The sequence below is a fragment of the Kribbella sp. NBC_00359 genome (assembly GCF_036097425.1).
Classification (GTDB): Bacteria; Actinomycetota; Actinomycetes; order Propionibacteriales; family Kribbellaceae; genus Kribbella.
Map to the genome: position 1 here is coordinate 3745950 of NZ_CP107975.1, position 55460 is coordinate 3801409.

Annotated in this window: 66 protein-coding genes (1 of these 66 only partly in view); 61 read left to right on the forward strand and 5 right to left on the reverse strand. The window is 67.5% G+C overall.

Annotated features, from left to right (window positions below; genetic code table 11):
- The first annotated feature begins 76 nt into the window (after window positions 1-76).
- The 58 genes from OG876_RS18365 (at window position 77) to OG876_RS18650 (ending at window position 49570) form a co-directional block, all read left to right on the forward strand.
- Window positions 77-850, forward strand: coding sequence for an MlaE family ABC transporter permease (locus OG876_RS18365; protein WP_328526098.1), 774 nt, complete (start codon window positions 77-79; stop codon window positions 848-850).
- A gap of 13 nt (window positions 851-863) precedes the next feature.
- Complete coding sequence (locus tag OG876_RS18370) at window positions 864-1682, forward strand: MlaE family ABC transporter permease (RefSeq protein WP_328526926.1); 819 nt, start codon at window positions 864-866, stop codon at window positions 1680-1682.
- Between the two features lie 4 nt (window positions 1683-1686).
- On the forward strand, window positions 1687-3015 hold the full coding sequence (locus OG876_RS18375) for an MCE family protein (RefSeq protein WP_328526099.1): 1329 nt from the start codon (window positions 1687-1689) through the stop codon (window positions 3013-3015).
- On the forward strand, window positions 3012-4043 hold the full coding sequence (locus OG876_RS18380) for an MlaD family protein (protein ID WP_328526100.1): 1032 nt from the start codon (window positions 3012-3014) through the stop codon (window positions 4041-4043). The genes OG876_RS18375 and OG876_RS18380 overlap by 4 nt, the downstream gene beginning before the upstream one ends.
- Window positions 4040-5053 carry an MCE family protein gene (locus tag OG876_RS18385; protein WP_328526101.1) on the forward strand — a complete coding sequence of 338 codons (1014 nt, stop codon included), beginning with the start codon at window positions 4040-4042 and terminating at the stop codon, window positions 5051-5053. Before OG876_RS18380 ends, OG876_RS18385 begins: the two co-directional genes overlap by 4 nt.
- On the forward strand, window positions 5053-6240 hold the full coding sequence (locus OG876_RS18390; protein ID WP_328526102.1) for an MCE family protein: 1188 nt from the start codon (window positions 5053-5055) through the stop codon (window positions 6238-6240). The genes OG876_RS18385 and OG876_RS18390 overlap by 1 nt, the downstream gene beginning before the upstream one ends.
- Complete coding sequence (locus OG876_RS18395) at window positions 6237-7454, forward strand: MCE family protein (protein WP_328526103.1); 1218 nt, start codon at window positions 6237-6239, stop codon at window positions 7452-7454. The genes OG876_RS18390 and OG876_RS18395 overlap by 4 nt, the downstream gene beginning before the upstream one ends.
- Complete coding sequence (locus OG876_RS18400) at window positions 7451-8740, forward strand: MlaD family protein (RefSeq protein WP_328526104.1); 1290 nt, start codon at window positions 7451-7453, stop codon at window positions 8738-8740. Before OG876_RS18395 ends, OG876_RS18400 begins: the two co-directional genes overlap by 4 nt.
- A gap of 17 nt (window positions 8741-8757) precedes the next feature.
- Window positions 8758-9228: a hypothetical protein gene (locus OG876_RS18405; RefSeq protein WP_328526105.1), complete on the forward strand. Its 471-nt coding sequence runs from the start codon at window positions 8758-8760 to the stop codon at window positions 9226-9228.
- A complete protein-coding gene (locus OG876_RS18410) occupies window positions 9228-9923 on the forward strand; it encodes a hypothetical protein (protein WP_328526106.1) in 696 nt (231 codons plus the stop codon). The genes OG876_RS18405 and OG876_RS18410 overlap by 1 nt, the downstream gene beginning before the upstream one ends.
- Before the next feature lie 263 nt (window positions 9924-10186).
- Window positions 10187-13672: a DNA-directed RNA polymerase subunit beta gene (gene rpoB / locus OG876_RS18415; RefSeq protein WP_328526107.1), complete on the forward strand. Its 3486-nt coding sequence runs from the start codon at window positions 10187-10189 to the stop codon at window positions 13670-13672.
- 68 nt (window positions 13673-13740) lie between these two features.
- Entirely contained in the window at window positions 13741-17601 is a 3861-nt protein-coding gene (locus OG876_RS18420) for a DNA-directed RNA polymerase subunit beta' (RefSeq protein ID WP_328526108.1), read from the forward strand.
- A 72-nt stretch (window positions 17602-17673) separates the two neighbouring features.
- Window positions 17674-18084, forward strand: a complete 411-nt coding sequence (locus OG876_RS18425; protein ID WP_328526109.1) for a DUF1801 domain-containing protein — start codon at window positions 17674-17676, stop codon at window positions 18082-18084.
- Between the two features lie 31 nt (window positions 18085-18115).
- The gene (locus OG876_RS18430; RefSeq protein ID WP_328526110.1) at window positions 18116-19387 is read left to right on the forward strand and encodes a nuclear transport factor 2 family protein; all 1272 of its coding nucleotides are present in this window, start codon (window positions 18116-18118) and stop codon (window positions 19385-19387) included.
- Window positions 19380-20126: a maleylpyruvate isomerase N-terminal domain-containing protein gene (locus OG876_RS18435; RefSeq protein WP_328526111.1), complete on the forward strand. Its 747-nt coding sequence runs from the start codon at window positions 19380-19382 to the stop codon at window positions 20124-20126. The genes OG876_RS18430 and OG876_RS18435 overlap by 8 nt, the downstream gene beginning before the upstream one ends.
- A 280-nt stretch (window positions 20127-20406) precedes the next feature.
- Window positions 20407-20781, forward strand: coding sequence for a 30S ribosomal protein S12 (gene rpsL, locus OG876_RS18440; protein WP_328526112.1), 375 nt, complete (start codon window positions 20407-20409; stop codon window positions 20779-20781).
- A complete protein-coding gene (gene rpsG / locus OG876_RS18445; RefSeq protein WP_130384648.1) occupies window positions 20781-21251 on the forward strand; it encodes a 30S ribosomal protein S7 in 471 nt (156 codons plus the stop codon). Before rpsL ends, rpsG begins: the two co-directional genes overlap by 1 nt.
- A gap of 122 nt (window positions 21252-21373) precedes the next feature.
- A complete protein-coding gene (gene fusA, locus OG876_RS18450) occupies window positions 21374-23434 on the forward strand; it encodes an elongation factor G (protein WP_328526927.1) in 2061 nt (686 codons plus the stop codon).
- Between the two features lie 73 nt (window positions 23435-23507).
- Complete coding sequence (tuf, locus tag OG876_RS18455) at window positions 23508-24701, forward strand: elongation factor Tu (protein WP_328526113.1); 1194 nt, start codon at window positions 23508-23510, stop codon at window positions 24699-24701.
- Between the two features lie 356 nt (window positions 24702-25057).
- The gene (gene rpsJ, locus OG876_RS18460) at window positions 25058-25366 is read left to right on the forward strand and encodes a 30S ribosomal protein S10 (protein WP_012923688.1); all 309 of its coding nucleotides are present in this window, start codon (window positions 25058-25060) and stop codon (window positions 25364-25366) included.
- Window positions 25367-25382: 16 nt separating this feature from the next.
- Complete coding sequence (gene rplC, locus OG876_RS18465) at window positions 25383-26039, forward strand: 50S ribosomal protein L3 (RefSeq protein WP_442914139.1); 657 nt, start codon at window positions 25383-25385, stop codon at window positions 26037-26039.
- A complete protein-coding gene (rplD, locus tag OG876_RS18470; RefSeq protein ID WP_328526114.1) occupies window positions 26036-26728 on the forward strand; it encodes a 50S ribosomal protein L4 in 693 nt (230 codons plus the stop codon). The genes rplC and rplD overlap by 4 nt, the downstream gene beginning before the upstream one ends.
- On the forward strand, window positions 26725-27030 hold the full coding sequence (gene rplW / locus OG876_RS18475; RefSeq protein ID WP_328526115.1) for a 50S ribosomal protein L23: 306 nt from the start codon (window positions 26725-26727) through the stop codon (window positions 27028-27030). Before rplD ends, rplW begins: the two co-directional genes overlap by 4 nt.
- Complete coding sequence (gene rplB / locus OG876_RS18480) at window positions 27030-27863, forward strand: 50S ribosomal protein L2 (protein WP_328526116.1); 834 nt, start codon at window positions 27030-27032, stop codon at window positions 27861-27863. Before rplW ends, rplB begins: the two co-directional genes overlap by 1 nt.
- A 15-nt stretch (window positions 27864-27878) precedes the next feature.
- Window positions 27879-28160: a 30S ribosomal protein S19 gene (gene rpsS, locus OG876_RS18485; protein WP_130441496.1), complete on the forward strand. Its 282-nt coding sequence runs from the start codon at window positions 27879-27881 to the stop codon at window positions 28158-28160.
- A gap of 50 nt (window positions 28161-28210) precedes the next feature.
- Window positions 28211-28792, forward strand: a complete 582-nt coding sequence (rplV, locus tag OG876_RS18490; RefSeq protein WP_405069308.1) for a 50S ribosomal protein L22 — start codon at window positions 28211-28213, stop codon at window positions 28790-28792.
- Window positions 28793-28794: 2 nt separating this feature from the next.
- A complete protein-coding gene (rpsC, locus tag OG876_RS18495; protein ID WP_328526117.1) occupies window positions 28795-29646 on the forward strand; it encodes a 30S ribosomal protein S3 in 852 nt (283 codons plus the stop codon).
- 3 nt (window positions 29647-29649) lie between these two features.
- Window positions 29650-30069, forward strand: a complete 420-nt coding sequence (gene rplP, locus OG876_RS18500) for a 50S ribosomal protein L16 (protein ID WP_328526118.1) — start codon at window positions 29650-29652, stop codon at window positions 30067-30069.
- The gene (rpmC, locus tag OG876_RS18505) at window positions 30069-30374 is read left to right on the forward strand and encodes a 50S ribosomal protein L29 (RefSeq protein WP_328526119.1); all 306 of its coding nucleotides are present in this window, start codon (window positions 30069-30071) and stop codon (window positions 30372-30374) included. The genes rplP and rpmC overlap by 1 nt, the downstream gene beginning before the upstream one ends.
- Window positions 30375-30397: 23 nt before the next feature.
- On the forward strand, window positions 30398-30670 hold the full coding sequence (gene rpsQ / locus OG876_RS18510) for a 30S ribosomal protein S17 (protein WP_442914181.1): 273 nt from the start codon (window positions 30398-30400) through the stop codon (window positions 30668-30670).
- Between the two features lie 94 nt (window positions 30671-30764).
- Window positions 30765-31133, forward strand: a complete 369-nt coding sequence (rplN, locus tag OG876_RS18515) for a 50S ribosomal protein L14 (protein WP_012923677.1) — start codon at window positions 30765-30767, stop codon at window positions 31131-31133.
- A gap of 1 nt (window position 31134) precedes the next feature.
- Window positions 31135-31521, forward strand: a complete 387-nt coding sequence (gene rplX, locus OG876_RS18520; RefSeq protein WP_328526121.1) for a 50S ribosomal protein L24 — start codon at window positions 31135-31137, stop codon at window positions 31519-31521.
- Window positions 31521-32093: a 50S ribosomal protein L5 gene (gene rplE, locus OG876_RS18525; protein WP_328526122.1), complete on the forward strand. Its 573-nt coding sequence runs from the start codon at window positions 31521-31523 to the stop codon at window positions 32091-32093. Before rplX ends, rplE begins: the two co-directional genes overlap by 1 nt.
- Window position 32094: 1 nt before the next feature.
- Window positions 32095-32280 (forward strand): type Z 30S ribosomal protein S14, encoded by a 186-nt coding sequence (locus tag OG876_RS18530; RefSeq protein ID WP_012923674.1) that lies wholly within the window; start codon window positions 32095-32097, stop codon window positions 32278-32280.
- A gap of 91 nt (window positions 32281-32371) precedes the next feature.
- The gene (gene rpsH, locus OG876_RS18535) at window positions 32372-32779 is read left to right on the forward strand and encodes a 30S ribosomal protein S8 (RefSeq protein ID WP_328526123.1); all 408 of its coding nucleotides are present in this window, start codon (window positions 32372-32374) and stop codon (window positions 32777-32779) included.
- Between the two features lie 27 nt (window positions 32780-32806).
- A complete protein-coding gene (gene rplF / locus OG876_RS18540) occupies window positions 32807-33349 on the forward strand; it encodes a 50S ribosomal protein L6 (protein ID WP_328526124.1) in 543 nt (180 codons plus the stop codon).
- A gap of 2 nt (window positions 33350-33351) precedes the next feature.
- Window positions 33352-33735 (forward strand): 50S ribosomal protein L18, encoded by a 384-nt coding sequence (rplR, locus tag OG876_RS18545; RefSeq protein ID WP_131360993.1) that lies wholly within the window; start codon window positions 33352-33354, stop codon window positions 33733-33735.
- A 28-nt stretch (window positions 33736-33763) separates the two neighbouring features.
- A complete protein-coding gene (rpsE, locus tag OG876_RS18550) occupies window positions 33764-34363 on the forward strand; it encodes a 30S ribosomal protein S5 (protein ID WP_328526125.1) in 600 nt (199 codons plus the stop codon).
- Window positions 34363-34545 carry a 50S ribosomal protein L30 gene (gene rpmD / locus OG876_RS18555; protein ID WP_020388092.1) on the forward strand — a complete coding sequence of 61 codons (183 nt, stop codon included), beginning with the start codon at window positions 34363-34365 and terminating at the stop codon, window positions 34543-34545. The genes rpsE and rpmD overlap by 1 nt, the downstream gene beginning before the upstream one ends.
- A gap of 1 nt (window position 34546) precedes the next feature.
- Window positions 34547-34987 (forward strand): 50S ribosomal protein L15, encoded by a 441-nt coding sequence (gene rplO / locus OG876_RS18560; RefSeq protein ID WP_328526126.1) that lies wholly within the window; start codon window positions 34547-34549, stop codon window positions 34985-34987.
- 133 nt (window positions 34988-35120) lie between these two features.
- Window positions 35121-36422 carry a preprotein translocase subunit SecY gene (gene secY / locus OG876_RS18565; protein ID WP_328526929.1) on the forward strand — a complete coding sequence of 434 codons (1302 nt, stop codon included), beginning with the start codon at window positions 35121-35123 and terminating at the stop codon, window positions 36420-36422.
- Window positions 36422-36994: an adenylate kinase gene (locus OG876_RS18570; RefSeq protein ID WP_328526127.1), complete on the forward strand. Its 573-nt coding sequence runs from the start codon at window positions 36422-36424 to the stop codon at window positions 36992-36994. Before secY ends, OG876_RS18570 begins: the two co-directional genes overlap by 1 nt.
- 12 nt (window positions 36995-37006) lie before the next feature.
- Window positions 37007-37828, forward strand: coding sequence for a type I methionyl aminopeptidase (gene map / locus OG876_RS18575; RefSeq protein ID WP_442914182.1), 822 nt, complete (start codon window positions 37007-37009; stop codon window positions 37826-37828).
- Between the two features lie 82 nt (window positions 37829-37910).
- Complete coding sequence (locus OG876_RS18580) at window positions 37911-38363, forward strand: DUF1707 SHOCT-like domain-containing protein (protein WP_328526129.1); 453 nt, start codon at window positions 37911-37913, stop codon at window positions 38361-38363.
- A gap of 23 nt (window positions 38364-38386) precedes the next feature.
- A complete protein-coding gene (locus OG876_RS18585; protein ID WP_328526130.1) occupies window positions 38387-39169 on the forward strand; it encodes a hypothetical protein in 783 nt (260 codons plus the stop codon).
- A gap of 204 nt (window positions 39170-39373) precedes the next feature.
- A complete protein-coding gene (gene infA / locus OG876_RS18590; RefSeq protein WP_012923661.1) occupies window positions 39374-39595 on the forward strand; it encodes a translation initiation factor IF-1 in 222 nt (73 codons plus the stop codon).
- Between the two features lie 35 nt (window positions 39596-39630).
- The gene (gene rpmJ, locus OG876_RS18595; protein WP_008361054.1) at window positions 39631-39744 is read left to right on the forward strand and encodes a 50S ribosomal protein L36; all 114 of its coding nucleotides are present in this window, start codon (window positions 39631-39633) and stop codon (window positions 39742-39744) included.
- A 190-nt stretch (window positions 39745-39934) separates the two neighbouring features.
- Window positions 39935-40306, forward strand: coding sequence for a 30S ribosomal protein S13 (gene rpsM / locus OG876_RS18600; protein WP_020388083.1), 372 nt, complete (start codon window positions 39935-39937; stop codon window positions 40304-40306).
- Between the two features lie 41 nt (window positions 40307-40347).
- A complete protein-coding gene (gene rpsK / locus OG876_RS18605) occupies window positions 40348-40755 on the forward strand; it encodes a 30S ribosomal protein S11 (protein ID WP_012923659.1) in 408 nt (135 codons plus the stop codon).
- Window positions 40756-40781: 26 nt separating this feature from the next.
- Window positions 40782-41390, forward strand: coding sequence for a 30S ribosomal protein S4 (gene rpsD, locus OG876_RS18610; protein ID WP_328526131.1), 609 nt, complete (start codon window positions 40782-40784; stop codon window positions 41388-41390).
- A gap of 105 nt (window positions 41391-41495) precedes the next feature.
- A complete protein-coding gene (locus tag OG876_RS18615; RefSeq protein WP_131360975.1) occupies window positions 41496-42521 on the forward strand; it encodes a DNA-directed RNA polymerase subunit alpha in 1026 nt (341 codons plus the stop codon).
- Between the two features lie 46 nt (window positions 42522-42567).
- Window positions 42568-43251, forward strand: coding sequence for a 50S ribosomal protein L17, sunset domain variant (gene rplQ / locus OG876_RS18620; protein ID WP_328526132.1), 684 nt, complete (start codon window positions 42568-42570; stop codon window positions 43249-43251).
- A 66-nt stretch (window positions 43252-43317) separates the two neighbouring features.
- Window positions 43318-44130 (forward strand): tRNA pseudouridine(38-40) synthase TruA, encoded by an 813-nt coding sequence (gene truA, locus OG876_RS18625; protein ID WP_328526133.1) that lies wholly within the window; start codon window positions 43318-43320, stop codon window positions 44128-44130.
- Entirely contained in the window at window positions 44123-44737 is a 615-nt protein-coding gene (locus OG876_RS18630; protein WP_328526134.1) for a class I SAM-dependent methyltransferase, read from the forward strand. Before truA ends, OG876_RS18630 begins: the two co-directional genes overlap by 8 nt.
- Before the next feature lie 16 nt (window positions 44738-44753).
- Entirely contained in the window at window positions 44754-45275 is a 522-nt protein-coding gene (locus OG876_RS18635) for an RNA polymerase sigma factor (RefSeq protein ID WP_328526135.1), read from the forward strand.
- Window positions 45268-46035 carry a hypothetical protein gene (locus OG876_RS18640; RefSeq protein ID WP_328526136.1) on the forward strand — a complete coding sequence of 256 codons (768 nt, stop codon included), beginning with the start codon at window positions 45268-45270 and terminating at the stop codon, window positions 46033-46035. The genes OG876_RS18635 and OG876_RS18640 overlap by 8 nt, the downstream gene beginning before the upstream one ends.
- Before the next feature lie 49 nt (window positions 46036-46084).
- Window positions 46085-47767 carry an ABC-F family ATP-binding cassette domain-containing protein gene (locus tag OG876_RS18645; RefSeq protein ID WP_328526137.1) on the forward strand — a complete coding sequence of 561 codons (1683 nt, stop codon included), beginning with the start codon at window positions 46085-46087 and terminating at the stop codon, window positions 47765-47767.
- A 39-nt stretch (window positions 47768-47806) separates the two neighbouring features.
- Entirely contained in the window at window positions 47807-49570 is a 1764-nt protein-coding gene (locus OG876_RS18650) for a hypothetical protein (protein ID WP_328526138.1), read from the forward strand.
- Here the strand turns inward: OG876_RS18650 and OG876_RS18655 are convergent.
- Window positions 49567-50517 (reverse strand): hypothetical protein, encoded by a 951-nt coding sequence (locus tag OG876_RS18655; protein WP_328526139.1) that lies wholly within the window; start codon window positions 50515-50517, stop codon window positions 49567-49569. The two genes, OG876_RS18650 and OG876_RS18655, sit on opposite strands and share 4 nt — an antisense overlap.
- A gap of 47 nt (window positions 50518-50564) precedes the next feature.
- Window positions 50565-51113, reverse strand: coding sequence for a TetR/AcrR family transcriptional regulator (locus tag OG876_RS18660; RefSeq protein ID WP_328526140.1), 549 nt, complete (start codon window positions 51111-51113; stop codon window positions 50565-50567).
- Window positions 51114-51233: 120 nt separating this feature from the next.
- Here OG876_RS18660 and OG876_RS18665 point away from each other — a divergent pair, with 120 nt between their 5' ends.
- On the forward strand, window positions 51234-51689 hold the full coding sequence (locus OG876_RS18665; RefSeq protein WP_328526141.1) for a nuclear transport factor 2 family protein: 456 nt from the start codon (window positions 51234-51236) through the stop codon (window positions 51687-51689).
- A gap of 35 nt (window positions 51690-51724) precedes the next feature.
- Here OG876_RS18665 and OG876_RS18670 read toward each other — a convergent pair whose 3' ends face one another.
- From OG876_RS18670 to OG876_RS18680, 3 genes are all read right to left on the reverse strand, one after another.
- A complete protein-coding gene (locus tag OG876_RS18670; protein ID WP_328526142.1) occupies window positions 51725-52198 on the reverse strand; it encodes a DoxX family membrane protein in 474 nt (157 codons plus the stop codon).
- Between the two features lie 139 nt (window positions 52199-52337).
- Window positions 52338-53144 carry an SDR family NAD(P)-dependent oxidoreductase gene (locus OG876_RS18675; RefSeq protein WP_328526143.1) on the reverse strand — a complete coding sequence of 269 codons (807 nt, stop codon included), beginning with the start codon at window positions 53142-53144 and terminating at the stop codon, window positions 52338-52340.
- A gap of 75 nt (window positions 53145-53219) precedes the next feature.
- Window positions 53220-54506: a citrate synthase gene (locus OG876_RS18680; RefSeq protein WP_328526144.1), complete on the reverse strand. Its 1287-nt coding sequence runs from the start codon at window positions 54504-54506 to the stop codon at window positions 53220-53222.
- 286 nt (window positions 54507-54792) lie between these two features.
- On the opposite strand from OG876_RS18680, the gene rplM reads away from it, so the two are divergent.
- Window positions 54793-55236, forward strand: a complete 444-nt coding sequence (gene rplM, locus OG876_RS18685; protein WP_131286311.1) for a 50S ribosomal protein L13 — start codon at window positions 54793-54795, stop codon at window positions 55234-55236.
- Window positions 55237-55271: 35 nt separating this feature from the next.
- A protein-coding gene (gene rpsI / locus OG876_RS18690; protein WP_328526145.1) for a 30S ribosomal protein S9 crosses the window boundary here: on the forward strand, window positions 55272-55460 show its start. Its footprint extends 333 nt past the window's final position; the window shows 189 of its 522 coding nt (coding positions 1-189); its start codon is at window positions 55272-55274; its stop codon lies off the right edge, out of view.

The window sequence follows — 55460 nt, forward strand, 5'->3', positions numbered from 1 at the left end:
GCTTTGCCTCCCGGTCTTCCCTCGTCTCTCCGGTCGCTTCGCTCCCTGCGCTCCTCAGTCCAGACCGGGAGGCCCCGTGACCGTTTCTGCGACCGCCCCGCTGAAGCACGCAGGCAACCTGTTCTCCTTTGCTCTCGACACTGCCCGGGCCTCGGTCCGGCGTCCGTTCCAGTTGCGGGAGTTTCTGCAGCAGGCCTGGTTCGTTGCCAGCGTGACGATCATCCCGACCGCGCTGGTCGCCATCCCGTTCGGCGCGGTGATCGCGCTGCAGGTCGGCGGCCTGATCAAGCAGTTCGGCGCGCAGGCGTTCACCGGCTCGGCCGCCGTGCTGGCCGTGGTCCGGGAGGCGTCGCCGATCGCGACCGCGCTGCTGATCGCGGGCGCCGGCGGCTCCGCGATCTGCGCCGACCTGGGTTCGCGGAAGATCCGCGAGGAGCTCGACGCGATGATGGTGCTCGGTATCGACCCGATCCAGCGGCTGGTCGTGCCGCGGGTGCTGGCCACGATGCTGGTCGCCTTCTTCCTGAACGGTTTCGTCAGCGTGGTCGGCGTGATGGGCGGCTACGTCTTCAACGTCGTCCTGCAGGACGGCACACCGGGTAGCTACATCGCCTCGTTCACCGCGCTCGCCCACCTGCCCGACCTGTGGCAGGGCCAGGCGAAGGCGCTGGTGTTCGGCTTCATCGCCGCGGTGGTCGCGTCGTACAAGGGTGTCAACGCGGGCGGCGGTCCGAAGGGGGTCGGCGACGCGGTGAACCAGTCCGTCGTGATCACCTTCATGCTGCTGTTCGTCGCGAACTTCTCGATGACGGCGATCTACTTCCAGCTCGTCCCGCCGAAGGGGGCCTGACGTGTCGGCCCTGATGGACACCCTGGTCAAGAAGCCGCTGAACTCCCTCGACCGGCTCGGTGAGCAGCTCGCCTTCTACATCAAGGCGCTGGCCTGGTCCGGCAGGTCGATCACCCGGTACCGCAAGGAGATCCTCCGGCTGCTGGCCGAGGTGACGCTGGGCACCGGCGCGCTCGCGGTGATCGGCGGCACCGTCGGCGTGATCACGTTCCTGGCCTTCTTCACCGGCACCGAGGTCGGCCTGCAGGGCTACTCGGCGCTGAACCAGATCGGCACCTCGGCGTTCGCCGGGTTCGTGAGCGCGTACATCAACACCCGCGAGATCGGCCCGCTGATCGCCGGCATCGCGCTGGCCGCGACCGTCGGCTGTGGCTTCACCGCCCAGCTCGGCGCGATGCGGATCAGCGAGGAGATCGATGCCCTCGAGGTGATGGCGATCCCGTCGCTGCCGTTCCTGGTCACCACCCGGATCATCGCCGGGCTGGTCGCGGTCATCCCGCTGTACGTCGTCGGCCTGCTGGCGTCGTACTTCGCGACCAGACTCACCGTGACCACGTTCTACGGGCAGAGCACGGGCACGTACGACCATTACTTCCATCTGTTCCTGCCACCTGGCGACGTGCTCTGGTCGTTCGGGAAGGTGCTCGTCTTCTCCGTCCTGGTGATCCTGGTGCACTGCTACCACGGCTACCACGCGACCGGCGGCCCGGCCGGAGTCGGCGTCGCGGTCGGTCGCGCCGTACGGACGTCCATCGTCGTGATCAACGTCGTCGACCTGCTGCTCTCGATGGCGATCTGGGGTACGACGACCACCGTCAGGCTGGCCGGGTGACGCGATGACGAAACTGATCTCGCACAAGATCCTGGGTGTCGCCTTCATCGGCGTGCTGTGCTTCCTGCTCTGGCTGACGTACGCCTTCTACGCCAAGGTCTTCACCGAGACCGTGAACGTCGAGCTCAAGACCAGCCACATCGGCCTGCAGCTGAACGACCACGCCGACGTGAAGCTGCGCGGCATCATCGTCGGCGAGGTCACCGGGGTCTCCACCGACGGCGACGAGGCGACCGTCGACCTGGCGCTCAAACCCGACCAGGTGGCCGAGATCTCCAGCGCGGTCAGCGCCCGGATCCTGCCCAAGACCCTGTTCGGCGAGAAGTACGTCGCCCTGGTGCCGCCGACCGGCGCGGAGGGACGGCACATCAAGGCCGGCGACGTCATCGCGCGGGACAGGACCGCGGTCGGCATCGAGATCGAGAAGGTGCTGAACGACGCGCTCCCGCTGCTGCAGGCGGTCGACCCGGCCGACCTGAACGCCACGCTGAACACGCTGGCCACCGCACTGGAGGGCCGCGGCGCCGAGATCGCCGGCACGCTGACCCAGCTCGACGGCTATCTGAAGAAGCTGAACCCGAGCGTCCCGAAGCTGATGGACGCGCTGACCAAGCTCACCCAGGTCGCCCAGCTGTACGGCGACGCGACGCCGGATCTCGTCCGTGCGCTGCGCAACCTGACCATCACCGGCAACACGGTGGTGGAGAAGCAGGTGCAGCTGCAGACGTTCTTCCTCGACGTGCAGAAGCTGTCCACGAGCGGGAACACCTTCCTGAAGGAGAACGAGGACCGGGTGATCCGGCTCGGCGAGGTGAGCCGGCCGGTGCTGGATCTGCTGGAGCGGTACTCGCCCGAGGTGCCGTGCTTCCTCAAGGTGATGACGGACACCGCGCCGATCCTCAACGACACGTTCCGGGACGGCCGGCTGAACATCAACCTCGAGCTGATCACCAACCAGCCGACGCCGTACGAACCGAACGAGTTGCCGGCCTACAAGGACCACCGCGGGCCGACCTGTGTCGGGAAGAACTACAGTCACCCGGGGTCGAAGCCCGGTCCGTACACGCAGGAGAACCCGGCGCCGTACATCACCGGTGACGACGGCGTGATCGGCGATCACAACAAGAACCAGCGCTTCCCGCTGAACCTGCAACTGAACCGCGCGATGCCCGGCTTCGCCCTGGACACCCAGGGCGTCGGTACGCCGGCCGAGCAGAAGGTCGTCGACTCGGTCGTCGCGCCGGAGATGGGTATCCCCGCGACCGACGTCCCCGATCTGACCACCCTGCTGGTCGGCCCCCTGCTCCGGGGAGGCCAGGTGAATCTCAAATGAAGCTCCTGGACAAGAAGACCTCGCTCGACACCGTCCGGCTGGCGATCTTCGTGGTCGTCACCACGGTCGCGACCGCGCTGCTGGCGGTGACGATCGGCAACATCACCTTCAACGCGACCACGAAGTACCGGGCCGTGTTCACCGACGCGGTCGGGCTGAACAAGGGTGACGACATCCGGATCGCCGGTGTGAAGGTCGGCCAGGTCGACAAGATCGCGCTCTACCAGGACACCTTGGCGATGGTGACCTTCAGCGTCGACTCCGACCAGATCCTCGACGCGTCGACGCACGCGACGCTGCGGTACCGGAACCTGGTCGGCAACCGCTACATCGCGCTCACCGACGGCGTGGGCGGCGGCGAGCGGCTGAAGAAGAACGGCATCATCCCGAAGGAGCGGACCGCGCCGGCGCTGGACCTGTCGGTGCTGTTCAACGGGTTCAAGCCGTTGTTCACCGCGCTCACCCCGGCGGACGTGAACCAGTTCGCCTTCGAGGTGATCAAGGTGCTGCAGGGCGAGGGCGGCACAATCGAGTCGCTGCTGGCCAAGACGGCGTCGCTGACCACGACGCTGGCCGACGCGGACCAGGTGATCGGCGACCTGATCACCAACCTGACCGCGACCCTGCAGATCGTCTCCCAGCGGCAGCAGAACTTCTCCCAGCTGCTGGTAAACCTGCAGCAGTTCATCACCGGGCTGAGTCAGGACATCAACCCGATCCTGAACTCGCTCGGCTCGATCAACTCGCTGAACACCAAGACGGCCGGCCTGCTGCAGCAGACCCGGGTGCCGATCAAGGCGGACCTGGACCGGCTCCGCACGGTCGCGACCACGCTCGACGACACACAGGCGATCTGGGTGAAGACGTTGCAGTACATGCCGGAGAAGCTGAACACCATGAGCCGGACCGCGTCGTACGGCTCCTGGTTCAACTTCTACCTGTGCAACTTCGACGGCAACGTCACCCTGCCCACCGGCACCCGGATCCCCGTCGCCTACGACGTCAACTCGGCGAGGTGCAAGAAGTGAAGCCGTTCCGTGAACAGAACCAGGTGACCGTGGGCGTGATCGGCCTGACGGTGATCGGGCTGATCATGCTGGCCGCGTTCAAGGCGCAGGACCTGCCGCTGATCGGCGGCGGCACGAAGTACTCCGCGCAGTTCTCCGAGGCCGGCGGGCTCAAGCCGAACGACGAGATCCGGGTGGCCGGCGTACGCGTCGGGCAGGTGCGGAACGTCGAGCTCGAGGGCACCCACGTCCGGGTCGACTTCGTGGTGGACAAGGGCGTGAAGCTCGGCGACCAGACCGGCGCCGAGATGAAGATCAAGACCCTGCTCGGCCAGAAGTACCTGAAGCTGAACCCGGCCGGCTCCGGTCAGCTGAAGGCCGGCTCCGAGATCCCGCTGGCTCGGACGGTTTCGGCGTACGACGTCGTGGACGCCTTCACCGATCTCGCCAACACGACCGAGCGGATCGACACGGCGCAACTGGCCAAGGCGCTGGACACGCTGTCGGCGACGTTCAAGAACACCCCCGAAGAGGTGCAGGCGTCGCTGACCGGCCTGTCCCGCCTGTCCCGGAACGTGGCCAAACGCGACGAGCAGCTCAAGCTCCTGCTGCAGCACTCGAACGTGGTCACCAAAGTCCTTGCCGACCGCAACCAACAGCTGATCAAGCTGATGAAGGACGGCAACTCCGTCTTCCAGGCCGTGCAGGCCCGGCGGGCGCTGATCCATCAGTTGCTGGTCTCGACGCAGAAGCTGTCCGCCCAGATCACCGCGCTGGTCCGGGAGAACCGCAAGGACCTCAGCCCGACGCTGACGAAGGTGAACGCCGTCCTCGCGGTCCTGCTGAAGAACCAGAACGATCTGGACGCCAGCATCAAGGGGCTGGCGCCGTTCGTCCGGCTGTTCACCAACACGCTCGGCACCGGCCCGTGGTTCGACGTCTACCTGCAGAACCTGGCGCCCGTCCCGGAGATCCCGCTGCCGAAGGCCGGCATACCCGGCCTGCCCACGATCCTGGGAGGTGGCGGCTGATGCGGCTCGCCTCCGTTTCCCGGTTGATCGCGATCGCGGTGGTCCTGGTGATCCTCGCGGTCAGCGTGGTGACGCTGTGGCCGAAGCCCGCGCGGGTGACGGCGACGGCGTACTTCCCGCGTGCGGTGTCGGTCTACCCGGGCTCCGACGTCCGGATCCTCGGTATCAAGGTCGGCGAGGTGGAGAGCGTCACCCCGGCCGGCCGGAGCGTGCGGGTGAAGTTCTGGTGGGAGGCCAAGCACAAGGTGCCGGCCAACGCCAAGGCCGTGATCGCGTCCCCGTCGATCGTCGCCGACCGGTACATCCAGCTCACCCCGGCGTACTCCGAGGGTGACGTGATGGCCGACGGCGCCGAGATCCCGCTGACGCGGACCGCCGTACCGCTCGAGCTGGACCAGATCTACCAGAGCCTGAACGACCTGTCGGTCGCACTCGGCCCGAAGGGCGCCAACGACCAGGGCGCGCTGTCGCGGCTGCTGGACGTCTCGGCGAGGAACCTGAACGGCCAGGGCCAGAAGCTGAACCAGACGATCACGGACGTGTCGAAGCTGACCGGCACGCTGGCGGGCAACTCGCAGAGCCTGTTCAGCACGATCCGGCAGCTGCAGACGTTCGTGTCCGCACTGGCGGCGAACGATGCGCTGGTCCGCCAGTTCAACAACAACTTCGCCGCCACCTCGACCACGCTGGCCGGTGAGCGCAAGGACCTTTCGTCGGCGCTGTCGCTGCTGGCGACCGCGCTCGGTGAGGTCGCGACGTTCGTCAAGGACAACCGGACGCTGGTGAAGACCACGGTCTCCAGCGCCACCGCGCTGTCGCACATCCTGGTCAACGAGAAGGCCGCGCTGACCGAGGTGCTCGACACGGCTCCGCTCGGCCTGGGCAACCTGGCGCGCATCTACAACCCGCAGTACGGGACGCTGGACCAGCGGATCAACGCGGCCCAGCTGGACGACCCGGCGGCGTTCATCTGCTCGCTCCTGCTGCAGGTGAACCAGCCGATCTCGACCTGCTCGGCGCTGAAGCCGGTGCTCGACGCCCTGCCGAAGCTGCCGCTGCTGAGCCAGCTGACCGGCAGTGCCCCGGCCAGCGGCGGCCCGGCCGGTACGCCGTGGGCGCCACTCCCGAAGGCGCCGCTGAACAGCCCCGACCCGGTCGACCCGACCCTCGGGGGGTTGGTCCGATGAGGCGCCGTACGACGATTGTGGCCGCGGCCGTGGCGTTCGCGACGCTGCTGACCGGGTGTGATTTCAGCGTGTACTCGTTGCCGTTGCCCGGTGGCGCGAAGATCAAGGGGCCGTCGTACACGGTGACGGTCGAGTTCGCCGACGTGCTGGACCTGGTGCCGAAGTCGTCGGTGAAGGTGGACGACGTCACCGTCGGCACGGTCGAGAAGGTCTGGCTGGACGGGTACGTCGCGAAGGTCCGGATCAAGCTGCCGAAGAGCCTCGACCTGCCGGACAACGCGCACGCGACGATCCGCCAGACCAGCCTGCTCGGCGAGAAGTTCGTCTCGCTGTCCCGGCCGACCGGATCGGAGGAGCCGCGCGGCAAGCTGGACAACGGCGAGGTCATCCCGCTGTCCCGGACCACCAGCAACGTCGAGGTCGAGGAAGTCCTGTCTGCGCTCTCCCTGCTGCTGAACGGCGGCGGCGTGGCCCAGCTGCAGATCATCACCCAGGAGCTGAACAAGGCCCTGACCGGCAACGAACCGGCCATCCGCAGCGTGCTGACCCAGCTGAACACCTTCGTCGGCACCCTGGACCAGAACAAGCAGCAGATCATCACCGCGATCACCGCGGTCGACGCGCTGGCCAAGAAGCTGAACGCGCAGAAGGCCACCCTGGCGACCGCGATCGACTCGCTGCCGAAGTCGATCGCCACCCTGGACAAGCAGCGCGCGGCCCTGGTCAAGACGCTGCAGGCGCTGGCGACCCTGGGCAACACCGCGACGAGGGTGATCACGTCCGCGCAGAAGGACCTGGTCGCGAACCTGCGGTCGCTGTACCCGATCCTGACCAAACTGGCTGAGGCGGGGGAGGACCTGCCGAAGTCGCTCGAGTTGCTGTTCACGTATCCGTTCCCGGACGGGGCCGCCAAGGCCGTCGGCGGTGACTTCACCAACCTGGGCATCACCCTGGACGTGAACACCCAGAAGGCACTGAAGGGCATCCTCGGGCTGAACCTGCCGACCGTCGGTCCGACGGCGCTGCCGACCGGCCGGATCAGCCTCCCGCTGCACAACCCGACCGGCGGCGGCCTGCCGACGTTGCCGGTGCCGACCGGTACGGCGACGACCTGTATCACGCTGCTCGGGTTGCCGGTCTGTACGCCGAAGCTCAACCGGTCCGGGTTCGATCCCGATCTGGCCAGGGCGCTGATGCCGGGGGTGGCCAAGTGATCACCAGAACGGTCCGGATCCAGTTGATGGTGTTCCTGCTGATCACCGTCGTCGGGGTCGCCTTCGTGGGCGCGAAGTACGCCCAGGTGGACAAGCTGTTCTTCGACGAGGACTACACGGTCAGCGCCAGCTTCGCCGAGTCCGGCGGCATCTTCACCGGCGCCGAGGTGACGTACCGCGGCCAGCCGGTCGGCCGGGTCGGCCAGCTCAAGCTGCTGTCCGACGGCGTCGAGGTCAACCTCGACATCGACAAGAAGCAGAAGATCCCGAACGACCTGCTCGCGGTGGTCGCGAACCGGTCCGCGATCGGCGAGCAGTACGTCGACCTGCAGCCGCGGCGCGACAGCGGTCCGTACCTGCAGAACAACTCGACGATCGCCCGCCAGGACACCGCGATCCCGATCGACACGACCGAGCTGCTGCTGAACCTCGACCAACTGGTCAACTCGGTCGACAAGGAGAGCCTGCGCACCACGGTCCGCGAGCTCGGGACCGCGCTGAAGGGCAAGGGCACCGACCTGCAGAAGATCATCGACAGCTCCGGCAAGCTGATCGACGACGCGGACGCGAACGTGCTGCAGACGATCAAGCTGATCAACGACGGCGACACCGTGCTCGCCACCCAGGTGGCCAGCGGCGACGCGATCAAGACCTGGGCGAAGAACCTCGCGCTGCTGTCCGACACCCTGGTCAGCTCGGACGCGAACCTGCGCCAGGTGATCGACCAGGGCTCGGCCGCCTCGTCGCAGGTCACCGGGCTGATCGAGGACAACCGTGCGGACATCGCCGTGCTGCTCGGTAACCTGCTGACGGTGAACGAGATCACCGCGGTCCGGCTGGACGCCGTCGAACAGTTGCTGGTGGTGTACCCGGCGGTGGTGATGGGCGGGTACGTCGTACCCGCGAAGGACCCCGGGACCGGGCACTACGACGCGCACTTCGGCCTGGTGCTCGGGCTCACCCCGCCCGCCTGCCGGCCCGGGTACGGCGGGACGGACAAGCGGGTCCCGCAGGACACGTCGAACACCAAGGCCAACACCAAGGCGAGCTGCACCGCGAACCCGTCGACCGGCGTCAACGTCCGCGGCGCGCAGAACAAACCGAACCCGTCGTCCCGCGAGCTGAACCGGACCGGGTACGGGATCGGGTACGACCCGGCCACCGGCGACGCCGGCGGGTCCGGCGGGATGCCGGAGATCATCCTGGGCTCCACCGGCGGCCAGGCCGACCTGCTCGGCAGCGACTCCTGGAAAGCCCTGATTCTCGGACCGGTGACCAGCAAGTGACTTCCAAGCGTGGCCCAATGATTCTGGCGTGGGCGCTCAGCGTCCTGCTCGTCGTCGCACTGGCCGGAGCGACGATCGCGGTGATCGCGCTGCGGAAGCAGAGCGCGGACGACTCCGAGCGGGAGGGTGCGATGAAGGCGGGCCGGCAACTGGCCCTCGACTTCACCACCTACGACTACACCACCTGGGACGCCGACTCGAAGCGGGTGCTGGACGACTCGACCGGGCAGTTCAAGCAGGAGTTCCAGTCCGGCATCGACGCGGTGAAGACCGACGTGGTGACCAACAAGGCGACGTCCAAGGGCGACGTGAAGGAGGCCGCGGTGGTCTCGAACGACAAGGACTCCGCCCAGGTGCTGGTGATCGTGAACGCGGTGGTGACGAACACGGCCTCGGCCGACGGTGTCGAGCGCCGCTACCGGATCAAGCTGGACATGGTCCGCGAGAAGGACCGCTGGCTGACCGCCGACCTCCAGGTGGTGGGCTGATGCCGGACCGCTCCCGCAACCGCCCCCGCATCGCCGGCCAGCGTCGTACGTCGGGTACGGCGCTCGACGAAGTGACAACGAACGACACCGAAGCGACCGAAGAGACGTTCGCACCGGCTTCGGAGGATGTGACCCCAGCCACATCGACGCCTCCGGACGCCCCCGCGGAGGAGATTTCCGAGACACCGACGGTTACGGACGGTGACAAGAAGCGTGGTCTGGGCCGGATGCTGACCGTGGCCCTCGGGGTGGCCGTCGTCCTCGTGCTGACGGTCGCGGTGGTGCTCGGGATCAAGGCGTGGCAGGGCAAGCAGGCCGAGGACGCGCGCGACCAGGCCGCCGCGGCCGGTCGGAAGGCGGCCGAGACCGCGCTCAGCTACGACTACCGGGACCTGGACAAGAGCTTCGCCGCGGCCCGGGCGACGATGACCCCGGAGTTCGCCGGCAAGTTCGACGAGACCGCGAAGGTGGCCGGCGAGCTGGCCACCAAGACCAAGGCGACGGTCAAGGCCGACGTCCGCGAGGTCGGGGTCCGCGACGGCGACGCCGACCGGGTCACGCTGATCATCTTCGTGAACCAGACCACCACCAGCACGATCACGCAGGGTAAGCCCCGGGTGGATCTGAACCGGACCCGGTTCACGATGGTCCGAAAGGACGGCCAATGGCTGGTCCAGGAGATCGCCGGACTGTAGTCTCTTTGTGACTCCGCACCAGCAGGACGCCGGGCGGCTCGCGGGTGATCTACCCGCTGGAGACCCCGGGTCGGTCCTTGACGGAGAGGGTGGTCCGACGGCATAGTGTTGGACCCCGTTGGACAGGCTTGCCTGGATCATGTAACCTAGTGCTTTGCGCTGCCTTTACTTACACCCTGGCTCGGGTCTCGACTTGACTAGGGTGGTTCGGCGTGCGCTCCCAGCACCGAAGTGATTTCTGCGAGCCCGTGGAAGGACGCCCCTTGGTCGCCTCGCGCAACCCCCAGTCCGACAGCATTTCCGACGTTTCCGGCTCACCACGCCGCATCTCCTTCGCAAAGATCTCCGAACCTCTCGAGGTTCCGGATCTGCTTGCGCTGCAGGTGGACAGTTTCGACTGGCTGGTCGGCAACGAAACGTGGCAGGCCCGTGTGGCCGCCGCCGAGGCCGAGGGACGGACCGAACTGTCCGGCCCTTCCGGCCTGGAAGAGATTTTCGAGGAGATCTCCCCGATCGAGGACTTCAGCGGCACCATGTCGCTGTCGTTCCGCGACCACCGCTTCGAGCCTCCGAAGAACACGGTCGACGAGTGCAAGGAGCGGGATGTCACCTACTCCGCGCCGCTGTTCGTCACCGCCGAGTTCATGAACAACGAGACCGGCGAGATCAAGAGCCAGACCGTCTTCATGGGTGACTTCCCGCTGATGACGCGCAAGGGCACCTTCGTCATCAACGGCACCGAGCGTGTCGTGGTGTCCCAGCTCGTCCGCTCGCCCGGTGTGTACTTCGAGCGCACGCCGGACAAGACGTCGGACAAGGACATCTTCACCGCCAAGATCATCCCGTCGCGCGGTGCGTGGCTGGAGTTCGAGGTCGACAAGCGCGACATGGTGGGCGTGCGGCTGGACCGCAAGCGCAAGCAGAACGTCACCGTGCTGCTCAAGGCGCTCGGCTGGACCGACGCGCAGATCCTGGAGGAGTTCGGCGACTACGAGTCGATCCGGCTCACCCTGGAGAAGGACCACACCTCCGGGCAGGACGACGCGCTGCTGGACATCTACCGCAAGCTGCGGCCGGGCGAGCCGCCGACGCGGGAGGCCGCGCAGGCGCTGCTGGACAACTACTACTTCAACGGCAAGCGCTACGACCTGGCCAAGGTCGGCCGCTACAAGATCAACAAGAAGCTCGGCCGCGACGAGGCCCACGACACCGCGGTGCTGACGATCGACGACATCGTCGCCACGATCAAGTACCTGGTGGCACTGCACGAGGGCAAGACCGAGCTGCCCGCGCCGACCGGTGAGATCGTCGTCGAGGAAGACGACATCGACCACTTCGGCAACCGCCGGCTGCGCACCGTCGGCGAGCTGATCCAGAACCAGCTGCGCACCGGCCTGGCCCGGATGGAGCGCGTGGTCCGGGAGCGGATGACGACCCAGGACGTCGAGGCGATCACGCCGCAGACCCTGATCAACATCCGTCCGGTGGTGGCGGCGCTGAAGGAGTTCTTCGGCACCTCCCAGCTGTCCCAGTTCATGGACCAGACCAACCCGATCGCGGGTCTGACCCACAAGCGCCGCCTGTCGGCCCTTGGCCCGGGTGGTCTGAGCCGCGAGCGGGCCGGCTTCGAGGTTCGCGACGTGCACCCGTCCCACTACGGCCGGATGTGCCCGATCGAGACCCCGGAAGGCCCGAACATCGGCCTGATCGGCTCGCTCGCGACGTACGGCCGGGTGAACCCGTTCGGCTTCGTCGAGACGCCGTACCGCAAGGTCGTCGACGGCCAGGTCACCGACCAGGTGGACTACCTGACCGCGGACGAGGAGGACCGGTTCGTCATCGCGCAGGCGAACGCCGCGCTGACCGACGACGACCGGTTCGCCGAGGACCGGGTGCTGGTCCGCCGGCGCCACGGTGAGGTCGAGCTCGTGCTGGTCGAGGACGTGGACTACATGGACGTCTCGCCGCGCCAGATGGTGTCGGTGGCGACCGCGATGATCCCGTTCCTCGAGCACGACGACGCCAACCGCGCCCTGATGGGCTCCAACATGCAGCGCCAGGCCGTTCCGCTGATCACCGCGGACGCCCCCCTGGTCGGTACCGGCATGGAGTTCCGCGGTGCGGTCGACGCCGGTGACGTGGTGGTCGCCGACAAGGCCGGTGTGATCAAGGAGGTGTCGGCCGACCTGATCGAGGTCGCCGCCGACGACGGCACGTACCAGACCTACCGGCTGGCGAAGTTCCGCCGCTCGAACCAGGGCACCTGCATCAACCAGCGCCCGCTGGTCGACGCCGGGCAGCGGGTCGAGGTCGGCACGCCGCTGGCCGACGGTCCGTGCACCGACGAGGGCGAGATGGCGCTCGGCCGCAACATGCTGGTCGCCTTCATGCCGTGGGAGGGTCACAACTACGAGGACGCGATCATCCTCTCCCAGCGCGTCGTCCAGCAGGACCTGCTGACCTCGATCCACATCGAGGAGCACGAGGTCGACGCTCGCGACACCAAGCTGGGTCCGGAGGAGATCACCCGGGACATCCCGAACGTCTCCGACGAGATGCTGGCCGACCTGGACGAGCGCGGCATCATCCGGATCGGCGCCGAGGTCACCACCGGCGACATCCTGGTCGGCAAGGTCACGCCCAAGGGTGAGACCGAGCTGACCCCGGAGGAGCGGCTGCTCCGGGCGATCTTCGGTGAGAAGGCGCGGGAGGTCCGCGACACCTCGCTGAAGGTGCCGCACGGCGAGGAGGGCACCGTCATCGGTGTCCGGGTCTTCGACCGCGACAACGGCGACGAACTGCCGCCGGGCGTCAACCAGCTGGTCCGGGTGTACGTCGCCCAGAAGCGCAAGATCTCGGTCGGCGACAAGCTGGCAGGCCGGCACGGCAACAAGGGCGTCATCTCCAAGATCCTGCCGGTCGAGGACATGCCGTTCCTCGAGGACGGCACCCAGGTCGACATCATCCTGAACCCGCTGGGCGTGCCCGGCCGGATGAACGTCGGTCAGGTGCTGGAGACCCACCTCGGCTGGATCGCCAGCCGCGGCTGGGAGGTCGACCCGGAGAACCAGGAGGAGTGGGCCCAGCGGCTGATCAAGATCGGCGCCGGTTCCGCGGCTCCGATGACGAATGTCGCCACCCCGGTCTTCGACGGCGCCAAGGAGGAGGAGGTCACCGGCCTGCTCGGCTCCACGCTGCCGAACCGCGACGGTGTCCGGATGGTCGACGGCTCGGGCAAGGCCCGGCTGTTCGACGGCCGTTCGGGTGAGCCGTTCCCGGAGCCGGTCGGCGTCGGCTACATGTACATGCTGAAGCTGCACCACCTGGTCGACGACAAGATCCACGCACGGTCGACCGGTCCGTACTCGATGATCACGCAGCAGCCGCTGGGCGGTAAGGCCCAGTTCGGCGGCCAGCGGTTCGGCGAGATGGAGGTGTGGGCCCTGGAGGCCTACGGTGCCGCCTTCGCGCTGCAGGAGCTGCTCACGATCAAGTCGGACGACGTGGTCGGTCGCGTCAAGGTATACGAAGCGATCGTCAAGGGCGAGAACATCCCGGAGCCGGGTATCCCGGAGTCCTTCAAGGTTCTGGTCAAGGAAATGCAGTCCCTGTGTCTGAACGTGGAAGTGCTCTCGTCCGACGGAAGCCGGGTCGAGATGCGCGACAGCGAGGAGGACGTCTTCCGTGCAGCGGAGGAACTGGGCATCGATCTGTCCCGGCGTGAGCCGAACAGCGTCGAGGAGGTCTGAGCGGGTTGCCGCTTGAGATCAACAACCAACTCACTCAGACCATTTTTAGCAACGGGAGATAACACATCGTGCTCGACGTGAACTTCTTCGACGAGCTTCGGATCGGCCTGGCGACCGCGGATGAGATCCGCCAGTGGTCGCACGGCGAGGTCAAGAAGCCCGAGACGATCAACTACCGGACGCTCAAGCCCGAGCGTGACGGCCTTTTCTGCGAGAAGATCTTCGGTCCCACCCGGGACTGGGAGTGCTACTGCGGCAAGTACAAGCGCGTTCGCTTCAAGGGCATCATCTGCGAGCGGTGTGGCGTCGAGGTCACCCGCTCCAAGGTGCGCCGTGAGCGGATGGGCCACATCGAGCTGGCCGCCCCGGTCACCCACATCTGGTACTTCAAGGGTGTCCCGTCGCGGCTCGGCTACCTGCTCGACCTCGCCCCGAAGGACCTCGAGAAGGTCATCTACTTCGCGGCGTACATGATCACCGACGTCGACGAGGAGGCGCGGCACCGCGACCTCTCGTCGCTGGAGGGTCGCACCGACGTCGAGCGCAAGCAGCTCGAGAACCGGCGCGACAACGACATCGAGCAGCGGATGAAGAAGCTCGAGGAGGACCTGGCGCAGCTCGAGGCCGAGGGCGCCAAGGCCGACGTACGGCGCAAGGTCAAGGAAGGCGCCGAGCGTGAGGTCAAGCAGTTGCGCGACCGTGCGCAGCGCGAGATCGACCGCCTCGACGAGGTCTGGACCCGGTTCAAGAACCTGAAGGTCCAGGACCTGGAGGGCGACGAGATCCTCTACCGCGCCATGAAGGAGCGGTTCGGCAAGTACTTCGAGGGCGCCATGGGTGCCGCCGCGATCCAGCGCCGGCTGGAGACCTTCGACCTGAAGGCCGAGGCGGACAACCTGCGCGAGACGATCAAGACCGGCAAGGGCCAGCGCAAGACCCGCGCCCTGAAGCGGCTCAAGGTCGTCACCGCGTTCCTGGCCACCAACAACAGCCCGATGGGCATGGTGCTCGACTGCGTTCCGGTGATTCCGCCGGACCTGCGGCCGATGGTCCAGCTCGACGGTGGCCGGTTCGCCACCTCGGACCTGAACGACCTGTACCGCCGGGTGATCAACCGGAACAACCGGCTCAAGCGACTGCTCGACCTGGGCGCGCCGGAGATCATCGTCAACAACGAGAAGCGGATGCTGCAGGAGGCCGTCGACGCGCTGTTCGACAACGGCCGTCGTGGCCGTCCGGTCACCGGCCCGGGCAACCGGCCGCTGAAGTCGCTGTCCGACATGCTCAAGGGCAAGCAGGGCCGCTTCCGGCAGAACCTGCTGGGCAAGCGCGTCGACTACTCCGGCCGTTCGGTCATCGTGGTCGGCCCGCAGCTGAAGCTGCACCAGTGCGGTCTGCCGAAGGCGATGGCGCTGGAGCTGTTCAAGCCGTTCGTGATGAAGCGGCTGGTCGACCTCAACCACGCGCAGAACATCAAGTCCGCCAAGCGGATGGTCGAGCGCCAGCGCGCCCAGGTCTGGGACGTGCTGGAAGAGGTCATCACCGAGCACCCGGTCCTGCTCAACCGTGCACCAACCCTGCACCGGCTGGGCATCCAGGCGTTCGAGCCGCAGCTGATCGAGGGCAAGGCGATCCAGATCCACCCGCTCGTCTGCTCCGCGTTCAACGCGGACTTCGACGGTGACCAGATGGCGGTGCACCTGCCGCTGTCGGCCGAGGCGCAGGCCGAGGCCCGGATCCTGATGCTGTCGACGAACAACATCCTGAAGCCGGCCGACGGCCGTCCGGTCACGATGCCGACGCAGGACATGATCATCGGCATCTACTTCCTGACCATGCTGAAGGAGGGCGCGCTCGGCGAGGGCCGGGCGTTCAGCTCGGTGGCCGAGGCGCTGATGGCGTTCGACCGCAACGAGCTGTCGCTGCAGGCGAAGATCACGCTGCGTCTCGACGAGTCCGGCGTACCCGCCGGTGCCACTGAGCGTGCCGAGGGCGGGTTCGCGCTGGAGACGACGCTGGGCCGGGCCCTGTTCAACGAGGCCCTGCCGCAGGACTATCCGTTCGTGGACGTCGAGGTCGGCAAGAAGCAGCTGGGCGGGATCGTCAACGACCTGGCCGAGCGGTACTCCAAGGTCGAGGTCGCCAACGCCCTCGACGCGCTGAAGGACCTCGGTTTCCGCTGGGCCACCCGCTCGGGTGTCACGGTGTCGATCGACGACTTCAGCACGCCGCCGAGCAAGCCGGAGATCATGGCTCGCTACGAGTCGCAGGCCGAGAAGGTCCAGAAGCAGTTCGAGCGAGGTCTGATCACCTCGTCCGAGCGGCGCCAGGAGCTGATCGAGATCTGGACCGGCGCCAACGCCGAGGTCGGCAAGGCCATGGAGGAGAACTTCGAGAAGGCCAACCCGATCTGGATGATGGTCCACTCGGGTGCCCGAGGCAACATGATGCAGATCCGGCAGATCGCCGGTATGCGTGGCCTGGTGGCCAACCCGAAGGGCGAGATCATCGCCCGGCCGATCAAGTCCAACTTCCGCGAGGGTCTGTCGGTGGTCGAGTACTTCATCGCCACCCACGGTGCCCGGAAGGGTCTGGCCGACACCGCGCTGCGGACCGCCGACTCGGGGTACCTGACCCGTCGTCTGGTGGACGTGTCGCAGGACGTGATCATCCGCGAGGAGGACTGCGGGACCGAGCGGGGCCTGCCGAAGAAGATCGGCGAGAAGGGCCCGGACGGCAAGGTCGTGCACGCCGAGAACGTGGAGACCAGCGCCTACGCACGGACGCTGGCCGGCGACGTGAGCGACGCGGACGGCAACGTCGTCCTCGAGGCCGGCAGCGACCTCGGCGACGTGTCGATCGCGAAGCTGGTCGAGGCCGGGATCGAGGAGGTCAAGGTCCGCTCCGTGCTGACCTGTGACGCCAAGACCGGTACCTGCGCGAAGTGCTACGGCCGTTCGCTGGCGACCGGCAAGCCGGTCGACATCGGTGAGGCCGTCGGCATCATCGCGGCGCAGTCCATCGGTGAGCCGGGTACGCAGCTGACGATGCGTACCTTCCACACCGGTGGTGTCGCGGGTGATGACATCACCCACGGTCTGCCGCGTGTGGTCGAGCTCTTCGAGGCCCGTCAGCCCAAGGGCAAGGCGCCGATCTCCGAGGCCGCCGGCCGGATCTCCATCGAGGACACCGACAAGACCCGGAAGCTGGTGCTCACCCCGGACGACGGTTCCGAGGAGGTCGCCTACCCGGTGTCGAAGCGTGGTCGCCTGCTGATCGAAGAGGGTCAGCACGTCGAGGTCGGCCAGCAGCTGACGCAGGGTACTCCGGACCCGCAGGAGGTGCTGCGGATCCTCGGCGTACGCAAGGCGCAGGAGCACCTGGTGGACGAGGTCCAGGAGGTGTACCGGTCGCAGGGTGTGGCCATCCACGACAAGCACATCGAGATCATCGTCCGGCAGATGCTGCGCCGGGTCACGGTGATCGAGTCGGGCGACGCCCAGCTGCTGCCGGGTGAGCTCGCGGACCGAATCACCTTCGAGGCGGAGAACCGTCGCGTGGTGGCCGAGGGCGGTACGCCGGCCTCGGGTCGTCCGGTGCTGATGGGTATCACCAAGGCCTCGCTGGCGACCGAGTCGTGGCTGTCGGCCGCCTCCTTCCAGGAGACGACCCGCGTCCTCACCGAGGCCGCGATCCACGGCAAGTCCGACTCGCTGGTCGGTCTGAAGGAGAACGTCATCATCGGCAAGCTGATCCCGGCCGGTACGGGCATGGACCGGTACCGCAACATCCGGGTGGAGCCCACCGAGGAGGCGAAGGCCGCGATGTACTCGATGGTCGGCTACGAGTCGTACGACTACGACTTCGGCCCGTCCACCGGTCAGTCGGTCCCGCTCGACGACTTCGACCTCGGTTCCTACCAGAACTGAGCCAAGTCACCCGCCGAGGGCGGCACTCCCACAGGGGGTGCCGCCCTCGCGGCGTTCGGGGCACGATGGACCATGGCCGCGAACAAGACGGTGAAGACGGACGCGTCCGTCGACGACTACCTGGCCGGCATCGCCGGCGTACGTGGTGCGGACGCCCGCGCCCTGAACGCCTTGATGATCGAGGTGACCGGCGTGGAACCGGCGATGTGGGGACCGTCGATCATCGGCTTCGGAGACCGGCACCTGGTCTCCGCGCGAGGCCGTGAGGTCGACTGGTTCGACATCGGATTCGCCGCCCGCAAGCAGGCCCTGACGCTCTATCTGAGCAACGGTTTCGAGGGGTACGGCGACCTGCTCGCGAAACTCGGCCCGCACACGACCGGCGTCGGGTGCCTTTACGTCAAACGCTTGTCTGACGTGGATTCCGGCGTTCTGACCGAGCTCGTACGGCGGTCTGTCGAAGACACTCGGGGTGGCGGCTGAAAGTGTCCGGCGGATGCGCCAAGATTGGGGCATGACGGATCTCCCGGCCTATCTGCGGCCCTTTGTCCTGGGAGTTTTGGACGGGCCCGACGTGCGGGTGGACAGACTGGGAGAGATCGACTTCTATCGCCCGGCCGGGACTGCCCGGACCGGGGCGGTTCTGTTCGTGCACGGGGGTCCTGGGCCTGCCGGCCTCGAGGTGATGCCGCGGGACTGGCCGGTCTACCGGGGGTACGCGACCGCAGCCGCCAGGCGGGGCCTGGTGGCCGCTGTCGTCGACCACAGCCTGATCCACGGCCTCGACCGCCTGGTCACCGCCGCGGACGAGGTGGAGGCCGCGGTCGGTGTCCTGCGTTCCGATCCACGCGTCGACCCCGATCGGGTCGGCCTGTGGTTCTTCTCCGGCGCCGGCCTGCTGGCGGGGGAGTGGCTGGACAGCCGCCCCGACTGGCTCCGGTTCGTCGCCCTGTCCTATCCCCTGCTCGCCACCCCGCCCGGTGTCGACGATCTGGTAAACGCCGCCGAAGTGATCGGCAAACACAAGGATCTGCCGGTGCTGCTGACCAGGGCCGGGCTCGAGCGCGAGGAGCTCGCCGGCCCGGTCGCGGAGTTCGTTTCCGCGGGTGGCAGCTCGCTGGGCATCATCGACGTACCGAAAGGGCACCACGGGTTCGACATGCTCGACCACACCGAAGAATCACGCGCCGCCGTCACCAAGGCTCTGGACTGGGCGATCGCCCACCTGGGCGAGGAGCCCGGCGGCGAGGAGAAGTTGCTCGTCCCACCCCCGCCGCCGGCCAAGAAGACCACGACCACCCGCCGCAGGACGCCTGCCGCCAAGCCCGCCGCGGCGGTCAAGGAAGCACCGGCAGTTGCTGAACCCGCCAGTCAGCAGGTGCCCACTCCTACTCCGGCCCCTGCCGCGACCATGGCGCCGCTGGCCGACCTGGGCGCCGCCACCATCGCCGCTGTCACGGCGGACACGCCCGCCGCGCGCGTCGTCGCGCGCGAGCACGCCGCGTACGCCGCGCACGACCTGGAGGCGTTCCTGGCGATGTACTCTCCGACCGCGCGGATCCAGCTGGTCGACGGCACCGAGCTGAAGGGCCGCCGGTTCCTGCGCGAGCACTACCGGCCGCGGTTCGACGCCGGACGCTGCAAGACCGAGGTGGTGCAGAAGCTGATGCTCGGCGACTGGGTGGTCGAGCACGTGCTGGCCTACGACACCGGCGAGCCGGCCGCCCAGCTCGCGCTCTACCGCGCCGCCGACGGATTGATCACCGAAGTCGAGTTCCGTGCCTGAACCGATCGACCATCTGTCCGAGTTCGAGCGAACGGCCGCGGAGGTTGCGGCCGTGCTCGACCGGATGGACCCGGCCGCCGTGGTGCCGAACTGCCCGGGCTGGACGCTGGCCGACCTGGCCATGCACCTCGGTTCGGGGCAGCGCTGGGCCGCGTCGATCGTGCTCAGCGGCATCTCCCAGAAGCGCCCGGAGGTCCTGCGTACGACGATCTCCTGGTCCGACTGGTATGCCGGTACGACCGCCGCACTGGCCGCCGCGCTCCGGGCGGTCGATCCGGACGAACCGTGCTGGAACTTCGCGCCGGTCGATCAGCGGGCGGGATTCTGGTCCCGCCGGCGTATGCATGAGACAGTCATCCATCTCGTGGACGCCGTACAGGCTGAAGCCCCGGCAGCCACTGGTCTGGATGTGATACCTGCCGAGATCGCGGCCGACGGAGTGGACGAGGTGTTCGGGGTGTTCCTGCCCCGGATGCTGGCCCGCGGGGCGAAGCCGGCGGTCACCCGGCAGGTCGGCGTACGGGCGATCGACACGGGCGACGAATGGACGCTGACGCCTGTGGCTGAAGGGGATCGGCCGCAGGTGGAGCGGGGCAAGGCAGCCGGCGAGGCGGTCCTCTCGGGGACAGCGGCAGAGCTGGACCTCTGCCTCTGGAAGCGCTTGCCCGCGGACGTTCTGGAGGTCGAGGGGGACCGCTCGGTGGCAGTCGCTTTCCTGGCTGGTAAGACCACTCCGTAGAGCCTGTAGACTGGAGAAGCGGAATGGCCTCTGCGCCGGTCGGGTAGTCATTTTGACCGTGCTTGAGGCAGCCGCTAGTCTTAACGATCGTGCCCGGGTCATCCTGGGCCGTCATGCGTGCCCCTCGTCGAACCGGGTCTGCGCGCGTGGCACGGGACTCCTGCCGACAGTCTGGAAGATTACGGCTTCGGTACGCCCGTGCGCACGCGACACACCCGACCGCGGGGGTCAGGCAAGCAACAGCAGAGAGATAGCCGGACGACAGAAAGAGACCTACGCGGTGCCCACCATTCAGCAGCTGGTCCGCAAGGGCCGCCAGGACAAGGTGTCCAAGAACAAGACGCCCGCCCTGAAGGGTTCCCCTCAGCGTCGCGGTGTGTGCACGCGCGTCTACACGACTACGCCGAAGAAGCCGAACTCGGCACTTCGGAAGGTCGCGCGTGTCCGCCTGACCAGCGGCATCGAGGTCACCGCGTACATCCCCGGCGTCGGCCACAACCTGCAGGAGCACTCGATCGTGCTCGTCCGCGGCGGTCGTGTGAAGGACCTGCCCGGTGTCCGGTACAAGATCATCCGCGGTTCGCTCGACACCCAGGGTGTGAAGAACCGCAAGCAGGCCCGCAGCCACTACGGCGCGAAGAAGGAGAAGAGCTAATGCCGCGCAAGGGCCCCGCCCCGAAGCGCCCGGTCATCATCGACCCGGTCTACAGTTCGCCGCTCGTCACCCAGTTGATCTCCAAGATCCTGGTCGACGGCAAGAAGCAGATCGCGCAGAGCATCGTCTACAACGCGCTCGAGGGCACCCGCACCAAGACCGGCACGGACCCGGTGATCACGCTGAAGCGTGCGCTGGACAACGTGAAGCCGAGCATCGAGGTGAAGAGCCGTCGCGTCGGTGGCGCCACCTACCAGGTGCCGATCGAGGTCAAGCCCGGTCGCTCGACCACGCTCGCCCTGCGCTGGCTGACGTCGTACTCCCGTGCGCGTCGCGAGAAGACCATGTCCGAGCGCCTGATGAACGAGATCCTGGATGCCTCCAACGGCCTGGGAGCCTCGGTGAAGCGCCGCGAGGACACGCACAAGATGGCCGAAGCCAACAAGGCTTTCGCCCACTACCGCTGGTGATCCGGGGTCCGATCCGGACTCCAGCGCTCACCCCTTTGACGCAGTACAGAATCGAGAGGTAGACCACCGAGGTGGCCGTACAAATCACCACCGACCTGGCCAAGGTCCGCAACATCGGGATCATGGCTCACATCGACGCCGGCAAGACGACGACGACCGAGCGGATCCTCTTCTACACCGGTATCACCTACAAGATCGGTGAGGTCCACGACGGCGCCGCCACGATGGACTGGATGGAGCAGGAGCAGGAGCGCGGCATCACGATCACGTCCGCCGCGACGACCTGCACCTGGAAAGACCACACCATCAACATCATCGACACCCCGGGCCACGTCGACTTCACCGTCGAGGTGGAGCGCTCGCTGCGCGTCCTCGACGGTGCCGTCGCGGTGTTCGACGGTGTCGCCGGCGTGGAGCCGCAGTCGGAGACCGTATGGCGCCAGGCGGACCGGTACGGCGTACCGCGGATCTGCTTCGTGAACAAGCTGGACCGGACCGGCGCGGAGTTCATGCGCTGCGTCGACATGATCGTCGACCGGCTGGCCGCGGTGCCGCTGGTGCTGCAGCTGCCGATCGGTGCGGAGTCGGACTTCATCGGCGTCGTCGACCTGATCGGGATGCGCGCGCTGACCTGGCGCGGCGAGACCACGATGGGTGAGGACTACACCGTCGAGGAGATCCCGGCCAGCCACACCGAGATCGCCGCCGAGTGGCGCGACAAGCTGATCGAGACGCTGGCCGAGGCCGACGACGAGATCATGGAGATGTACCTGGAGGGCGACGAGCCGAGCCAGGAGCAGATCGTTGCGGCCATCCGGCGGGCGACCATCGCCAGCAAGCTCACCCCGGTCCTGACCGGTACGGCGTTCAAGAACAAGGGCGTCCAGCCGCTGCTCGACGCGATCAACGCGTTCCTGCCGAGCCCGCTCGACGTTCCGGCCATCGAGGGCCACGACGTCAAGGACAGCGACAAGGTCGTCCTGCGCAAGCCGGACGACAGCGAGCCGTTCTCGGCGCTGGCGTTCAAGATCGCGGCCGATCCGCACCTGGGCAAGCTGACCTTCATCCGGGTCTACTCCGGCAAGCTGGAGACCGGCACCCAGGTCCTGAACCCCACCAAGGGGCGCAAGGAGCGGATCGGCAAGATCTACCGCATGCACGCGAACAAGCGTGAGGAGATCGCGTCGATCGGCGCCGGCCACATCGTCGCCGTGATGGGTCTGAAGGACACCACCACCGGTGAGACGCTGGCCGACCCGGCCAAGCCCGTCGTACTGGAGTCGATGCAGTTCCCGGCCCCGGTCATCTCGGTCGCCATCGAGCCCAAGTCGAAGGGCGACCAGGAGAAGCTGGGCGTCGCGATCCAGCGGCTCGCCGAGGAGGACCCGACCTTCCAGGTCCGGACCGACGAGGACACCGGCCAGACCATCATCGCCGGTATGGGCGAGCTGCACCTCGAGGTGCTGGTCGACCGGATGAAGCGCGAGTTCCGGGTCGAGGCCAACGTCGGCAAGCCGCAGGTTGCCTACCGCGAGACCATCAAGAAGAAGGTCGAGAAGGTCGACTACACGCACAAGAAGCAGACCGGCGGTTCGGGTCAGTTCGCGCGCGTGATCATCGACATCGAGCCGACCAGCGTCGAGGCCGGTGGTGAGGGCGGGTACGAGTTCGTCAACGCCGTCACCGGTGGCCGCATCCCCCGGGAGTACATCCCGTCGGTGGACGAGGGCGCCCAGGAGGCGATGGAGTTCGGCGTACTGGCCGGCTACCCGATGGTGGATGTCAAGGTGACGCTGCGAGACGGCGCCTACCACGACGTCGACTCCTCCGAGCTCGCGTTCAAGATCGCCGGTTCGATGGCCTTCAAGGATGCCGCCCGCAGGGCGACCCCGGTCATCCTGGAGCCGATGTTCGCGGTCGAGGTCACCACCCCCGAGGACTACATGGGTGAAGTGATCGGCGACCTCAACTCACGCCGCGGCCAGATCCAGTCGATGGACGAGGGCCCCGGTGGCAGCCGGGCCATCAAGGCCCTGGTGCCGTTGTCCGAGATGTTCGGGTATGTCGGTGACCTGCGGTCCAAGACCCAGGGCCGCGCGTCGTACTCGATGCAGTTCGATTCCTACGCCGAGGTTCCGAAGAACGTGGCGGAAGAGATCATCAAGAAGGCCCGGGGCGAGTAGTCTCTCGCATCCGGACCAACCACCCACAGCGCGTCGGCGTACGGCGTAGTCAACATTTACTAGGAGGGCCCCAGTGGCGAAGGCGAAGTTCGAGCGGACTAAGCCGCACGTCAACATCGGCACCATCGGTCACATCGACCACGGTAAGACCACTCTTACCGCGGCGATCACCAAGGTGCTGCACGACAAGTACCCGACCCTCAACGAGGCGTCGGCCTTCGACCAGATCGACAAGGCGCCCGAAGAGCGTCAGCGCGGTATCACCATCTCGATCGCGCACGTCGAGTACCAGACCGAGGCCCGGCACTACGCCCACGTTGACTGCCCGGGTCACGCGGACTACATCAAGAACATGATCACCGGTGCGGCTCAGATGGACGGCGCGATCCTGGTCGTCGCCGCCACCGACGGCCCGATGCCGCAGACGCGTGAGCACGTGCTGCTCGCCCGCCAGGTCGGCGTGCCGGCCATGGTCGTGGCGCTGAACAAGTGCGACATGGTCGACGACGAGGAGATCCTGGAGCTCGTCGAGCTCGAGGTCCGCGAGCTGCTCTCGGAGCAGGAGTTCGACGGCGACAACGCCCCGGTCATCAAGGTCGCGGCGCACCCGGCACTGCAGGGTGACGCGAAGTGGGGCGAGTCGATCCTCGAGCTGATGGACGCGGTCGACTCCTACATCCCGCAGCCGGTCCGCGAGGTCGACAAGCCGTTCCTGATGCCGGTAGAGGACGTCTTCACCATCACCGGTCGCGGCACGGTCATCACCGGCCGGATCGAGCGCGGTATCGTCAAGATCAACGAGACCGTCGACATCGTCGGCATCCGTCCGGAGAAGCAGACCACCACGGTCACCGGCATCGAGATGTTCCGCAAGCTGCTGGACGAGGGTCAGGCCGGTGAGAACGTCGGTCTGCTGCTGCGTGGCACCAAGCGCGAGGACGTCGAGCGCGGCATGGTCGTCATCAAGCCGGGCACCACGACCCCGCACACCAACTTCGACGCGTCGGTCTACATCCTGTCGAAGGAGGAGGGCGGCCGTCACACGCCGTTCTTCCAGAACTACCGCCCGCAGTTCTACTTCCGCACCACGGACGTCACCGGCGTCGTCACGCTGCCCGAGGGCACCGAGATGGTCATGCCGGGCGACAACACCGACATGTCGGTCGAGCTGATCCAGCCGATCGCCATGGAAGAGGGCCTGAAGTTCGCGATCCGTGAAGGTGGCCGCACCGTCGGCGCCGGCCGGGTCACCAAGATCATCAAGTGATCTCACGAGGTCCGCGAGGGCTCGCACGCTGAGCCCCCGCGGACCTCTGCTTTGCGCCCGATCCGGCGCTCAGGTGGGACCGGATCAGGCGTGAGGCCACCCGATTGGCGTTCCGGCGCCGATCTCTGGCACAATGTTCAGGTTGCTCAGGCGAGGCCGCCGGGGCGCGCCCCAGACCATGTCTGGCGGGTGCGCCGGACCGGAGACCATGCCGAGGTTCCGGTCCGAGACCGGGCCCCGATCACCAATCCAGGTCGATGAAGCGGTGAGTCACGCGCGTGCCGCGCACGCGACACACCCGACCGCGGGGGTCGGAGCAACGCAACGAAGACGATAGAGAAGGACGAAGCGAAGCGATGGCGGGACAAAAGATCCGCATCCGGCTGAAGGCCTACGACCACGAGGTCATCGACAGCTCGGCGCGCAAGATTGTCGACACGGTGACGCGTACTGGTGCGAAGGTTGCTGGCCCGGTGCCGTTGCCGACGGAAAAGAACGTGTTCTGCGTCATCCGCTCGCCGCACAAGTACAAGGACAGCCGCGAGCACTTCGAGATGCGCACCCACAAGCGGCTCATCGACATCATCGACCCCACGCCGAAGACCGTCGACTCGCTGATGCGGCTCGACCTGCCGGCCGGTGTCGACATCGAGATCAAGCTCTGAGGGACGCGAACAACCAATGAGCATTTCCAAGAACACGCGCGGTCTGCTGGGCACCAAGCTCGGCATGACCCAGACCTGGGACGAGAACAACCGTGTCGTCCCCGTCACCGTGATCCAGGCCGGCCCCTGCGTCGTGACCGAGGTTCGCACCTCGGACAGCCACGGGTACGACGGTGTCCAGATCGCCTTCGGCGACATCGACCCCCGCAAGGTGACCAAGCCGATGCGCGGTCACTTCGACAAGGCCGGCGTGACGCCGCGGCGCCACCTGCTGGAGCTGCGCACCGCCGACGCCAGCGAGTACACGCTGGGCCAGGAGATCAAGGCCGAGGCCTTCGAGGCCGGTGAGCGGGTCGACGTTTCCGCGACCAGCAAGGGCAAGGGCTTCGCCGGTGTGATGAAGCGGCACGGCTTCCACGGCCTGCGCGCCACCCACGGTGTGCACAAGAAGCACCGCTCGCCGGGCTCCATCGGTGGCTGCGCCACCCCCGGCCGCGTCTTCAAGGGCCTGCGGATGGCGGGCCGGATGGGCGCCGAGCAGATCACCACGCAGAACATCAGCGTGCACGCGATCGACACCGAGCGCGGCCTGATCCTGCTCAAGGGTGCCGTTCCCGGCCCCAAGGGCGGCCTCGTGCTGATCCGCAACGCCGCGAAGGGAGCTGCCAAGTGAGCACGGTCGACGTCGTCGTCGTGAAGGGCGACAAGGTCAGCAAGAAGGGCTCCGCCGAGCTTCCGGCCGAGCTGTTCGACGTCCAGGTCAACATCCCGCTGATCCACCAGGTCGTGGTGGCCCAGCTGGCCGCGGCCCGTCAGGGCACGGCGAAGGCCAAGAGCCGGGGCGAGGTGTCCGGCGGTGGCGCCAAGCCGTACCGCCAGAAGGGCACCGGTCGCGCCCGCCAGGGCTCGACCCGCGCGCCGCAGTTCACCGGTGGTGGCGTCGTCCACGGCCCGGTGCCGCGCGACTACAGCCAGCGGACCCCGAAGAAGATGATCGCCGCCGCGCTCCGCGGTGCGCTGTCCGACCGGGCCCGCGACGGCCGCGTGCACGTCGTGGAGAAGTTCGTCGACGGCGATAAGCCGTCGACGAAGGCCGCGCTGAACGTGCTGGCCGAGACCGCCGAGCCGGGCAAGCTCCTGGTCGTGGTCGAGCGTGCCGACGAGCTCACCTGGCTGAGCCTGCGCAACGTGCAGCACGTGCACCTGATCGCCGCCGACCAGCTGAACGCGTACGACGTTCTGGTCAGCGACGCGGTCGTGTTCACCCAGCCCGCGCTGGAGGCCTTCGTGGCCGGTGCGCCGAAGGGCAAGTCCGTCAAGGCCGTCGCCACGTCGACTGAGGCCGAGGAGGTAGAGGCATGAGCCACGGAGTCAACAAGGACCCCCGCGACGTGCTGCTCCGGCCGGTCGTGAGCGAGAAGAGCTACGGCCTGCTGGACGAGCAGAAGTACACGTTCGAGGTCGACCCGCGGGCCAACAAGACCGAGATCAAGCTCGCGGTCGAGAAGGTCTTCAAGGTCAAGGTCAGCGACGTCAACACCATCAACCGCAAGGGCAAGCGCCGCCGGACGCGTACCGGCTTCGGCAAGCGCCCGGACACCAAGCGGGCGATCGTGACCCTCAAGGGTGACGACCGCATCGACATCTTCGGAGGCCAGTCGTAATGGGAATCCGCAAGTACAAGCCGACGACGCCGGGCCGCCGTGGCTCGAGCGTGGCCGACTTCGTCGAGCTCACCCGTTCGACCCCCGAGAAGTCGCTGCTGCGTCCGCTGCCCAAGAAGGGCGGCCGGAACAACACCGGCAAGATCACCACCCGGCACCACGGTGGCGGTCACAAGCGGGCGTACCGGCTGATCGACTTCAAGCGGTACGACAAGGACGGCGTGCCGGCCAAGGTCGCCGAGATCGAGTACGACCCGAACCGCACCGCGCGGATCGCGCTGCTGCACTACGTCGACGGCGAGAAGCGCTACATCCTCGCCCCGTCGAACCTGAAGCAGGGCACGATCGTCGAGAACGGCCCGGCCGCCGACATCAAGATCGGCAACAACCTGCCGCTCCGCAACATCCCGGTCGGCTCCACGGTGCACGCCGTCGAGCTGCGCCCGGGCGGCGGCGCGAAGATGGGCCGCTCGGCCGGTGCCAGCATCCAGCTGGTCGCGAAGGAAGGCCGGATGGCCACCCTGCGGATGCCGTCGGGCGAGGTCCGGATGGTCGACGTGCGCTGCCGCGCCACCCTCGGTGAGGTCGGCAACGGCGAGCAGTCCAACATCAACTGGGGCAAGGCGGGCCGGATGCGCTGGAAGGGCAAGCGCCCGACCGTCCGCGGTGTCGCGATGAACCCGGTCGACCACCCGCACGGTGGTGGTGAGGGCAAGACCTCGGGTGGTCGCCACCCGGTGTCCCCGTGGGGTCAGCCTGAGGGCCGCACCCGCACCCGCAAGGAAAGCGACCGCATGATCGTCCGGCGCCGCAAGGCCGGCAAGAAGCGCTGATAGGAGCCGGCCAGAATGCCACGCAGCCTCAAGAAGGGCCCGTTCGTCGACCACCACCTGGCCAAGAAGGTGGAGGTGCAGAACGAGAAGGGCACCAAGAACGTCATCAAGACCTGGTCCCGCCGATCGATGATCGTGCCGGACATGATCGGCCACACGATTGCGGTGCACGACGGCCGCAAGCACGTGCCGGTGTTCGTGACGGACGCGATGGTCGGGCACAAGCTCGGCGAGTTCGCCCCGACCCGGACGTTCAAGGGTCACGAGAAGGACGACCGGAAGTCACGGCGTCGCTGACCGCGTGTCAGTGACGAAGCGATAGCAACCTACGGAGAGATTCGAACATCATGAGCGTTCAAGAGCGTAGGGCCGTCAGTGCCCGTCGCGAGAGCCTGCTGGGCGACGAGCCCGGGGCCTTCGCGGTCGCGCGCTTCGTCCGCGTGACGCCGATGAAGGCGCGCCGCGTGGGCGACCTGGTGCGCGGTCTGGGCGTCGACGACGCACTCGCCACTCTGAAGTTCGCCCCGCAGGCCGCTGCCGCGACCGTGTACAAGGTCGTCGACAGCGCCGCGGCGAACGCCGAGGGCACCGAGCACCTGAGCCGGGCCGACCTGGTCGTGGCGAAGGTCCTGGTGGACGAGGGTCCGACGCTGAAGCGTCACCGCCCGCGTGCCCAGGGCCGGGCCACCCGGATCGACAAGCGGACCAGCCACATCACCGTCGTGGTCGCGCCGCGGGTCGAGGACGAGCCGGTCGAGAAGAACCCGGCTCCGGCGAAGAAGTCCGCCAAGAAGGCGGACACGGCCAAGAAGGCGCCGGCGAAGAAGGCCGCGGCCGACCAGGCCGAGGCCGCCGAGAAGCCGGCCAAGAAGGCGACCGCCAAGAAGTCGGCCGCCAAGAAGGCCACCGCTGAGAAGAAGGAGTCCTGACTGTGGGACAGAAGGTAAACCCGCACGGGTTCCGTCTCGGCATCAGCACCGACCACAAGAGCCGCTGGTACGCCGACAAGCTGTACAAGGACTACGTGGGCGAGGACGTCAAGATCCGCCGCCTGCTGAGCAAGGGCATGGAGCGCGCCGGCATCTCCCGCGTGGAGATCGAGCGCACCCGTGACCGGGTCCGGGTCGACATCCACACCGCCCGTCCGGGCATCGTCATCGGTCGCCGTGGCGCCGAGGCGGACCGGATCCGGGGCAGCCTGGAGGAGCTCACCGGCAAGCAGGTGCAGCTGAACATCCTCGAGGTGAAGAACGCCGAGGTCGACGCCCAGCTGGTCGCGCAGGGCGTGGCCGAGCAGCTGTCCGGCCGCGTGGCGTTCCGCCGCGCGATGCGCAAGGCGATGCAGACCACCATGCGTGGCGGCGCCCTGGGCATCCGGATCCAGTGCTCAGGCCGGCTCGGTGGCGCGGAGATGTCGCGTTCCGAGTTCTACCGCGAGGGCCGGGTGCCGCTGCACACGCTCCGCGCGGACATCGACTACGGCTTCTACGAGGCCCGCACGACCTTCGGCCGGATCGGCGTGAAGGTCTGGATCTACAAGGGCGACGTCGCCGGCACCCGCGCCGAGCGCGAGGCGCAGGCCGCTGCCCGCGCCGCGACCCAGCAGCGTGGCCGTCCGGCCCGCCGTGACGGTGGCGACCGCGGCGACCGTGGTGGTCGCGGTGGTGACCGTGGCGGTCGTCGTGACGACCGTCGCGACGGCGGCGCCCGGAACGAGGCTCCGAAGGCCGAGGCCGCTCCGGCGGCCGAGAAGCCGGCCGAGACGACCGGAACGGAGAGCTGAACCGTGCTCATCCCCCGCAAGGTCAAGCACCGCAAGCAGCACCACCCGAAGCGCTCCGGCGCGGCCAAGGGCGGTACCACGCTGGCGTTCGGTGACTTCGGCATCCAGGCGCTGGAGAGCCACTACGTCACCAACCGGCAGATCGAGGCCGCTCGTATCGCGATGACCCGGCACATCAAGCGTGGCGGCAAGGTGTGGATCAACATCTACCCCGACCGCCCGCTGACCAAGAAGCCGGCCGAGACCCGGATGGGTTCCGGTAAGGGTTCGCCGGAGTGGTGGATCGCCAACGTGAAGGCCGGCCGCGTGCTGTTCGAGCTGTCCGGCGTGCCGGAGGACATCGCTCGCGAGGCCATGCGCCGCGCGATCCACAAGTTGCCGATGAAGTGCCGCTTCATCTCCCGAGAGGCAGGTGAGAACTGATGGCTACCACCGTGACCGCCGCCGAGCTGCGCAACCTCGGCCGCGACGAGCTGATGTCGAAGCTCGGTGAAGCCAAGGAGGAGCTGTTCAACCTCCGGTTCCAGGCTGCTACGGGTCAGCTGGAGTCCCACGGCCGGCTGCGTGCCGTCCGCAAGGACATCGCCCGCATCTACACGGTGCTGACCGAGCGCGCGCTCGGCATCACCGACGAGGTCGAGGAAACGGTCGAGGCGGCTGACGCCGCCGCGCCCGAGGCCGGGACCGACGAGGCGGACGACAGCGAGAAGGCCGGGAGCAAGGCATGACCGAGAACGCGAAGGACGAGACCGTGAGCACGACCACCAGCGAGGTACGAGGCCGTCGGAAGACCAAAGAGGGCCTGGTGCTGAGCGACAAGATGGACAAGACCGTCACCGTCGAGGTCGAGGACCGGGTCAAGCACAAGCTCTACGGCAAGGTCATCCGGCGCACCAGCAAGCTCAAGGCGCACGACGAGCAGAACGCCGCCGGTATCGGCGACCGCGTCCTCCTGATGGAGACCCGGCCGCTGTCGGCGACCAAGCGCTGGCGCGTCGTCGAGATCCTCGAGAAGGCCAAGTAGTAGTTCCGGTCCCCGACCGGCAACCAATCGAAATCATTCGTTCCGCAAGGCTCACAACTGGTGAGAACCAGCGAGACAACCAGGAGATCAACAGATGATCCAGCAGGAGTCGCGACTGAAGGTCGCCGACAACACGGGTGCCAAGGAGATCTTGTGCATCCGCGTTCTCGGTGGCTCCGGTCGGCGCTACGCCGGTGTCGGTGACACGATCGTCGCCACCGTCAAGGACGCGATCCCCGGCGGTGGTGTGAAGAAGGGTGACGTCGTCAAGGCGGTCGTCGTGCGGACCGTGAAGGAGCGCCGGCGTCCGGACGGCTCCTACATCCGCTTCGACGAGAACGCCGCGGTGATCCTGAAGGCCGACGGCGAGCCCCGGGGCACCCGTATCTTCGGGCCGGTCGGCCGGGAGCTGCGGGAGAAGCGCTTCATGAAGATCATCTCGCTCGCCCCGGAGGTGCTCTGAGATGGCGCAGAGGAAACTGCACGTGAAGAAGGGCGATCAGGTCCGCGTGATCGCCGGTAAGTCCAAGGGCCTCGAGGGCAAGATCATCCAGGTCCTGCCCGACGCCGAGAAGGTCATCGTCGAGGGCGTGAACCGGGTCAAGAAGCACACCAAGGTGCAGCAGGCCCAGCGCGGCGGCACCACCGGTGGCATCGTCACCCAGGAAGCCCCGATCCACGTCTCGAACGTGATGCTTCTGGTCGAGGTCGACAAGGACGGCAAGAAGCAGAAGGTGACCACCCGCGTCGGCTACAACCGCGTCGAGGTGCAGAAGCGGCGCCCCGACGGCTCGACGTACACCGGTTTCCGGAGCGTCCGGATCGCGCGGCGTACCGGCGAGGAGATCTGATGACCACCGCAGTGAGCGAGACCAGGATCCAGCCGCGGCTGAAGACGAAGTACCGCGAGGAGATCGTCGGCAAGCTGCAGGAGCAGTTCCAGTTCGACAACGTCATGCAGGTGCCCGGCCTCACCAAGATCGTGGTGAACATGGGCGTCGGCGAGGCGGCGCGCGACTCGAAGCTGATCGAGGGCGCGGTCAAGGACCTGGCCGCGATCACCGGGCAGAAGCCGCAGGTGACCAAGGCCCGCAAGTCGATCGCGCAGTTCAAGCTGCGCGAGGGGATGCCGATCGGCGCCCACGTGACGCTGCGCGGCGACCGGATGTGGGAGTTCCTGGACCGGCTGCTGGCGCTCGCGCTGCCCCGGATCCGCGACTTCCGCGGCCTGTCCCCGAAGCAGTTCGACGGCACCGGGAACTACACCTTCGGTCTGACCGAGCAGGTGATGTTCCACGAGATCAACCAGGACCGCATCGACCGGGTCCGGGGCATGGACATCACCGTGGTGACCACCGCGAAGAACGACGACGAGGGCCGGGCCCTGCTGCGGCAGCTCGGTTTCCCGTTCAAGGAGAACTGACGTGGCGAAGACAGCACTCAAGGTCAAGCAGGCCCGGAAGCCGAAGTTCGCGGTGCGCGGTTACACCCGCTGCCAGCGCTGCGGCCGGCCGAAGGCGGTCTTCCGCAAGTTCGGCCTGTGCCGGATCTGCCTGCGGGAGATGGCGCACCGGGGCGAGCTGCCCGGCGTGACCAAGTCCAGCTGGTGACCGTCTCCACCTCCGAACTTCTCCCTACTCACCATCTAGTCACCGTAGGTCGCCGGCCGGCGAAACCACGGCGGGAAAGAGGCCCCAGGCCATGACGATGACCGACCCGATCGCAGACATGTTGACGCGTCTGCGGAACGCCAACCAGGCGTACCACGAGTCGACCACGATGCCGTACAGCAAGATCAAGCAGGGCATCGCCGACATTCTCCAGCAGGAGGGTTACATCTCCTCCTACAAGGTCGAGGAGCCCAAGGAGGGCGCCGTCGGCAAGACCCTGGTCGTCGACCTCAAGTTCGGCCCGAGCCGGGAGCGCTCCATCGCGGGTGTTCGCCGGATCAGCAAGCCGGGCCTGCGGGTCTACGCGAAGTCGACCAACCTGCCCAAGGTCCTCGGTGGACTGGGTGTCGCGATCATCTCGACGTCCCAGGGACTGCTGACCGACCGTCAGGCCAAGAACAAGGGCGTCGGCGGGGAAGTCCTCGCCTACGTCTGGTGACGAAGAACCGGAAGGAGGACCACTCTCATGTCTCGCATCGGTAAGCTCCCGATCTCGGTCCCGTCCGGCGTCGACGTCACGATCGACGGCCAGACGGTCACCGTGAAGGGTCCCAAGGGTCAGCTCTCGCACGTCGTGGCTGAGCCCATCGCGGTCAACCGGGACGAGGACGGCACCATCGCGGTGTCCCGCCCCGACGACCAGCGCAAGAGCAAGGAACTGCACGGCCTGTCCCGCACCCTGATCGCCAACCTGGTGACCGGCGTGACGGACGGCTACGAGAAGAAGCTCGAGATCGTCGGCGTCGGGTACCGCGTCCTGTCCAAGGGACCGACCCAGCTGGAGTTCTCGCTCGGGTACAGCCACACGATCACGGTCGACGCCCCCGAGGGCATCACCTTCGTGGTCGAGGCGCCGACCCGCTTCTCGGTGCAGGGCATCGACAAGCAGTCGGTCGGCGAGGTCGCCGCCAACATCCGCAAGCTGCGCAAGCCCGAGCCGTACAAGGGCAAGGGTGTGCGGTACGCGGGCGAGCAGGTGCGCCGCAAGGTCGGAAAGGCTGGTAAGTAACCATGGCGATCGGACTGCGTCCGCACAAGCACTCCGCCAAGAAGACGGCGTCGCGGCTGCGTCGCCAGATCCGGGTCCGGAAGAAGATCAACGGCACGGCCGACCGGCCGCGGCTGGTGGTCACCAAGTCGTCGCGGCACCTGTTCGTTCAGGTCATCGACGACGTGGCCGGCAAGACGCTGGCGTCCGCCTCCACCATGGAGGCCGACCTGCGTGGCGCGGAGGCGAACAAGACCGACAAGGCCAAGACGGTGGGCGGCCTGATCGCCGACCGGGCCAAGGCCGCCGGCATCGACTCGGTCGTCTTCGACCGGGCCGGGAACAAGTACCACGGCCGCATCGCGGCCCTGGCCGACGCCGCTCGCGAGGGCGGGCTCGGCTTCTGATGGCGACAAGGGAAGAAGGTAACTCGAAATGAGCGGAGGCCAGCAGCGTCGCGGAGGCGGCGCCGGTGGTGAGCGCCGTAACCGCGACGGTGGTCGTGGTGCGGCAGCCGACAAGACCGCCTACATCGAGCGTGTGGTAGCCATCAACCGTGTCGCCAAGGTCGTGAAGGGTGGTCGTCGCTTCAGCTTCACCGCCCTCGTGGTCGTCGGCGACGGTGAAGGCACCGTCGGTGTGGGTTACGGCAAGGCCAAGGAGGTGCCCGCGGCGATCGCCAAGGGTGTCGAGGAGGCCAAGAAGGCGTTCTTCAAGGTGCCGCGGATCCAGGGCACCATCCCGCACCCGGTCCAGGGCGAGAAGGCCGCAGGCGTTGTCATGCTGCGTCCGGCCGCTCCCGGTACCGGTGTGATCGCGGGTGGCTCGGCGCGCGCCGTACTGGAGTGCGCCGGGATCCACGACATCCTCAGCAAGTCGCTGGGTTCGTCCAACGCCATCAACGTGGTGCACGCCACGGTGGCGGCGCTGCGCAGCCTGGAGACCCCGGAGGCCGTGGCCGCGCGCCGTGGCCTGACGGTCGAGCAGGTCGCCCCGGCGGCACTGCTGAAGGCGCGGGCGGAGGTGGCCTCCTGATGGCACGCCTGAAGGTGACCCAGACCCGTTCCGGCATCGGTGGCAAGCAGAACCAGCGCGACACGCTGCGCACCCTGGGCGTCAAGCGGATCGGCGACACCGCCGTCCACGAGGACAAGCCCGAGGTCCGCGGCATGGTGCGTGCGGTTCGCCACCTCATCACGGTCGAGGAGGTCGACTGACATGGCGCTGAAGGTTCATCACCTGCGTCCGGCGCCCGGTGCCAAGACCGCCAAGACCCGCGTGGGTCGTGGTGAGGGCAGCAAGGGCAAGACGGCCGGCCGCGGTACCAAGGGCAGCAAGGCGCGCAACAACATCCCCGAGTACTTCGAGGGTGGCCAGATGCCGCTGCACATGCGGCTCCCGAAGCTGAAGGGCTTCAAGAGCAGGAACCGGGTGGAGTTCCAGGTCGTTAACCTGGACAAGCTCGGACAACTGTTCCCCGAAGGTGGCGAGGTCGGCGTAGCCGAACTGGTCGCCAAGGGTGCGGTCCGTCGTGGTCAGCCGGTGAAGGTGCTGGGTGACGGCGAACTGACCGTGGCACTGCAGGTTTCGGTGCACAAGTTCTCCAAGTCCGCCCAGGACAAGATCCAGGCGGCCGGGGGGACCATCACCGAGGTGTGACGAGGTCCAGGGCTCGACCGGTACGGCGCTTGATATCCTGCGCCGGTCGGACGAGCCCTGGTTCGTCTCTTGCCCAGCTGCTTTGCTAGGCCCCTGCCCTGCCCGGGGCAGAGGAAACATGTGGGAGGACAGGGTGTTAGGCGCCTTTGCCAACGCGTTCAAGACTCCGGACCTGCGCCGGAAGATCTTGTTCGTGCTCTTCATCGTCGTGATCTTCCGGATCGGCTCGGTCGTGCCGGCCCCCGGCGTGAACGTCCAGTCCCTGCACACCTGTATCAAGGTGTCCCAGGGTGGTGCGAACGCGAACCTTTACAACCTGATCAACCTGTTCTCCGGCGGCGCGCTGCTGCAGCTCGCGATCTTCGCGCTCGGCATCATGCCGTACATCACCGCCAGCATCATCCTGCAGCTACTCACCGTGGTGATCCCGCGGCTGGAGTCGCTGAAGAAGGAAGGCCAGGCGGGACAGGCCAAGATCACCCAGTACACCCGGTTCCTCACCGTCGGGCTGGCGATCCTGCAATCGACCGCGTTCGTGGCGCTGGCCCGGACGCCGGGCCGGCTGTTCCAGGGCTGCAACGAGCCGCTGCTGTACAAGGACGACTGGTTCACGATCAGCGTGATCGTGCTCACCATGACCGCCGGCACCGGCGTGATCATGTGGCTGGGCGAGCTGATCACCGACCGTGGCGTCGGCAACGGCATGTCGATCCTGATCTTCACCCAGATCGTCGCCACCTTCCCGACCCAGCTGTGGAACATCCGCAAGCAGAAGGGCATCGCCACCTTCCTGGTCGTGATCGTCATCGGCTTGGTGATCATGGCCGCGGTCATCTTCATCGAACAGGCGCAGCGCCGGATCCCGGTGCAGTACGCCAAGCGGATGGTCGGCCGGAAGATGTTCGGCGGCACCTCGACGTACATCCCGCTGAAGGTGAACCAGGCCGGTGTCATCCCGGTCATCTTCGCCTCCAGCCTGCTCTATCTACCGGTGCTGCTGAGTCAGTTCCAGCAAGGCAAGGGCTGGGCCAACTGGATCCAGGGCAACCTGGTCAAGGGTGACCACCCGATCTACATGGTGACGTACGTCGCCCTGATCATCTTCTTCACGTATTTCTACGTCTCGATTACCTTCAATCCGAAGGAAGTTGCAGACAACATGAAGAAGTACGGCGGCTTCATCCCCGGGATCCGGGCGGGACGGCCGACCGAGGAGTACCTGGGCTACGTGCTGTCCCGCATCACGCTGCCAGGCGCGCTCTACCTCGCGGCGATCTCGATGATCCCGCTGGTCGCGCTCGTCCTGCTGAACGCGAACCAGAACTTCCCGTTCGGTGGTACGTCGATCCTGATCATGGTCGGCGTCGGACTGGACACGGTGAAGCAGATCGAGAGTCAGTTGCAGCAGCGAAACTACGAAGGGTTCCTGCGCTGATGAGAATGTTGCTGATGGGTCCGCCCGGGGCGGGCAAGGGCACGCAGGCAAAGGTGCTTGCGGAACGCCTGAATATCCCGGCCGTGTCCACCGGTGACATCTTCCGTGCGAACGTCAAGGACGAGACGCCGCTCGGGCTCGAGGCGAAGCGCTACATGGACGCCGGTGACTACGTCCCGGACGAGGTCACCAACGCAATGGTGCGGGACCGGTTGTCCGAGGCCGACGCGGGCGACGGTTTCCTGCTCGACGGCTACCCGCGGACGCTGGCCCAGGTGGGCACGCTGGACGACATCGTGGCCGACCACGGCCACAAGCTGGACGCGGTGGTGGCGCTGGTCGCCGACATCGACGTGCTGGTCAGCCGGATGCTCAAGCGCGCCCAGACCGACGGCCGGACGGACGACTCCGAAGAGGTCGTCCGGCACCGGCAGGACGTCTACACCGCCGAGACCAAGCCGCTGCTGCGGGTGTACGCCCAGCGCGGCCTGCTGGTCGAGGTGGACGGAGTCGGCGAGATCGACGAGGTGAGCGAGCGCGTGCTCGCCGCCCTGAAGACGATCACGGAGTAAGCGCGGGCTGTGATGTTCAGAGACCGCGGGATCGAGATCAAGACCCGCGAACAGATCCTTTCGATGCGGGCGGCCGGCCTGGTCGTCGGCCGCACGCTGGAACTGCTGCGCGGCGAGGTCCGGGCCGGTATCAGCACCGGCGAACTGGACGCGATCGCCGAGGACAACATCCGGTCCTCCGGCGCGGTCCCGTCGTTCAAGGGCTACCACGGCTTCACCGGCTCGATCTGCGCTTCGGTGAACGACGAGATCGTGCACGGCATCCCCGGTGGCCGGGTGCTGGCCGACGGCGACCTGATCTCGATCGACTGCGGTGCGATCGTCGACGGCTGGCACGGCGACGCGGCGATCACAGTGCCGGTCGGCGAGGTCGGCGCCGAGCTGCTCGAGCTGGCCCGGATCTGCGAGGAGTCGATGTGGCGTGGGTTCGCCGCCGCGAAGCTCGGCGGCCGGCTCACCGACATCTCCCACGCTGTCGAGGCCCACGTCCGGGCGACCTCGTCGTACGGGATCGTCGAGGACTTCGTCGGGCACGGGATCGGCTCGGCGATGCACCAGCCGCCGAACGTGCCGAACTTCGGCCGCCCGGGCCGGGGCCCCAAGCTGGTCGACGGGATGGCGCTGGCCGTCGAGCCGATGCTCACGCTCGGCAAGCAGGACAACCACACGCTCGAGGACGACTGGACGGTCGTCACCGACGACGGTCTGGCCGCCGCGCACACCGAGCACACGTTCACTCTCACTCCGCAGGGTCCCTGGGTGCTGACCGCGCTCGACGGCGGCGAGGCCAAGCTGGCCGAGCTCGGCGTCAAGTGCGGCGCGCTGACCGACTGACGGCGCGCTAGCTGATCGACGGACAGTCGGGGTCCACCCGTCGGGGGACGCAGGCGAACCGCAGCTGAGGCACACTTGGGACATGCCTCAGTACCAGCCGCACCAGCGGTTCACCGAAGCCGACCGGGACAAGATCGCCGGGCGGCTGCGGGACGCGTTCGCGGACGGCCGGCTGGATCAGCCCGAGTTCTCCTCCCGCCTCGACCAGTTGTACGCCGTCCAGACGTACGGCGAGCTGGAGCCGCTGGTGCGTGACCTGCCGCCGGTCCGGACGTACCAGACGCCCGCGGTGGTGCAGGACAGCAAGCCGGCGCCCGCGCCGGGCGACTTCCCGGAGCGCAAGAAGGATGCCCGTCCGCATCGGCACGGGATCGCTGCGCTGGGTGGCGGTTTCACCGGCGTCGTCATGATCAACGTGGTGATCTGGTTCGTGATCGGTCTCGGCAACGGCGGTCACTGGCCGCACTTCTGGCCGGTCTGGCTGCTGATCCCGTGGGCGATCTTCGCCCTGGGCGGCCTCGGTAGGCGCCGTTGACCGCGGCCCCGGTGAGCCGCCGCGTGGCCGGTCCGCGTCTGCGGCCGGACTGGGCGTGGCAGCTGCGTCAGGGGTCGGCACTCGTCTACCTCATCTGGTTCGCCGTCGCCGTACCGCTGGTGGTCGTGGGGCTGCTGATGGAGCCGCGCTGGGTCGGCTGGTTCGTGCTGGGATGGTTCCTGGTGCTGCTGCTGTTTACGCTGGCCACGCGGCTGGTCGACGGCCGGCAGCGCAAGTCCTGGGCCGACGCGGCCGGACAGCTCGGTTGGCGGACCAATGCCGCCGGTCCGGAGCTGCTGGAGCGCTGGCCGTTCCCGCCGTTCACCGACCCGGACTCCGGCGTGGTCGACGTGACGACCGGGCGGCATCGGGGCCGGGAGTTCTGGACCGGGCGCTTCCACCACAAGGTACGGCGCCGGGAGCTCGGCTTCGACTTCGTCGACCTGCAGGTGGACCGGCCGCTCCCGCCGTTGCAGGTGCTGCCCGCGTCGCTGGCTCCGGTCGCGGCCGCGAGCCTGCTGCCGCTGCAGTTGACCATCGACGGGCTGCCCGGGCGCTACTGCCTGTTCAACGGCCGCGAGGACCACGCTCAAGCGGTCCTGCATCCGGGCGCAGTCGAGGCCCTGGCCCAGGTGCCGGCCTTCGGCTTCAGCTGCGAGGGACGCCGCTTCGTCGCGATCCTCCCGGCCTACCGGGACGCCACCACTGCCTTGGCCCAGCTGGACGCGGCCTGCGACCTGCTCGACCTGATGCCCGAACAACTCTGGCGCGAAGGCGAACAGTGGGCGGCTACACACTCTCAGTGATCGCCAATGCGCTGCCCAGGCGGCGTACGGAGTCTCGATTGGGTTTCGCGTGGGGGAGTGGCGTACACTCATTCCTTGGCTCTTTGTAGCCTCTGTCTCGTTGTGCCCGCGGCTGCCTGACCTCGTGTCAGGAGGGCATTCGAGCCTGGGCCCGAGCCGGTAGTACCCACCTTTTCAGTACGTCGTCTACAGAAGTGCGAGGACATGCCCAAAAAAGAGGGAGTCATCGAACTCGAGGGCACCATCGTGGAGGCCCTGCCGAACGCGATGTTCCGTGTTGAGCTGTCCAATGGGCACAAGGTGCTCGCGCACATCAGCGGCAAGATGAGGCAGCACTACATCCGGATCCTCCCCGAGGACCGGGTCGTCGTGGAGCTGTCGCCGTACGATCTCACCAGGGGTCGCATCGTCTATCGGTACAAGTAGGACCACCACCAACACCTGTCGAAGAAAGTAGCTCGATGAAGGTCAATCCGAGCGTCAAGAAGATCTGCGACAAGTGCAAGGTGATCCGCCGTCACGGCCGGGTCATGGTGATCTGCGAGAACCCGCGGCACAAGCAGCGGCAGGGCTGACCAAGCCTTTTCGAGCAGTACACAGCACTTTCGCACTACACAGCGCGCACGCTCGTCCAGCAGCAAGATGTTCCGCTGCTGGACGTCGCCCCCGGAACAGAGGCCGGGGCCCTGCCGGTGAGCAATTCACCGAGGCGGGCGGGGACGCGGCGCGCCACCACACCTCTGCCGACGAAAGGAACACCGCCACATGGCACGCCTCGTAGGGGTCGACCTGCCGCGCGACAAGCGCATCGAGGTCGCTCTCACCTACATCTTCGGTGTAGGTCGTACTCGCGCCCTGAAGACGCTCGAAGCCACCGGGATCTCCGGTGACAAGCGCGTCCACGAACTGGGCGACGAAGAACTGGTCAAGCTCCGGGACTTCATCGAAGGCAACTACAAGATCGAAGGTGACCTCCGTCGCGAGGTGACCGCGGACATCCGCCGCAAGATCGAGATCGGGTCGTACCAGGGTCGCCGGCACCGCAGCGGCCTGCCGGTGCGTGGTCAGCGCACGCGGACCAACGCCCGCAGCCGTAAGGGTCGTCGCAAGGCGATCGCCGGCAAGAAGAAGAAGTGATGACCCGGATGACCGTCGACCACCCCAGGAGCAACTGACCTATGCCTCCCAAGAGCCGCACCGCGGCCGGCGCGAAGAAGGTGCGCCGCAAGGAGAAGAAGAACGTGGCCGCCGGCCACGCGCACATCAAGAGCACGTTCAACAACACGATCGTGACGATCACCGACCCGACCGGCGCGGTCATCTCGTGGGCTTCCGCGGGAACCGTCGGCTTCAAGGGTTCGCGCAAGTCCACCCCGTTCGCCGCGCAGATGGCCGCCGAGGCCGCTGGGCGCCGGGCGATGGAGCACGGCATGCGCAAGATCGACGTGTTCGTGAAGGGTCCCGGCTCCGGCCGTGAGACCGCGATCCGTTCGCTGGGTGCCGTCGGCCTCGAGGTCGGCACCATCCAGGACGTCACCCCGACCGCACACAACGGATGCCGCCCGCCGAAGCGGCGCCGGGTCTGATCCCAGAGAGAGGAAGGTAGCGAACCATGGCCCGTTACACCGGACCGATGACCAAGAAGTCGCGCCGTCTCGGGGTCGACCTCGTCGGTGGCGACAAGGCGTTCGAGCGCCGTCCGTACCCGCCGGGTATGCACGGCCGCGGCCGCCCGAAGGAGAGCGAGTACCTGCTCCAGCTCCGTGAGAAGCAGAAGGCCCGCTTCTCGTACGGCGTCCTGGAGAAGCAGTTCCGCCGGTACTACGAGGAGGCCTCGCGGCGCTCCGGCAAGACCGGTGACAACCTGCTGATCATCCTCGAGTCCCGGCTGGACAATGTGGTGTACCGCAGCGGCCTGGCCCGGACCCGTCGGCAGGCCCGTCAGCTCGTCGTCCACGGTCACTTCACCGTGAACGGCGTCAAGGTGAACATCCCGTCGTACCGGGTGGCCGCCCACGACATCATCGATGTCAAGGCGAAGTCGGTCGAGACGACCCCGTTCATCATCGCCCGGGAGACGCACTCCGAGCGCGTCGTCCCGGCCTGGCTCGAGGTGATGCCCGAACGGCTTCGCATCCTCGTCCACCAGCTGCCGACCCGGCAGCAGATCGACACCCAGGTCGCCGAGCACCTGATCGTCGAGCTCTACTCGAAGAACTGATCCTGCTCCGGCCGGTGGCCTGTGGTCACCGGCCGGAAACGGTCGGTCCTTCGGCCCTTCGCGACCTCAAATAGTGGTCGTCGCGGAACCAGAAAGAAGAACGAAGTGCTTATTGCGCAGCGCCCCACCCTGACCGAAGAGGTCGTCGGCGAGCACCGCTCGCGGTTCGTGATCGAGCCGCTCGAGCCGGGCTTCGGCTACACCCTCGGCAACTCCATCCGCCGTACCCTGCTGTCGTCCATCCCGGGCGCCGCCGTGACCAGCATCAAGGTCGACGGCGTGCTGCACGAGTTCTCGACGGTTGCCGGGGTCAAGGAAGACGCCACCCAGCTGATCCTGAACCTGAAGGACCTGGTCGTCTCCTCCGAGCACGACGAGCCGGTCACCATGTACCTGCGCAAGCAGGGCCCCGGCGACGTCACCGCCGCCGACATCGCGCCGCCGGCCGGTGTCGAGGTGCACAACCCGGACCTGAAGATCGCCACCCTGAACGAGAAGGGCCGGCTCGAGATGGAGCTGGTCGTCGAGCGGGGCCGCGGTTACGTGTCGGCGATCCAGAACAAGTCCGCCGACGCCGAGATCGGCCGGATGCCGGTCGACTCGATCTACTCGCCGGTCCTCAAGGTCACCTACAAGGTCGAGGCGACCCGTGTCGAGCAGCGCACCGACTTCGACCGCCTCGTGGTCGACGTCGAGACCAAGCCGTCGATGCTGCCCCGCGACGCCGTCGCGTCGGCCGGTAAGACGCTGGTCGAGCTGTTCGGCCTGGCCCGCGAGCTGAACGTCGAGGCCGAGGGCATCGACATCGGCCCGTCGCCGGTGGACGAGCAGATGGCCGCCGACCTGGCCCTGCCGGTCGAGGACCTGCAGCTGACCGTCCGCTCCTACAACTGCCTCAAGCGTGAGGGCATCCACACCGTGGGTGAGCTGATCTCGCGCAGCGAGCAGGACCTGCTGGACATCCGCAACTTCGGCTCCAAGTCGATCGACGAGGTCAAGCTGAAGCTGGCCGAGATGGGCCTGTCGCTGAAGGACTCGCCTCCTGGCTTCGACCTGCGTGCGGCCGCCGAGGCCTACGGCACCGAGGCCGAGGACGAGGACGAGAGCTTCGCCGAGACCGAGCAGTACTGACACCCACCCCGGGCCACCATCGGCCTGAATCCTTCTGGAGTAAGAGATGCCTACCCCCACCAAGGGTGCCCGGCTGGGCGGCAGCCCGGCGCACGAGAAGCTGATCCTCAGCAACCTCGCGACGTCGCTGTTCGAGCACGGCGCCATCACCACCACCGCGGCCAAGGCCAAGCGCCTGCAGCCGCTGGCGGAGTCGATGATCACCAAGGCGAAGCGTGGTGACCTGAACTCGCGCCGCCAGGTGATGAAGCGGATCAAGGACAAGAGCGTCGTGCACGTGCTCTTCACCGAGATCGGCGAGCGGTACGCCGACCGTCCGGGCGGCTACACCCGGATCACCAAGCTCGGCCCGCGCAAGGGTGACAACGCGCCGATGGTGAAGATCGAGCTGGTCGAGGCACTGGCCGACTCGCCGAAGGCGAAGAAGACCACCGCCAAGAAGGCCCCGGCCAAGAAGGCGGCGGAGAAGGCCGAGACCGAGGACAAGGTCGAGGACGAGAAGGTCCAAGACGTTGTCGCCGGCAAGTACGAGGGCTCGGCCGCGCCGAACGCCGACGGCTCCGCGCCGGCCGGCTTCGACATCAAGGGCAACGAGAACTCGATGAAGTACCACACGACCGAGTCGCCGTGGTACGACCAGACCGAGGCCGAGGTCTGGTTCTCGTCGGAGGCGGACGCCGAGGCCGCGGGCTTCACCAAGGCCGGCGAGACCGAGGACGACGACAAGTAACACCAGCTGTTCCGGACAGCGCCCCTCACCGCACGGTGAGGGGCGCTGTTTGCGTTAGATTGCCGTGTGCGTTGGCGGATAGACCTGAGATACGACGGAACGGCCTTCCACGGCTGGGCCCGTCAGGAGGGCCTCCGGACCGTGCAGGGTGTGCTGGAGGAGACCCTCCGCGTCGTACTGCGACTCCCGGAGACTCCTGTGGTGACCTGCGCCGGCCGCACGGACACCGGCGTACACGCTCGCGGTCAGGTCACCCATGTGGACGTCGAAGGCGCTGTAGAGCCGCTGAGGCTCCTGAGAAGCCTGAACGGCGTCCTGCCCGAGGATGTGGCTGTCACAGCCGTCACGGCGGCTCCAGAGGGCTTTGACGCCCGCTTCTCCGCTCTGGCCCGTCGCTACGTCTACCGCCTCTGCGACGATCCGGCCGGCTGGGACCCGCTCACCCGTGGGCACGTACTGCGAGTGGGCCGCCCGCTGGATGTGGATCTGATGAACGCGGCCGCGGCCGGTCTGCTCGGGGAGCACGACTTTGCCGCATTCTGCAAGAAGCGTGAGGGTGCGAGCACAGTGCGGGCCCTGCTGGAGTTCTCGTGGCTGCGGACGGCTCCCGGGCTGCTGGAGGGCACAGTGATCGCGGATGCCTTCTGTCACTCGATGGTCCGGGCTCTGGTGGGTTCGATGATCCCGGTGGGTGACGGGCGACGTGACGTCGACTGGCCGGCCGCCGTACTGGCCGGCAAGCTCCGGGATTCGGCTGTGTCGGTGCTGCCCGCGCACGGCCTCACACTGGAGGAAGTGCGGTATCCGGCCGATGACGAGCTGGCCGCGCGGGCATTGCAGGCCCGTCAAGTCAGGGGAGAGGTACACCAGCGTGGCTGACCACTACTTCTCGGCGGAGCCCGGTTCCGCGGACGTACGCCGTACTGTCGAGGCCCGGATCTGGGGACGCGAGTACACGTTCACCACCGCGACCGGAGTGTTCTCCAGAGACCGGTTGGACATCGGTACGGCGGTGTTGCTGCGCGAGGTGGATCCGCCGACCGGCTCGGGCACGTTCCTCGACCTGGGGACCGGCTATGGGCCGATCGCGTGTGCACTGGCCGTGGAAGCGCCCGAGGCCGTGGTTTGGGCAGTGGATGTGAACACCCGGGCGCTGGAGCTGACCGGGGAGAACGCGGGTAAGGCCGGCGTGAATGACCGCGTGCATCCGGCGCTGCCGGACGACGTACCCGGTGACGTGGTCTTCGACCAGATCTGGTCGAATCCGGCGATCCACATCGGCAAGGCCGAGCTGCACAAGATGCTGCTGCACTGGCTGGCCCGGCTTGCCCCCGGCGGCGTGGCATGGTTCGTCGTCGGCAAGAACCTCGGCGGCGACTCGCTGCAGCGCTGGCTGACCGAGCAGGGCTACCCCTGCCGGCGGATCGGCAGCGCGAAGGGGTTCCGGGTCCTGTGTGCAACGAACCCGGGTCCATCGCCGTCCTGAGGGTATGGAGGCAGCCTTGGCGGCAGCAGAGGCACGGACCGACGCGCTCGACTTCGAGCAGTGGGTGACCGAGAAGGCAGATGCACTGCTGCGGTTCGCCTATGTCCTCACCGGGGACGGAAACCTGGCCGAGGACGCCGTTCAGGATGCCTTGACCACGGCCTGTGCCCGCTGGAGCCGGGTGAGCCAGGCCGACGACCCCGAGGCATACGTGAAGCGGATGGTGGTGAACGCGCACATCTCCTGGTGGCGACGGTTCCGCCGCCGCGAGGCACCGGCGCCGGACCCGGTCCGGAGCGCACCGGCCGCCCCGGACGGTACGGCCGCCCGGGCTGAGTCGGACGCGGTCTGGGCGCTGTGCTCGACGCTGCCGGACAAGCAGCGGGCAGCCGTCGTACTGCGCTTCTACGAGGAGCTCTCGTACGCCGAGATCGGTGTGCTGCTGCACTGCGCGGAGGCGACCGCCCGATCACACGTCCACAGAGCATTGGCCGCACTGAAGACCACGCTGAGCAAGGAAGGAGCCGAGGATGCCTGAGCACGACCCTGAGCAGGAGCTCGGCCCCAAGATCGCGTCGGCGTTCCAGAGCCAGGCCGACGCCCAGACCGGACTGCGGAACGACGGACTGGCGCGAGAGGCGCGCCGGCGAGTGCGCAAGCGGCGGCAGAACCTGACCATGGCCGCAGCGGCTGTCGTGGTGGCGGCGGCCATCGGCGGAGTGTGGAACCTGGCGAGCGGTGAGTCTCCGGTCGCGTCGACTGCCAGTGACAGCAGTGGGCACAGCCAGGCATCGGCCCCGGACAAGTCGACCGAGGGCATGGCGCCGCCGAAGGCCGCGGTGAGTTGTCCTCCGGATCACCCGATTCTCCAGGCCGACGGGCCCAACGCCGTACCGGCCGGGACGGGACTGGACCTGAACACACCGGTGACCGGGCTGCAGGCGTGCCGCTACCAGCTCACTCCGGGGTCCACGGCGCTGCTCGGCCAGGAGCGGTCCAGCCCTGAGGTCGCGCAGCAGGTGGTCGACGCGATCAAGGTGCTGCCGGAGCGGAACCCGGCGCTGCTGGTGTTCAAGTGCGCGCCGCAGACCGCACAGCCGTCGGAAGCGATCGTGCTGCGCTTCGACACCGCGGCCGGCATCCGCGAGGTCTGGGTCCAGTACGACGGCTGCGACTCCGCCGGCTTCTTCACCGGCACCCACACCTACGGCCTGTACGCCGCCCCGCTCAAACTCTTCATGACCGGCTCGGTCCGCCCACCCGGCAGCACCTACCTCAACGCCCTCAAGGACTGGTGAGGATCGATAACGGTTCGCATGGTGGGGGTTGGGCGGTCAGACTGGTGGGATGGGTCACGTGGATGTCGCCGGGGTGGGGTACGAGCTGCCGGACGGCCGGGTGTTGCTGGACGACATCACCTTCCGGGTCGGGGACGGGGCCAAGGTCGCGCTGGTCGGGGCGAACGGGTCCGGCAAGACCACGCTGACCAGGATCATCGCGGGCGACCTGAAACCGCACAGCGGCAGCATCTCGCGGTCCGGCGGGCTCGGCGTGATGCGTCAGTTCGTCGGCTCTGTGCGGGACTCCTCGACCGTGCGTGACCTGCTGCTCGGGGTCGCGCCGGAGGCGATCCAGCAGGCCGCGGCCAAGCTGGACAAGGCCGAGCTGAAGATGATGGAGGCCGACGACGAGAAGACCCAGCTCAAGTACGCGCAGGCGGTGTCGGACTGGGGCGAGGTCGGCGGGTACGACGCGGAGGTCCTCTGGGATGTCTGTACGACGTCCGCCCTCGGCATACCGTTCGACCGCTGTCGCTGGCGCGAGGTGAAGACGCTGTCCGGCGGTGAGCAGAAGCGCCTGGTCCTGGAGGCCCTGCTGCGCGGCCCGGACGAGGTCCTGATGCTCGACGAGCCGGACAACTACCTCGACGTACCGGGAAAGCGATGGCTGGAGGACCAGCTCCGCAGCACCGACAAGACCGTGCTCTACATCAGCCACGACCGCGAGCTGCTGGCCAACACCGCCACCCGGATCGTCACGGTCGAATTAGGGGCCGCAGGCAACACCGCGTGGACGCACGGCGGCGGCTTCCGGACGTATCACGAGGCCCGCCGGCATCGCTTCGAGCGGTTCGAGGAGCTGCGCAAGCGCTGGGACGAGGAGCACGCGAAGCTCCGGGCGCAGATGCTGATGTACAAGCAGAAGGCGGCGTACAACTCCGACATGGCCTCGCGGTACCGGGCGTCGCAGACCCGGCTGCGCAAGTTCGAGGAGGCCGGGCCGCCGCAGGCGCTGCCGCGCGAGCAGAAGGTCAGCATGCGCCTCACCGGCGGCCGCACCGGCAAGCGTGCGGTGGTGTGCACCGGCGTGGAGCTGACGGGTCTGATGAAGCCCTTCGACCTGGAGGTCTGGTACGGCGAACGCGTCGCCGTCCTCGGATCCAACGGCTCCGGGAAGTCGCACTTCCTCCGGCTGCTCGCCAACGGCGGCTCCGATCCGGATGTCGAGCACCAGCCGGTGGGCGATGTACAGATCACTCCGGTGGCACACACGGGCAAGGCGAAGCTTGGCGCACGGGTTCGGCCGGGGTGGTTCGCGCAGACGCACGAGCACCCGGAGTTGGCCGGCCGCACGTTGCTGGAGATCCTGCACCGCGGCGACGACCACCGGGAGGGCATGGGCCGCGAGCTGGCGTCGCGGAAGCTGGACCGGTACGAGTTGGCTCATGCGGCCGAGCAGACCTTCGACAGTCTGTCCGGTGGGCAGCAGGCGCGGTTCCAGATCCTCCTGCTCGAGCTGTCCGGCGCCACGCTGCTCCTGCTCGACGAGCCCACCGACAACCTCGACGTCGAGTCGGCCGAGGCGCTGGAGGAAGGTCTCGACTCCTTCGACGGCACTGTCCTGGCGGTCACCCACGACCGCTGGTTCGCCCGCGGCTTCGACCGTCACCTCGTCTTCGGCGCCGACGGCTCCGTCTACGAGTCCGACGAGCCAGTCTGGGACGAGGGCCGCGTCGAGCGCTCTCGCTGACCGTTAAGGTTCTCCCACAGCAGCGAGGGGGGAACTCGTATGACAGCTGAGCTGGCTGCCCGTTGGGCCGGGACCGTCGTGCCCAGCTGGCTCTACCGATGGCTCATGCCGGTCGGCTGGATTGCGGCACTCGTGGTGTCGATCGCGTCGGACGACGGGCCGTGCTCGGTCACCGATCCGAGGGTCTGTGGTCCGGATCGAACGTTCTCGCTCGCGATGATCGCCTGCTTCGCGTCGCTGATCCTGTGGTGGTGGCAGCCCGGCCTGGCCGCCATCGCGGGTCTGGTCTTCCTCGTCGTGGAGCTCCGGTACGACGATGTGGCCGGGGCACGGACCGCGTGGACCGTGTACGCCGCCGCCTGTGCGTTCCTGCTGGCCTGGCTGTCCGTCAGCCACCACCGCCAGCGGGCTCTGACCGCGGGTTTGCCGAGGAGACCGGTGATGATCCCGGCCGCGGGGCCGACCGGCCGCACTGGCCGGCTGATCGCCGCGGCTGTGCTGGTGGTCGTGGGAGCCGCCGCGCTCGGCGTGATGAACTGGCAGAGCCAGCGGGAGGAAGCACACCTTCGGCGGGCGATCGAGCAGACGGCCGTGACCGGCGACTACACCGACGACGGTGATCTCCGGCTCAAGCTGCCCGACGGCAGCACCAGCACCGTCACTGCTATCGACGACTACGCGCCAGGGACGCAGGTTCCGGTGCTGGTCGATCCCGCCGACCGGGACTGGATCCGGCTGCAGGCCGAGCTTGCGGATTACACCCCGTGGTACACGGTCGCCGGCGGCGCCTGGGCGTTGGCGATTCTCCTGGTGCTCCGCGACCTCCGGCGCCGCCGCGCCCGTCCGCGCCGAGCCTGGCACGCGCAGGCGCTACCGGTCCGCATCGATCCCGATGCCTCTGAGATCTTCGCGATCAGCTCCACTGACGGTCGAGTGCTCATCGGCTTCGTGAACCTCCAGTTGAACGACCAGGAGGCGGACGAACGGTATTTCACTGCGATGACCGGACTGGGCGACGAGGAGGACGCTCCGGCTGCGGTCCGACAGCAGTGGACCCACACGCTGCGGCGCTACCGGGGTGACGCTTTGCTGGTCGGCGATCTCGTCGAGGGCAGCTGGCCGACGATCCTGGTCCGCGACATTCCCCTCCGGCCGATCGCGCCGCTGCGTGGACCGCGTCGTACTCCATGGAGCGCGGAGTCGGTCGACAGATTCGACCTTGGTGCCGACGACGTCATCAGTGAACCCCGGGAAGCTGGGGAGAGACTCGTGGATCCGGCCCGGGAGATCCCGACCCTGCCGTGGTCCGTGCCGCTGGCGCCAGTCGCCTGGTGGTACCGGCCGGCGTTGGCCGCTGTCCTGCTGGCGGCACCGATCGCTGCGGTGGTGCTGGTGATCGCGATCTGGGGCGAGCGGGTGCCGGGGATCGGTCTCATCGTCGGGGGCGGCTATCTGATCCGCTACCTGAACGAGCACATCTTCTACCGCGTGGTCGCCTCGGCGACCGAGCTGCGGGTGCGGGCGGGGTGGTTCGACCGCGTGCAGCCCTGGCAGTCCGTTGATTCGGTCGAGTTCTCCGGCGATCGAGTAACGGTGCGATCAGGTGGCGAGTGGCATGTGATCGGGGGGCTTGCGCCAGGGCAGGCGTCGCAGGTGGCCGCCGTGCTGGAGGCGCTTCGGGTGCGAGCCCGTCATGGTCTCCCGACTCCACAGACGCGGCGTCGGCCCACGCCCTTCCTCGTGACGGAAGGCCTATACCTAGTGGTCTGCGTCGTCCTCTTGTCGGTGGTGTGGCTGTCCTAGGGGCTGACACACCAACCGTCGCGGTACGCCGCCCAGTGGGCCGGCGTCGCGGTGAAGTCGACGTACAGGGCCAGACCGAAGTTCTGGCGGTTCGAGGTGCCTAAGCCGAGGCGGGCGCCTCGGACTGCGGCTGACACAGTCTCAGCGCGGCCCCAGTGGGACGGGTTGCTCTCCCAGTACGCCGGTAGGCCCATGAGGAGGTTCGTCGACGCGGCAGTGACCTTCAGGGCGAGCTCGGTCTGCTTGGCGACGTAGCCGCCGTACAAGGACTCCAGGGGCAGCGCGGTGTCGTAGGACATGACGGCGATCTGCTCGACGCGTCGGGCGACCTCGCCGAAGTAGTCCTGCGACCACCACTTGCCCAGGACGTTCAAACGCCAGAGCGGGTCGATCTGCGCGGCCGCGACGGACAGGGGTACGCCGTGCGCAGCCGTAAGCACATGTGTTTCGTCCAGTACGGCGAGGAAGCCGGCCGACCCGGAGTGCACCGGCTCGAAGTCGAAGTGGATGCCTTGGAACCCTTGATCGAGTACGGCGGCCGACGAGGCGACCACTCGGCTCCGGACAGCCGGATCGTCCAGATCCATACCCGGGTTCTTCGCGGGCTGGACGACATCGCCCAGCCATGCCTGCACGCGGACGTCGGGCGCCGCGGCTCGCATGGCCGTGACAAACCACCTGGCCTTCGGCGAGACCTTTGCCAACGGCAACGATCCGTCATGCTCCAACGGGCCAGTGTGCACGTACACGTCGCGGATCCCCGTGCCGTTCAGCTGCTTGGCCAGCGCGGCGACGTCGGCCGTCGTCTTCCGCCCGTCCACCCACGCATGGCCCAGCCACAACGCGTCGTGGTTGCGCGTCCGTGCTTCCGCCGAGGGCTCGCCGGCATACGCCAGCCAGAGTGAGATCGGGTACGCCGACAGCAGCAGTACGAAGACCAGCGCCATAGCCGTCACGATCCGGCGGCGGCGCGACCACGTCCGCCGGCGCCGCCTCACGAACGCGGTTTCAGGCCGTCGTAGATCAGCGCCAGCATCCGGTCCCGGACATGCGGCTCGAGCGCGGCCGCGGTCGCACCCCGCGACGCACCGATCAGCAGCGCGTAGGTCTCGGGGAACTGAGCATCCGCCCGTACGGCGCCGGCCTGCTGGGCCCGGGTGAGGAGCCCGTCGAACGCCTCCCGCATGCCCTGGCCCGCCTTCTGCGTGTCCGCGCCGATCGCCGTGCCGGCTGCGGCGAGCGCCTCGGCGATCGCCAGCTTCGACGCGGACTCCGACACGACCTGGGTGAAGAACGCATAGAACGCCGTACCCGGGTCGTCGCTGTCAGCCAGCTCCAGGGCCCGGTCACGGAGCCGCTCCAGCCGTAACGTGAGGACGGCCTCGAGCAGCTCGGTCTTGGTCGGGAAGTGCCGGAACACGGTCGCGATCCCGACACCGGCCAGCCTGGCCACATCGTCGGTCGACGCACCGGGCGAGCGCCCGAAGACCTCGTCCGCCGCGGTCATGATCCTGGCCCGGTTGTCCCGCGCGTCTGCTCGCACCCTGGTCCCTTCGTCGCCCCTCAGCCTAGGAGACGCTCCGCGTGCCCCGGTGGTTGTAAACGAAGTTGTGACTCCGTATATTCGGAGTCGTCACTCCATTTAACTCCTGTGAGGAATCCGATGACTCCCGAAGAGGTCTTCCTGAAGCTCGTCCGCGGCATCGGCGACCGCGAGCTCGCCGCGTTGCCCGAGTTGTACGCCGAGCGGACCGACGTACGCCATCCGATGAACCCGTACGGCGACCATCCGCTGCTGTCCCGGGACGCGCTCCGCGAGCACTTCGGCGGCACCGGCGCGCGGGCGACCGAGGTGATCCGGTTCCAGCCGGAGAACATCCGGATCCACCAGACCGCCGATCCCGAGGTGATCGTGGCCGAGTTCGACTATGTCGGCACGGTGATCGCGACCGGCGAGCCCTTCTCCGCGTCGAACGTCATCGTGCTGCGGGTCCGGGACGGCCAGATCGTCGAGTCCCGTGACTACATCGACCACGTCGCGATGACCCGCGCCCGCGGCCTGACCGAGCAACTGATCACTGCCCTGCGGGAACCGGCCGGCGCCCCCGCCGCGTCGTAGTCGGCAGAGGCGCCGGATGGCCCCGGACCGAGGCATCAAGCCCGCCCGGGGCCATCTCCAATCCGTACCGGCATCGCGGTCAGCGCCTTCACCGCGACCACCAGCCCGGCCGCCGCGAGTACGACGTCCTTCAGCACGTACTGCGCCTCCAGCGTCGGAGTTCCCGGGAACAGATCGCCGAAGAACAGCACCAGCGGCGACAGGATCCCGACCAGCGAGAACCCGAGCACCAGCAGTCCGGTCCGCAGCAACCGGCCGGAGATCAGGGTGATCCCGATGAAGCACTCCATCACCGCGGTCAGCAGGACCGCCGGCCGGCCGTGGATGATGTCGAAGGTGAGTGTGTCGACCGTCCGCATCACCAGCGCCTCCGCCGGGCTGGCCCCGGGAAAGAACTTGAGTACGCCGAACCCGAGAAAGATCAGCCCGAGGCTGACCCGCAGGATGTCGACGCTGCGCCGCCCGAACCAGCCGGCAACCCGATTCCCCTTGTAGATCAAGGCATTCATGATGGTCTCCCTGTCGCGATCGATGTCACAACAGCGTCGCCGTCAGACCGCCTCCACCGCGTCGGTCAGCTGACGGCACTTCCGCTACGCCGTCCGCGGTACGTCTCAGGGAGACCCTGAGGCCCGGGGGAGTAGAGGGTCAGTCATCGGTGTCGGCGATGGCATAGTGGTGGCCGAGGTCGCCTGTGCGGACTACCTGGCCTGTGTACCGCATGACCTCGGGATCGGCGGCCAGGGCGGCTACTGCCCGGCCTACGAACAGTGGGGACTCCGAGTCGGACAGATCGAAGTACTCGGCGGCACGCAGGACAGACTCGGTGCGGACCAGGCCGGGGTACAACGACACCGCGGTCACTCCGTGCTCGCGGAGTTCGTGCGCCATACAGGCGACCATGTGGTCGGTGGCCGCCTTCGCCGCCCCGTACGCGACGCCGGTGTCGGTCTTCACGGCGCCCTCCGAGGAGACGTTGACGATCAGCCCCGATCCCTGGGTCACCATCGTCGGAGCCGCCGCCACGGTGGTCACGTAATGGGCGCGCACCCCAGCCTGGAAGGCTGAGTCCCAGCGCTCGACCGGCTGGGTCCAGAATCCGGCCTCCAGCCAGAACTCCGTGCCGTCCCAGAAGTACTCGTAGCCACCCCAGACGTTGTTCACCAGTACGTCGAGACGCCCGGCCTCGGCCACCACCTGCCGGACGGCCCGCCTGGTCTGTTCGTCGTCACGGTGGTCGCAGGTGATCGCCACCCCGCGACCGCCCAGCGTCGTCACTTCCTCGGCCGTCTCCCGCACAGTGCCGGGCAGCGACGTCGGGGCCGGCCCGCCGGTCTCCGTCCGGCCGGTGACGTAGACGGTCGCTCCCTGCTCGCCGAGCCCGAGAGCGATCCCCTTTCCCACACCGCGGCTCGCCCCAGTGACGAGCGCGACCCTTCCCGCCAGCGTTCCCATCCACCGAAGCTAGCAGCGGCCGCGGACACAAAACGGCCCCTCGACCGTGGTGGTCGAGGGGCCGAGGGCGATGGGTCAGCGGTCGCCCATAGGGACGTACTGGACGCCGCGGGCACCGGTGTAGATCTGCTTGGGGCGGGCGATCTTCTGGTCGCCGTCGCCGAGCATCTCCAGCCACTGGGCCAGCCATCCCGAGGTGCGCGGGATCGCGAACAGGACGGTGAACATCTCCGGCGGGAACGACAGCGCCTCGTAGATCAGGCCGGAGTAGAAGTCGACGTTCGGGTAGAGCTTGCGGGACACGAAGTACTCGTCCTCCAGCGCGATCTTCTCCAGCTCGACCGCGATCTTCAGCAGCGGGTTGATCCCGGTCACCTCGAACACGTCGTCGGCGGCCTTCTTGATGATCTTGGCCCGCGGGTCGTAGTTCTTGTAGACCCGGTGGCCGAAGCCCATCAGCCGCTCCTCGCCTGCCTTCACGCCCTCGATGAACGACGGCACGTGGTCGACCGAGCCGATCCGGCGGAGCATCTTCAGCACGGCCTCGTTGGCGCCGCCGTGCAGCGGGCCGTAGAGCGCACCGATGCCGCCGGCAACCGCGGTGTACGGGTCGACCTGGGTGGAGCCGATCGCCCGGACCGCGTTGGTGGAGGCGTTCTGCTCGTGGTCGGCGTGCAGGATGAACAGGATCTCCAGCGCCCGCACCAGGCGATCGTCGGAGGCGTACTTGGGCTCGCTCATCTTGAACAGCATCGACAGGAAGTTCGCCGTGTAGCTGAGCTCGTTGTCCGGGTACACGTACGGCTTGCCCTGGGCGTGCCGGAACGCGAACGCGCCGAGCGTCGGCATCTTCGCGATCAGCCGCCGGATCTGCAGTGCCCGGGACTCCTCGTCGAAGACGTTGCGCGACTCGGGATAGAAGGTGGACAGCGCCCCGACCGACGCGAGCAGCATCCCCATCGGGTGCGCGTCGTACCGGAAGCCCTGCATGAAGGTCTTCAGGTTCTCGTGCACGAACGTGTGATACGTCACGTCGTGCGCCCAGGCCTCGTACTCCGCCTTGTTCGGCAGCTTGCCGTTGACGAGCAGGTAGGCCACCTCGAGGTAGTTCGACTGCTCGGCGAGCTGCTCGATCGGGTAGCCGCGATACTCCAGGATGCCCTTGTCGCCGTCGATGAAGGTGACCGACGAGCGGCAGGAGGCGGTGTTGACGAAGCCGGGGTCGTAGGTGGCCAGGCCACCGTCGCCGTCTTCGGCACTGATCTGTTTGAGATCGGCGGCACGGATTGTGCCATCGGTGATGGCAAGGTCGAAGTCCTTGCCGGTCCGGTTGTCCCGGACGGTGAGCGACTGTTCGGTCACAATGCCCTCTTCGGAAGCTGGCGTCATCGCCTGGTGAGTGAGGGTTATCGTCAGCCGGCGGGACGCGGTTCGGACTGCAATCTTCACCGCTAAACTAGTGCTGTCCTCAGCTCCTTCCAAGCTGGGGTCCCCGATCAGCCTGGGCTCGCTTTGACCCCGGGGTGCCGACGCCGGTATTCTGGGCTGCTGTTGTGCGTTCCAGGTCTGGCATCAGCACAGCCACGTCGGCGGACCGCTCGCCGACGTACCAGTTTTGTCAACCTCTGAGAAACGAAGGTCAACGACCGTGCGCACGTACAGCCCGAAGCCTGCTGACGTCACCCGTGAGTGGCACGTGATCGACGCCACCGACGTCACGCTCGGTCGGCTCGCCGTCCAGATCGCCACCCTGCTGCGCGGCAAGCACAAGCCGACGTTCGCTCCCCACGTGGACGGCGGTGACTTCGTCGTCGTCGTCAACGCCTCCAAGGTCGCCCTGTCCGGGACCAAGCGGACGGACAAGCTGGCGTACCGCCACTCGGGTCACCCGGGTGGTCTGACGGCCACGCCGATCGGCGAGATCCTCGACAAGGACCCTCGCAAGGCCGTCGAGAAGGCTGTCTGGGGCATGCTCCCGAAGAACCGCCTGAGCCGGAAGCTGCTGACCAAGCTGAAGGTGTACGCCGGTCCGGAGCACCCGCACACCGCCCAGCAGCCGAAGCCGTTCGAGATCACCCAGATCGCCCAGTAAGCGATCGACGAGCCAGGTAAACGAGGATTCACAGCGTGAGCGACATCACCACCGAGACCGAAGAGTTCGACACCGAGGTCCCCATCGACACCGAGGGCCCGGTCGCCTACACCTCCGAGACGAACCCGACTCCGGAGCAGCGCGCCGAGACGGGTCGTGTCGCGGTCATCAACCCGGCCGGCGCCACTGGCCGCCGCAAGGAGGCTGTCGCCCGCGTCCGCCTG

What these genes read in the sequence shown, in the direction of transcription:
- rplN (WP_012923677.1), top strand. Translation starts at nt 30,765, where the DNA reads ATGATCCAGCAGGAGTCGCGACTGAAGGTCGCCGACAACACGGGTGCC.
- rplB (WP_328526116.1), top strand. Translation starts at nt 27,030, where the DNA reads ATGGGAATCCGCAAGTACAAGCCGACGACGCCGGGCCGCCGTGGCTCG.
- rplW (WP_328526115.1), top strand. Translation starts at nt 26,725, where the DNA reads ATGAGCCACGGAGTCAACAAGGACCCCCGCGACGTGCTGCTCCGGCCG.
- fusA (WP_328526927.1), top strand. Translation starts at nt 21,374, where the DNA reads ATGGCTCACATCGACGCCGGCAAGACGACGACGACCGAGCGGATCCTC.
- infA (WP_012923661.1), top strand. Translation starts at nt 39,374, where the DNA reads ATGCCCAAAAAAGAGGGAGTCATCGAACTCGAGGGCACCATCGTGGAG.
- rpmD (WP_020388092.1), top strand. Translation starts at nt 34,363, where the DNA reads ATGGCACGCCTGAAGGTGACCCAGACCCGTTCCGGCATCGGTGGCAAG.
- OG876_RS18390 (WP_328526102.1), top strand. Translation starts at nt 5,053, where the DNA reads ATGCGGCTCGCCTCCGTTTCCCGGTTGATCGCGATCGCGGTGGTCCTG.
- OG876_RS18580 (WP_328526129.1), top strand. Translation starts at nt 37,911, where the DNA reads ATGCCTCAGTACCAGCCGCACCAGCGGTTCACCGAAGCCGACCGGGAC.
- OG876_RS18645 (WP_328526137.1), top strand. Translation starts at nt 46,085, where the DNA reads ATGGGTCACGTGGATGTCGCCGGGGTGGGGTACGAGCTGCCGGACGGC.
- rplF (WP_328526124.1), top strand. Translation starts at nt 32,807, where the DNA reads ATGTCTCGCATCGGTAAGCTCCCGATCTCGGTCCCGTCCGGCGTCGAC.
- OG876_RS18650 (WP_328526138.1), top strand. Translation starts at nt 47,807, where the DNA reads ATGACAGCTGAGCTGGCTGCCCGTTGGGCCGGGACCGTCGTGCCCAGC.
- rplO (WP_328526126.1), top strand. Translation starts at nt 34,547, where the DNA reads ATGGCGCTGAAGGTTCATCACCTGCGTCCGGCGCCCGGTGCCAAGACC.
- rpsM (WP_020388083.1), top strand. Translation starts at nt 39,935, where the DNA reads ATGGCACGCCTCGTAGGGGTCGACCTGCCGCGCGACAAGCGCATCGAG.
- OG876_RS18655 (WP_328526139.1), bottom strand. Translation starts at nt 50,517, where the DNA reads ATGGCGCTGGTCTTCGTACTGCTGCTGTCGGCGTACCCGATCTCACTC.
- OG876_RS18570 (WP_328526127.1), top strand. Translation starts at nt 36,422, where the DNA reads ATGAGAATGTTGCTGATGGGTCCGCCCGGGGCGGGCAAGGGCACGCAG.
- rplX (WP_328526121.1), top strand. Translation starts at nt 31,135, where the DNA reads ATGGCGCAGAGGAAACTGCACGTGAAGAAGGGCGATCAGGTCCGCGTG.
- OG876_RS18375 (WP_328526099.1), top strand. Translation starts at nt 1,687, where the DNA reads ATGACGAAACTGATCTCGCACAAGATCCTGGGTGTCGCCTTCATCGGC.
- rplE (WP_328526122.1), top strand. Translation starts at nt 31,521, where the DNA reads ATGACCACCGCAGTGAGCGAGACCAGGATCCAGCCGCGGCTGAAGACG.
- rplR (WP_131360993.1), top strand. Translation starts at nt 33,352, where the DNA reads ATGGCGATCGGACTGCGTCCGCACAAGCACTCCGCCAAGAAGACGGCG.
- OG876_RS18405 (WP_328526105.1), top strand. Translation starts at nt 8,758, where the DNA reads ATGATTCTGGCGTGGGCGCTCAGCGTCCTGCTCGTCGTCGCACTGGCC.
- rpsJ (WP_012923688.1), top strand. Translation starts at nt 25,058, where the DNA reads ATGGCGGGACAAAAGATCCGCATCCGGCTGAAGGCCTACGACCACGAG.
- OG876_RS18670 (WP_328526142.1), bottom strand. Translation starts at nt 52,198, where the DNA reads ATGAATGCCTTGATCTACAAGGGGAATCGGGTTGCCGGCTGGTTCGGG.
- OG876_RS18665 (WP_328526141.1), top strand. Translation starts at nt 51,234, where the DNA reads ATGACTCCCGAAGAGGTCTTCCTGAAGCTCGTCCGCGGCATCGGCGAC.
- rplC (WP_442914139.1), top strand. Translation starts at nt 25,383, where the DNA reads ATGAGCATTTCCAAGAACACGCGCGGTCTGCTGGGCACCAAGCTCGGC.
- OG876_RS18430 (WP_328526110.1), top strand. Translation starts at nt 18,116, where the DNA reads ATGACGGATCTCCCGGCCTATCTGCGGCCCTTTGTCCTGGGAGTTTTG.
- rpsE (WP_328526125.1), top strand. Translation starts at nt 33,764, where the DNA reads ATGAGCGGAGGCCAGCAGCGTCGCGGAGGCGGCGCCGGTGGTGAGCGC.
- rplQ (WP_328526132.1), top strand. Translation starts at nt 42,568, where the DNA reads ATGCCTACCCCCACCAAGGGTGCCCGGCTGGGCGGCAGCCCGGCGCAC.
- OG876_RS18380 (WP_328526100.1), top strand. Translation starts at nt 3,012, where the DNA reads ATGAAGCTCCTGGACAAGAAGACCTCGCTCGACACCGTCCGGCTGGCG.
- rpsS (WP_130441496.1), top strand. Translation starts at nt 27,879, where the DNA reads ATGCCACGCAGCCTCAAGAAGGGCCCGTTCGTCGACCACCACCTGGCC.
- OG876_RS18425 (WP_328526109.1), top strand. Translation starts at nt 17,674, where the DNA reads ATGGCCGCGAACAAGACGGTGAAGACGGACGCGTCCGTCGACGACTAC.
- rpsK (WP_012923659.1), top strand. Translation starts at nt 40,348, where the DNA reads ATGCCTCCCAAGAGCCGCACCGCGGCCGGCGCGAAGAAGGTGCGCCGC.
- rpsG (WP_130384648.1), top strand. Translation starts at nt 20,781, where the DNA reads ATGCCGCGCAAGGGCCCCGCCCCGAAGCGCCCGGTCATCATCGACCCG.
- rpsH (WP_328526123.1), top strand. Translation starts at nt 32,372, where the DNA reads ATGACGATGACCGACCCGATCGCAGACATGTTGACGCGTCTGCGGAAC.
- rpmJ (WP_008361054.1), top strand. Translation starts at nt 39,631, where the DNA reads ATGAAGGTCAATCCGAGCGTCAAGAAGATCTGCGACAAGTGCAAGGTG.
- OG876_RS18640 (WP_328526136.1), top strand. Translation starts at nt 45,268, where the DNA reads ATGCCTGAGCACGACCCTGAGCAGGAGCTCGGCCCCAAGATCGCGTCG.
- rplV (WP_405069308.1), top strand. Translation starts at nt 28,211, where the DNA reads ATGAGCGTTCAAGAGCGTAGGGCCGTCAGTGCCCGTCGCGAGAGCCTG.
- OG876_RS18675 (WP_328526143.1), bottom strand. Translation starts at nt 53,144, where the DNA reads ATGGGAACGCTGGCGGGAAGGGTCGCGCTCGTCACTGGGGCGAGCCGC.
- map (WP_442914182.1), top strand. Translation starts at nt 37,007, where the DNA reads ATGTTCAGAGACCGCGGGATCGAGATCAAGACCCGCGAACAGATCCTT.
- OG876_RS18395 (WP_328526103.1), top strand. Translation starts at nt 6,237, where the DNA reads ATGAGGCGCCGTACGACGATTGTGGCCGCGGCCGTGGCGTTCGCGACG.
- OG876_RS18410 (WP_328526106.1), top strand. Translation starts at nt 9,228, where the DNA reads ATGCCGGACCGCTCCCGCAACCGCCCCCGCATCGCCGGCCAGCGTCGT.
- OG876_RS18370 (WP_328526926.1), top strand. Translation starts at nt 864, where the DNA reads ATGGACACCCTGGTCAAGAAGCCGCTGAACTCCCTCGACCGGCTCGGT.
- rpsD (WP_328526131.1), top strand. Translation starts at nt 40,782, where the DNA reads ATGGCCCGTTACACCGGACCGATGACCAAGAAGTCGCGCCGTCTCGGG.
- rpmC (WP_328526119.1), top strand. Translation starts at nt 30,069, where the DNA reads ATGGCTACCACCGTGACCGCCGCCGAGCTGCGCAACCTCGGCCGCGAC.